The organism is Nocardiopsis sp. M1B1 (assembly GCF_052466615.1).
Genome location: NZ_CP196194.1, coordinates 6,054,871 through 6,109,213 on the forward strand (window position 1 = coordinate 6,054,871; position 54,343 = coordinate 6,109,213).

Annotated in this window: 55 protein-coding genes; 22 read left to right on the top strand and 33 right to left on the bottom strand. The window is 72.7% G+C overall.

The features are described 5' to 3' along the window. Window positions 1-67 precede the first annotated feature (67 nt). Window positions 68-643: a GNAT family N-acetyltransferase gene (locus ACSTA4_RS26240; protein ID WP_444961412.1), complete on the top strand. Its 576-nt coding sequence runs from the start codon at window positions 68-70 to the stop codon at window positions 641-643. 101 nt (window positions 644-744) lie between these two features. Here ACSTA4_RS26240 and ACSTA4_RS26245 read toward each other — a convergent pair whose 3' ends face one another. From ACSTA4_RS26245 to ACSTA4_RS26265, 5 genes are all read right to left on the bottom strand, one after another. Then, entirely contained in the window at window positions 745-1,494 is a 750-nt protein-coding gene (locus ACSTA4_RS26245) for an ABC transporter permease (RefSeq protein ID WP_444961413.1), read from the bottom strand. A 3-nt stretch (window positions 1,495-1,497) separates the two neighbouring features. Continuing rightward, a complete protein-coding gene (locus ACSTA4_RS26250) occupies window positions 1,498-2,259 on the bottom strand; it encodes an ABC transporter permease (RefSeq protein WP_444961414.1) in 762 nt (253 codons plus the stop codon). Beyond that, window positions 2,256-3,158, bottom strand: a complete 903-nt coding sequence (locus tag ACSTA4_RS26255) for an ABC transporter ATP-binding protein (RefSeq protein ID WP_444961415.1) — start codon at window positions 3,156-3,158, stop codon at window positions 2,256-2,258. Before ACSTA4_RS26255 ends, ACSTA4_RS26250 begins: the two co-directional genes overlap by 4 nt. Before the next feature lie 226 nt (window positions 3,159-3,384). After that, complete coding sequence (locus ACSTA4_RS26260; protein ID WP_444964278.1) at window positions 3,385-3,999, bottom strand: response regulator; 615 nt, start codon at window positions 3,997-3,999, stop codon at window positions 3,385-3,387. Between the two features lie 151 nt (window positions 4,000-4,150). After that, window positions 4,151-5,341, bottom strand: coding sequence for a sensor histidine kinase (locus ACSTA4_RS26265; protein ID WP_444961416.1), 1,191 nt, complete (start codon window positions 5,339-5,341; stop codon window positions 4,151-4,153). A gap of 155 nt (window positions 5,342-5,496) precedes the next feature. On the opposite strand from ACSTA4_RS26265, the gene ACSTA4_RS26270 reads away from it, so the two are divergent. Continuing rightward, on the top strand, window positions 5,497-5,802 hold the full coding sequence (locus ACSTA4_RS26270; RefSeq protein ID WP_444961417.1) for an EF-hand domain-containing protein: 306 nt from the start codon (window positions 5,497-5,499) through the stop codon (window positions 5,800-5,802). 254 nt (window positions 5,803-6,056) lie between these two features. Continuing rightward, the gene (locus ACSTA4_RS26275) at window positions 6,057-7,517 is read left to right on the top strand and encodes an alpha/beta fold hydrolase (RefSeq protein WP_444961418.1); all 1,461 of its coding nucleotides are present in this window, start codon (window positions 6,057-6,059) and stop codon (window positions 7,515-7,517) included. Between the two features lie 81 nt (window positions 7,518-7,598). Here the strand turns inward: ACSTA4_RS26275 and ptsP are convergent, their stop codons facing one another. From ptsP to ACSTA4_RS26305, 6 genes are all read right to left on the bottom strand, one after another. After that, the gene (ptsP, locus tag ACSTA4_RS26280) at window positions 7,599-9,302 is read right to left on the bottom strand and encodes a phosphoenolpyruvate--protein phosphotransferase (RefSeq protein WP_444961419.1); all 1,704 of its coding nucleotides are present in this window, start codon (window positions 9,300-9,302) and stop codon (window positions 7,599-7,601) included. A gap of 382 nt (window positions 9,303-9,684) precedes the next feature. Beyond that, window positions 9,685-10,725, bottom strand: a complete 1,041-nt coding sequence (locus ACSTA4_RS26285) for a zinc-dependent dehydrogenase (protein ID WP_248772224.1) — start codon at window positions 10,723-10,725, stop codon at window positions 9,685-9,687. A gap of 65 nt (window positions 10,726-10,790) precedes the next feature. After that, window positions 10,791-11,234, bottom strand: a complete 444-nt coding sequence (locus ACSTA4_RS26290) for a PTS sugar transporter subunit IIA (protein ID WP_212642595.1) — start codon at window positions 11,232-11,234, stop codon at window positions 10,791-10,793. After that, window positions 11,224-11,532: a PTS lactose transporter subunit IIB gene (locus ACSTA4_RS26295; protein WP_013155222.1), complete on the bottom strand. Its 309-nt coding sequence runs from the start codon at window positions 11,530-11,532 to the stop codon at window positions 11,224-11,226. The genes ACSTA4_RS26290 and ACSTA4_RS26295 overlap by 11 nt, the downstream gene beginning before the upstream one ends. Continuing rightward, window positions 11,532-12,638, bottom strand: coding sequence for a mannitol-specific PTS transporter subunit IIC (gene mtlA, locus ACSTA4_RS26300; protein WP_444961420.1), 1,107 nt, complete (start codon window positions 12,636-12,638; stop codon window positions 11,532-11,534). Before mtlA ends, ACSTA4_RS26295 begins: the two co-directional genes overlap by 1 nt. 152 nt (window positions 12,639-12,790) lie before the next feature. After that, window positions 12,791-13,552: a DeoR/GlpR family DNA-binding transcription regulator gene (locus tag ACSTA4_RS26305; RefSeq protein WP_444961421.1), complete on the bottom strand. Its 762-nt coding sequence runs from the start codon at window positions 13,550-13,552 to the stop codon at window positions 12,791-12,793. 330 nt (window positions 13,553-13,882) lie between these two features. Here ACSTA4_RS26305 and pfkB point away from each other — a divergent pair, with 330 nt between their 5' ends. From pfkB to ACSTA4_RS26320, 3 genes are all read left to right on the top strand, one after another. Continuing rightward, the gene (gene pfkB / locus ACSTA4_RS26310; protein ID WP_444961422.1) at window positions 13,883-14,824 is read left to right on the top strand and encodes a 1-phosphofructokinase; all 942 of its coding nucleotides are present in this window, start codon (window positions 13,883-13,885) and stop codon (window positions 14,822-14,824) included. Between the two features lie 54 nt (window positions 14,825-14,878). Further along, the gene (locus tag ACSTA4_RS26315) at window positions 14,879-15,148 is read left to right on the top strand and encodes an HPr family phosphocarrier protein (RefSeq protein WP_017563625.1); all 270 of its coding nucleotides are present in this window, start codon (window positions 14,879-14,881) and stop codon (window positions 15,146-15,148) included. A gap of 219 nt (window positions 15,149-15,367) precedes the next feature. Then, window positions 15,368-15,547: a hypothetical protein gene (locus ACSTA4_RS26320; RefSeq protein WP_444961423.1), complete on the top strand. Its 180-nt coding sequence runs from the start codon at window positions 15,368-15,370 to the stop codon at window positions 15,545-15,547. Window positions 15,548-15,635: 88 nt separating this feature from the next. Here ACSTA4_RS26320 and ACSTA4_RS26325 read toward each other — a convergent pair whose 3' ends face one another. Further along, window positions 15,636-16,400, bottom strand: a complete 765-nt coding sequence (locus ACSTA4_RS26325; RefSeq protein WP_444961424.1) for an SDR family NAD(P)-dependent oxidoreductase — start codon at window positions 16,398-16,400, stop codon at window positions 15,636-15,638. 315 nt (window positions 16,401-16,715) lie between these two features. Here ACSTA4_RS26325 and ACSTA4_RS26330 point away from each other — a divergent pair, with 315 nt between their 5' ends. Continuing rightward, on the top strand, window positions 16,716-17,603 hold the full coding sequence (locus tag ACSTA4_RS26330; protein WP_444961425.1) for a LysR family transcriptional regulator: 888 nt from the start codon (window positions 16,716-16,718) through the stop codon (window positions 17,601-17,603). Between the two features lie 64 nt (window positions 17,604-17,667). Here ACSTA4_RS26330 and ACSTA4_RS26335 read toward each other — a convergent pair whose 3' ends face one another. The 4 genes from ACSTA4_RS26335 to ACSTA4_RS26350 form a co-directional block, all read right to left on the bottom strand. Then, window positions 17,668-18,660, bottom strand: a complete 993-nt coding sequence (locus ACSTA4_RS26335; RefSeq protein WP_444961426.1) for a YihY/virulence factor BrkB family protein — start codon at window positions 18,658-18,660, stop codon at window positions 17,668-17,670. 168 nt (window positions 18,661-18,828) lie between these two features. After that, window positions 18,829-19,401 carry a DUF3618 domain-containing protein gene (locus ACSTA4_RS26340; protein ID WP_444961427.1) on the bottom strand — a complete coding sequence of 191 codons (573 nt, stop codon included), beginning with the start codon at window positions 19,399-19,401 and terminating at the stop codon, window positions 18,829-18,831. Continuing rightward, the gene (locus tag ACSTA4_RS26345; RefSeq protein ID WP_444961428.1) at window positions 19,377-19,793 is read right to left on the bottom strand and encodes a phage holin family protein; all 417 of its coding nucleotides are present in this window, start codon (window positions 19,791-19,793) and stop codon (window positions 19,377-19,379) included. Before ACSTA4_RS26345 ends, ACSTA4_RS26340 begins: the two co-directional genes overlap by 25 nt. 10 nt (window positions 19,794-19,803) lie before the next feature. Next, the gene (locus ACSTA4_RS26350; RefSeq protein WP_444961429.1) at window positions 19,804-20,466 is read right to left on the bottom strand and encodes a hypothetical protein; all 663 of its coding nucleotides are present in this window, start codon (window positions 20,464-20,466) and stop codon (window positions 19,804-19,806) included. Window positions 20,467-20,817: 351 nt separating this feature from the next. Here ACSTA4_RS26350 and ACSTA4_RS26355 point away from each other — a divergent pair, with 351 nt between their 5' ends. Further along, complete coding sequence (locus ACSTA4_RS26355; protein WP_444961430.1) at window positions 20,818-22,068, top strand: MFS transporter; 1,251 nt, start codon at window positions 20,818-20,820, stop codon at window positions 22,066-22,068. Window positions 22,069-22,422: 354 nt separating this feature from the next. Beyond that, a complete protein-coding gene (locus ACSTA4_RS26360) occupies window positions 22,423-23,457 on the top strand; it encodes a nitronate monooxygenase (RefSeq protein ID WP_444961431.1) in 1,035 nt (344 codons plus the stop codon). Between the two features lie 223 nt (window positions 23,458-23,680). Here the strand turns inward: ACSTA4_RS26360 and ACSTA4_RS26365 are convergent, their stop codons facing one another. The 3 genes from ACSTA4_RS26365 to ACSTA4_RS26375 form a co-directional block, all read right to left on the bottom strand. Further along, window positions 23,681-23,965 (bottom strand): DUF1540 domain-containing protein, encoded by a 285-nt coding sequence (locus ACSTA4_RS26365; RefSeq protein WP_274974980.1) that lies wholly within the window; start codon window positions 23,963-23,965, stop codon window positions 23,681-23,683. A gap of 379 nt (window positions 23,966-24,344) precedes the next feature. Further along, the gene (gene fes, locus ACSTA4_RS26370; protein ID WP_444961432.1) at window positions 24,345-25,682 is read right to left on the bottom strand and encodes an enterochelin esterase; all 1,338 of its coding nucleotides are present in this window, start codon (window positions 25,680-25,682) and stop codon (window positions 24,345-24,347) included. A 171-nt stretch (window positions 25,683-25,853) separates the two neighbouring features. Further along, window positions 25,854-26,249 (bottom strand): MarR family winged helix-turn-helix transcriptional regulator, encoded by a 396-nt coding sequence (locus tag ACSTA4_RS26375; protein ID WP_444961433.1) that lies wholly within the window; start codon window positions 26,247-26,249, stop codon window positions 25,854-25,856. Window positions 26,250-26,383: 134 nt separating this feature from the next. Here ACSTA4_RS26375 and fepB point away from each other — a divergent pair, with 134 nt between their 5' ends. After that, complete coding sequence (fepB, locus tag ACSTA4_RS26380) at window positions 26,384-27,379, top strand: Fe2+-enterobactin ABC transporter substrate-binding protein (protein ID WP_444961434.1); 996 nt, start codon at window positions 26,384-26,386, stop codon at window positions 27,377-27,379. A gap of 248 nt (window positions 27,380-27,627) precedes the next feature. Here the strand turns inward: fepB and ACSTA4_RS26385 are convergent, their stop codons facing one another. Continuing rightward, a complete protein-coding gene (locus ACSTA4_RS26385; RefSeq protein WP_444961435.1) occupies window positions 27,628-28,170 on the bottom strand; it encodes a class IV adenylate cyclase in 543 nt (180 codons plus the stop codon). Then, window positions 28,167-29,315, bottom strand: coding sequence for a radical SAM protein (locus ACSTA4_RS26390; protein ID WP_444961436.1), 1,149 nt, complete (start codon window positions 29,313-29,315; stop codon window positions 28,167-28,169). The genes ACSTA4_RS26385 and ACSTA4_RS26390 overlap by 4 nt, the downstream gene beginning before the upstream one ends. Window positions 29,316-29,463: 148 nt before the next feature. On the opposite strand from ACSTA4_RS26390, the gene ACSTA4_RS26395 reads away from it, so the two are divergent. Then, on the top strand, window positions 29,464-30,720 hold the full coding sequence (locus ACSTA4_RS26395; RefSeq protein WP_444961437.1) for a helix-turn-helix domain-containing protein: 1,257 nt from the start codon (window positions 29,464-29,466) through the stop codon (window positions 30,718-30,720). Here ACSTA4_RS26395 and ACSTA4_RS26400 read toward each other — a convergent pair. The 3 genes from ACSTA4_RS26400 to ACSTA4_RS26410 form a co-directional block, all read right to left on the bottom strand. After that, a complete protein-coding gene (locus ACSTA4_RS26400) occupies window positions 30,697-31,242 on the bottom strand; it encodes an NUDIX hydrolase (RefSeq protein WP_444961438.1) in 546 nt (181 codons plus the stop codon). The two genes, ACSTA4_RS26395 and ACSTA4_RS26400, sit on opposite strands and share 24 nt — an antisense overlap. 158 nt (window positions 31,243-31,400) lie before the next feature. Beyond that, the gene (locus ACSTA4_RS26405) at window positions 31,401-31,622 is read right to left on the bottom strand and encodes a DUF397 domain-containing protein (protein WP_444961439.1); all 222 of its coding nucleotides are present in this window, start codon (window positions 31,620-31,622) and stop codon (window positions 31,401-31,403) included. Further along, a complete protein-coding gene (locus ACSTA4_RS26410; protein ID WP_391521813.1) occupies window positions 31,619-32,461 on the bottom strand; it encodes a helix-turn-helix domain-containing protein in 843 nt (280 codons plus the stop codon). Before ACSTA4_RS26410 ends, ACSTA4_RS26405 begins: the two co-directional genes overlap by 4 nt. Before the next feature lie 346 nt (window positions 32,462-32,807). Between ACSTA4_RS26410 and ACSTA4_RS26415 the strand changes: the two genes are divergently transcribed. From ACSTA4_RS26415 to ACSTA4_RS26425, 3 genes are all read left to right on the top strand, one after another. After that, window positions 32,808-33,245 (top strand): ATP-binding protein, encoded by a 438-nt coding sequence (locus ACSTA4_RS26415; protein WP_444961440.1) that lies wholly within the window; start codon window positions 32,808-32,810, stop codon window positions 33,243-33,245. A 147-nt stretch (window positions 33,246-33,392) separates the two neighbouring features. Continuing rightward, a complete protein-coding gene (locus tag ACSTA4_RS26420; RefSeq protein ID WP_444961441.1) occupies window positions 33,393-33,857 on the top strand; it encodes a hypothetical protein in 465 nt (154 codons plus the stop codon). Between the two features lie 288 nt (window positions 33,858-34,145). After that, a complete protein-coding gene (locus ACSTA4_RS26425) occupies window positions 34,146-36,713 on the top strand; it encodes a penicillin acylase family protein (protein WP_444961442.1) in 2,568 nt (855 codons plus the stop codon). A gap of 380 nt (window positions 36,714-37,093) precedes the next feature. On the opposite strand, the gene ACSTA4_RS26430 is transcribed toward ACSTA4_RS26425, so the two are convergent. Further along, complete coding sequence (locus ACSTA4_RS26430) at window positions 37,094-37,987, bottom strand: oxidoreductase (protein WP_444961443.1); 894 nt, start codon at window positions 37,985-37,987, stop codon at window positions 37,094-37,096. A gap of 311 nt (window positions 37,988-38,298) precedes the next feature. Between ACSTA4_RS26430 and ACSTA4_RS26435 the strand changes: the two genes are divergently transcribed. Next, the gene (locus ACSTA4_RS26435; protein ID WP_444961444.1) at window positions 38,299-38,883 is read left to right on the top strand and encodes a TetR/AcrR family transcriptional regulator; all 585 of its coding nucleotides are present in this window, start codon (window positions 38,299-38,301) and stop codon (window positions 38,881-38,883) included. 92 nt (window positions 38,884-38,975) lie between these two features. Next, on the top strand, window positions 38,976-40,586 hold the full coding sequence (locus tag ACSTA4_RS26440) for a nucleotidyl transferase AbiEii/AbiGii toxin family protein (protein WP_444961445.1): 1,611 nt from the start codon (window positions 38,976-38,978) through the stop codon (window positions 40,584-40,586). 361 nt (window positions 40,587-40,947) lie between these two features. On the opposite strand, the gene ACSTA4_RS26445 is transcribed toward ACSTA4_RS26440, so the two are convergent. Next, window positions 40,948-42,204 (bottom strand): hypothetical protein, encoded by a 1,257-nt coding sequence (locus ACSTA4_RS26445; RefSeq protein WP_444961446.1) that lies wholly within the window; start codon window positions 42,202-42,204, stop codon window positions 40,948-40,950. A 139-nt stretch (window positions 42,205-42,343) separates the two neighbouring features. On the opposite strand from ACSTA4_RS26445, the gene ACSTA4_RS26450 reads away from it, so the two are divergent. From ACSTA4_RS26450 to ACSTA4_RS26460, 3 genes are all read left to right on the top strand, one after another. Next, on the top strand, window positions 42,344-44,146 hold the full coding sequence (locus ACSTA4_RS26450; RefSeq protein ID WP_444961447.1) for a sensor histidine kinase: 1,803 nt from the start codon (window positions 42,344-42,346) through the stop codon (window positions 44,144-44,146). A gap of 73 nt (window positions 44,147-44,219) precedes the next feature. Next, a complete protein-coding gene (locus ACSTA4_RS26455; protein WP_444961448.1) occupies window positions 44,220-44,897 on the top strand; it encodes a response regulator in 678 nt (225 codons plus the stop codon). A 288-nt stretch (window positions 44,898-45,185) separates the two neighbouring features. After that, a complete protein-coding gene (locus ACSTA4_RS26460) occupies window positions 45,186-46,517 on the top strand; it encodes an alpha/beta hydrolase family protein (RefSeq protein ID WP_444961449.1) in 1,332 nt (443 codons plus the stop codon). A 127-nt stretch (window positions 46,518-46,644) separates the two neighbouring features. Here the strand turns inward: ACSTA4_RS26460 and ACSTA4_RS26465 are convergent, their stop codons facing one another. Both ACSTA4_RS26465 and ACSTA4_RS26470 read right to left on the bottom strand, forming a co-directional pair. Further along, entirely contained in the window at window positions 46,645-47,571 is a 927-nt protein-coding gene (locus ACSTA4_RS26465; protein WP_444961450.1) for an ABC transporter permease, read from the bottom strand. Window positions 47,572-47,645: 74 nt separating this feature from the next. Continuing rightward, entirely contained in the window at window positions 47,646-48,947 is a 1,302-nt protein-coding gene (locus ACSTA4_RS26470; RefSeq protein ID WP_444961451.1) for an ABC transporter ATP-binding protein, read from the bottom strand. Window positions 48,948-49,152: 205 nt separating this feature from the next. Between ACSTA4_RS26470 and ACSTA4_RS26475 the strand changes: the two genes are divergently transcribed. After that, entirely contained in the window at window positions 49,153-49,347 is a 195-nt protein-coding gene (locus tag ACSTA4_RS26475; protein WP_444961452.1) for a DUF1918 domain-containing protein, read from the top strand. A 303-nt stretch (window positions 49,348-49,650) separates the two neighbouring features. On the opposite strand, the gene ACSTA4_RS26480 is transcribed toward ACSTA4_RS26475, so the two are convergent. From ACSTA4_RS26480 to ACSTA4_RS26490, 3 genes are all read right to left on the bottom strand, one after another. Next, a complete protein-coding gene (locus ACSTA4_RS26480; protein ID WP_047868049.1) occupies window positions 49,651-50,142 on the bottom strand; it encodes an FBP domain-containing protein in 492 nt (163 codons plus the stop codon). A 205-nt stretch (window positions 50,143-50,347) separates the two neighbouring features. Further along, window positions 50,348-50,929, bottom strand: a complete 582-nt coding sequence (locus tag ACSTA4_RS26485; protein WP_444961453.1) for a GNAT family N-acetyltransferase — start codon at window positions 50,927-50,929, stop codon at window positions 50,348-50,350. Between the two features lie 320 nt (window positions 50,930-51,249). Beyond that, window positions 51,250-51,453, bottom strand: coding sequence for a hypothetical protein (locus ACSTA4_RS26490; protein ID WP_444961454.1), 204 nt, complete (start codon window positions 51,451-51,453; stop codon window positions 51,250-51,252). Between the two features lie 178 nt (window positions 51,454-51,631). Here ACSTA4_RS26490 and ACSTA4_RS26495 point away from each other — a divergent pair, with 178 nt between their 5' ends. Then, on the top strand, window positions 51,632-52,498 hold the full coding sequence (locus tag ACSTA4_RS26495; protein ID WP_444961455.1) for an LLM class F420-dependent oxidoreductase: 867 nt from the start codon (window positions 51,632-51,634) through the stop codon (window positions 52,496-52,498). A 92-nt stretch (window positions 52,499-52,590) separates the two neighbouring features. Continuing rightward, the gene (locus tag ACSTA4_RS26500; RefSeq protein WP_444961456.1) at window positions 52,591-52,938 is read left to right on the top strand and encodes a hypothetical protein; all 348 of its coding nucleotides are present in this window, start codon (window positions 52,591-52,593) and stop codon (window positions 52,936-52,938) included. Window positions 52,939-53,053: 115 nt separating this feature from the next. On the opposite strand, the gene ACSTA4_RS26505 is transcribed toward ACSTA4_RS26500, so the two are convergent. Together ACSTA4_RS26505 and ACSTA4_RS26510 are read right to left on the bottom strand one after the other, a co-directional pair. Next, window positions 53,054-53,458 (bottom strand): four-helix bundle copper-binding protein, encoded by a 405-nt coding sequence (locus tag ACSTA4_RS26505; RefSeq protein WP_248772264.1) that lies wholly within the window; start codon window positions 53,456-53,458, stop codon window positions 53,054-53,056. Window positions 53,459-53,608: 150 nt separating this feature from the next. After that, window positions 53,609-54,262: a DUF305 domain-containing protein gene (locus ACSTA4_RS26510; protein WP_444961457.1), complete on the bottom strand. Its 654-nt coding sequence runs from the start codon at window positions 54,260-54,262 to the stop codon at window positions 53,609-53,611. Window positions 54,263-54,343: the final 81 nt, after the last annotated feature.

Genomic DNA, 54,343 nt, shown 5'->3' on the forward strand with positions numbered 1-54,343 from the left:
AGTCCGAAGACACCGCCATGGGATGATCCCGTCCACCATGTGCACGGATCGGTCACGGAGGTTGGCGATGTTCGCGGTGCCCCTGGACGTGGACGGCGCGGAACTGCGCCCGCTCGAACCACGGCATGCCGAGGAGTTCCTGGCCAACATCGACCGGGGGCGCGAGTTCATCGGACGCTACATCGCTCTCCCGGACGTCATCGTGGACCTGGAGTCGAGCCGGACCTACCTGCGCTCGTACGCGGAGAAGGCCGCCACCGACACCGGAGGCATCTACGGCATCTGGTCGGGTGAACGGCTGCTCGGCGGGGTCCTCTTCCGCACGATGGACCTCAAGCACGGCACCGCCGAGGCGGGCTGCTGGCTGGAACCGTCGGCCGCCGGGCGCGGGCTGGTGACCAGGGCCGTCCAACAGATCATCGACTGGGCCGTCGAGAAGCGGGGCGTCCACCGCGTGGAGTGGCACGCCTCCTCGGCGAACGAGGCCAGCATCGCCGTCGCCCGGCGGCTCGGCATGACGCGGGACGGCGTGCTGCGGGAGAGCTACGTCTACCGGGGCGAGCGCCACGACATGGAGGTCTGGTCGGTACTCGCCCCGGAGTGGCGCGCACGGCGCCAATCCTCCGGACGCCAGCCCTCCTGACACCCGCGCCCGGGACGGCTCCGCCCCAGCACGTCACCCGCCCGCGCTGCTGACGCGCGGAGCGGCAAGGCACGGGCACCGGGCTCGCGGGGCTCCCGCCGTCAGCGGATGTCGCGACGGTCCAGGACGGCGGCGGCCCCGACGGTCAGCACCGCCGTGAGACCGAGCGCGACCGCCACGACGACGGACACGAGGCCGGTGGTGACGTTCCCGGTGTCCGCGAACATCCCGGTGCCCAGTTGGGTCGCCCGGCTGAGCAGCCCGTACGGGAGCGTCACCGCCACGGGTTCGAGCCGGGTCACCAGCAGCAGCACCCCTGTGGTCGCCCCCAGCAGCGCCACGGCCACGGGGGCGGCGAAGGACCTCATGAGCATCGACAACCCGGACTGGAGCGCCGCCACGGGCACACACGCCAGCATGACGACGGCGCTGACCAGGAGGTACCGGGGCGGCAGCGTTCCGGGCAGCGCGAACACCAGCTTGCCGACGACGATGACGCCCGCCACCAGCACCGCCTGCATCGCCGCCGCGAGCACGGCGAGCACGACCGTCTTGCCGAGGACCACGTGGAAGCTGGACACCTTCCGGCCCATCAGCGCGTTCCAGTTGCCGCCCCGGTGCTCGACCCGCCACACCAGCGAGGCCAGCACGGCCATGCCGACTGCCAGGGGGAACAGGCCGTAGAAGACCACCACCCGCAGCCACAGGGTGTGCCAGTCGTCTTCGAGCGGCTGACCGGAGACGACCGTGTTGGCCGCCCCGGTGAGCACGGCCAGCAGCGGCAGGAGCACCACCACGACCCAGCTCAGGGAACGCTTCAGTTTGAGGAACTCGGCTCGGACCGAACCCATGGCTCAGGCCTCCTGACGGTCGAACAGGCGGGTGACGAGCATGAACAGGAGGCCACCCGCGACCCCCAGGGCGACCACGCTCAGGTGCGGGGGGTCCAGCGAGACCATGCCGGTCCCGCGGGCGTCGACGGGCGTGACCAGCGCGTAGTACCCCCACGGAGGGAGGAGGTGAGTCAGCCACGCGGGCGCCCCCGTGCTGGTCAGGGCCACGAACACGCCCAGGACCCCGACGCCCATGCCCACGAGCTGGTTGCCCACGCGCGCCGACAGCAGGAGGTGGAACGCGAGGAGTACCAGGTTCACGACCACGGCCGCGGCGGTGTAGCCGAGCCACTGCCCGGCCGGGAAGGCCACCGTGATGCCCAGCGCCAAGCCGACCGCCACCACCAGGCCGCTCTGGGCCAGGGTGGCCGCCACCACGACCGCGCCGGTGGCCGCGAACTTGGCCCGGCACAGGTGTCCGGGGGTCAGTCCCGAGGTCTGGGAGAGCAGCCAGCCGTTCCCCTGATGTTCGATGTCCACCTGTCGGCTGGCCAGCACCGCCAGCAGGATGGGCGAGGTCAGCGGCACGGCCAGTGCCATACCCGCGAGCAGCAACCGCCAGGGGTGCTCGGAGGGGTCGTCCACCGACTCCAGGAACCCCGGGTCGCCCAACGCGGCGAAGCAGGACAGCGCGACCACTCCGACCACCATGACGCCCGCGACGGGCGCCACACGCAGGCGGCGCATCTTGGCGAACTCGTTGGCCACGGCACGGGTGTTCACAGGCCCTGCCCTCCGGTGAGGTCCATGAACACGTCCTCCAGGGACTGGGCGTCGCGGCGCACGCCGTGGACGGGCACGTGTTCGCCGACGAGGTGGGCCACCACGCGGGCCGTGGCCCCGTGGTCGAGCCCGGGCAGGCGCACGGCGCCGCCGTCGCGGACCGCGCCCCACCGGGCGGTGAGTGCGCTCGCCCGTTCGGGTTCGGTGGTGTCGATGAGCACGTCGGGGGTGGAGCGTGCGAGCAGCTGGTCCCGGGTGCCTTGAAAGAGCATGCGGCCGTTGCTGAGGATGCCGAGCACGGAGGCCGTCCGGTCGATCTCGCCCAGCAGGTGGCTGGAGACCATCACGGTGGTCCCCTGTTCGGCCAGCCGGGTGAGCAGGCGCCGGATCTCGTCGATACCGGCGGGGTCGAGGCCGTTGGTGGGTTCGTCCAGGATCAGCAGGCGGGGTTCGCGGGCCAGCGCCATCGCGATGCCCAGCCGCTGCTTCATGCCCAGCGAGTAGTCGCGGACGAGCTTGTCGAGGTGGTCCTGGAGGCGTACGGTGCGCACCGCCCGGGCCACCTGGCCCTTGTCCAGGTCCAGCAGCCGCCGCACCAGGCGCATGTTCTCCCCGCCGGTGAGGTGCGCGTACGCGGGCGGGGACTCGATGAGGGAACCGATGCCGCCCAGGAGTCCTCGGCGGGTGGAACGCCGCATGGGGCGGCCCATGACGTGGATCTCGCCGCTGGTGGGGCGTACCAGCGACAGGAGCATCTTCATCGTGGTCGACTTACCGGACCCGTTGGGGCCGAGGAAGCCGTACACGCACCCTTCCGGTACGTGCAGGTCCAGGTCATCGACGACCGCGCGGTCGCCGTACTTCTTGCTCAGGCCGTGGGTGGTGATCATTGGAGGCACGGATCCATCGTGTCCGCCGGGGCTCCGCGGGGCGTCTGGCCGGAGGATGACCTTGCGTGTCCCCCTGCGGGATGACCCGGGCCCCGGTGTGCGACCCATGGGGTAGGCGCGGCCCGCCGAAAGGCGGTGCGGTCGGCCCCGCGTCCCGGCCTCCCGCCGGGTTCGCGGTCAGCGGCCCCTCCCGGCGGCGCGGGGCCTGGAGCGCGGCGTGGGAACCTGGAGCGTTTCAGTACCCGCGGACGCCGACCAGGCCGGTCTCGTAGGCGAGCACCACCGCCTGCACCCGGTCGCGCAGGTCGAGCTTGGTCAGGATCCGCCCCACGTGGGTCTTGACCGTGGCCTCGGACACGTGCAGCAGGGCGGCGATCTCGGTGTTGGACAGTCCGCGGGCCACAACCGCGAGCACCTCGCGCTCGCGCGGGGTCAGCACGTCGAGGGACTCGGGAGCGGGCGGGGCCTCGTCGTCGGCGTGCAGGTGGCCGACGAAGCGGTCGAGCAGCCGCCGCGTCGTGCTGGGGGCGACCACCGCGTCGCCGGAGTGGACGGAGCGGATCGCCGACAGCAGCTCCGGGGGCCGGGCGTCCTTGAGCAGGAAACCGCTCGCCCCGGCCTTCAACGCCGCGTAGGCGTACTCGTCGAGGTCGAAGGTGGTCAGGATCAACACCCGCGGGGCGCCGTCCACGGCGCAGACGCGGCGCGTGGCCTCCACGCCGTCCATGCGCGGCATCCGGACGTCCATGAGGACGACGTCGGCGGCCAGGGTCCGCAGCAGTTCCAGCGCGGTGGCGCCGTCACCGGCCTCGCCCACCACCCGGATGTCGGGCTGCGCGTCGAGGACCATGCGAAAGCCCGTGCGGACCAGTTCCTGGTCGTCGACGAGCACGACGCGTACGGCGTCCGTCCTCCCGACGCCTCCCGTGCCGGTTCCCGTGTCGATGCCCGTCCCACCGGCGCCCGGTGTGCCCACAGGTGTGTCCCCTCCCTCGAATCGCTCACGTGGTGGCCGGCCGCAACGGCAGCGACGCCACCACCTCGTAGCCTCCGCCGGAGCACGGTCCCGCCCGTACGGAACCGCCGTACACCGACACCCTCTCGCGCATGCCGATCAGGCCGTGCCCACGCCCGGGGCGCGCGGCCTCGGACGCGGCCGTGCCGCGCCCGTCGTCGAGGACCCGCACCTCCAGGGTGTCGTCCCCGTAGTGCAGCCGCACCCGGACGCAGCTGGTTCCGGGTCCGGCGTGCTTGAGCGTGTTGGTCAGCGCCTCCTGCACCACCCGGTAGACGGCGAGGTCCACCCCCGTCGTCAGTGGGCGTACCGGGCCCTCCACGGTGCACTCCACCGGTAGTCCGGCGCTGCGCACCCGCGCGAACAGCTGTTCCAGCTGTTCGACGCCGGGTCGCGGAGCGTACTCCCCTCCGGCTTCGTCCTCCCGGAGCACCCCGAGCACGCCGCGCATCTCGGCCAGGGCGGTCCGGCCGGTCTCCGAGATGGTCTCCAGCGCACCCTTGGCCCGCGCCGGGTCGGAGTCGATCGCGAACGCGGCGCCGTCGGCCTGCACCACCATCACGCTCACGTTGTGGGCCACCACGTCGTGCAGTTCGCGGGCGATGCGCGCCCGCTCCTCGGCGATCGCGGCCCGGGCGCGGGCGTCGCGCTCGCGTTCGAGCCACTCCGCGCGCTCCTCCAGACCGATGAGGTAGCCGCGGCGGACGCTCGTGTAGAGGCCGGTGATCCACAGGAGCATGATGAGGAACGTGTAGACGACGAACACGTTCCAGTCGCCCCAGTCGGCGTGGGGCAGGCTCGCGAGCATCAGCACCAGGCCGACCTCGGCGGTGATCAGCGCGGCCAGAGCCCACCCGAACCGGCAGTGCGCGGCCACGGTGTACATGGCGACGAGGACGGCGAAGTCGGCCAGGACCAGGCCGGAGCCGAGGGCCAGTTGCAGGAGCCCCACCACGGCGAGGAGCGCGAACACGGCCAGCGGGTACCTGCGGCGCAGCGCCAGCGGCAGTACGAGCGCGAGCGTGACGGCGAGGTAGGGCAGGGGGACGCCGCCGTAGGAGCCCGGGTCCGCGTGGTTGGGGCTCGCCATGAGGCACAGCAGCAGGAGCGGGGCCGCCTGGATCGCGTCGACGAGGGTCTCGTGCCGCCGCGTCCAACGCCGGACTCTGCCGAACATGTGCTTGAGTCTACGTTCGCGCCTCCCGACCGCCGCTCGCCCGGAGCGCGTTCTCCGGTCCGGCTGTCCGCTCCGGAACGGGGCGCCGCGCCCGCGCCACCGCGGAGACCGCACCCGAGGACTCCGGCGGCGCAGCGGCCCCTTCCGGTGGGACGATGGGCACACGTACCGCCGACGGTTCCGCCTCGGCCGACCCCGCGAACGAGGAAGAGCGCACCACCATGCCCGAGAAGTTTCTGCCCAGCACCACGACCGAGCAGGAAGCACGCGACCTGTTCACCCGGCTCGACACGGACAAGGACGGCTCCATCAACATCCACGAGTGGCTGGCCTACGCCGAGCGGGATCTGGGACTCGACCGCATGAGCGCGCTGCACGCCTTCGCCCTCGACGTCGACACCGACCACGACCTGCTCATCAGCCAGGACGAGTTCGTCCGGGTCCGCATGCAGGGGGCCTGAGGGTCCCGACGCCCCGTGCCGCCCCCGCGGAGCGGGCGCGCGCCGGTGCCGGGCCGGGCGGCCTCCGACGAAAGTCGGTGCGTGGGAGCAGCCGGAACCCGTCGGCCCCGACCCGCCCCCCACTATGGGAGGTCCGGCGAATCCTCCGTTCGGGGGAGGCGCGCGCGGAACGGCCGACAGTAGCGTGCGGAGGGGTCCCACCGTTCGTCCACGGACGGTGGCCCCGTACAGAGCCGTCTGATGGGAGAACCCCCGTGCCCCTCGCCCGAAGCGCCGCGCTGGCCGCGGCCTCCGGACTGCTGCTCACCGCCGTGGCCGCCCCCGCATCGGCCGCCCCCGGCCCGGAACCGGAGTGGCGACCGTGCTCCGACGTCGCCCGGGGGTGGGACGAGAGCGACGACCGCACCCTGTGTGCCACCGTTCCGGTGCCCATGGACTACGAGAACCCCGACGGGCGCACGATCGACATAGCGGTGACCCGTGTGCCCGCCACCGGGGAGAACGCCTACCCCATCCTGTTCAACCCCGGCGGCCCGGGGCATCCGGGCGTGACCACGCCCGGGAGCATCCTCGACAGCGAGGCCGCGGACCTGGGACTGAACCACGACCTCGTGGGCTTCGATCCGCGCGGGGTGGGCTACAGCGACGCCGTGGACTGCGGTCTGGAGGGGACCGCCCCCGACCCCGGCCTGAGCGACGAGGAGAGCGCACGGCACGTCGCCGAGGAGCAGAGCCGGATCAACCGCGAATGCCACGCCCGGGACCCCGAGTTCGTGGACTCGCTGACCGCAGAGAACGTGGCCCGGGACATGGACCTGATCCGCGAGGCGCTGGGAGCGGAGACGATCGGCTTCTACGGGGTGTCCTGGGGGACCCTGCTCGGTGCCGCCTACAGGTCGATGTACGACGACCGGGTCGAGGCCATGCTCCTGGACTCGGTGATGTCGCCCGAGGCCAGTGTCACCGTGTTGGACGAGGGGCAGGCCATGGGCGCCCAGGCCGCGTTCCACCGCTTCGCCGACTGGATGGCCGGGCACGACGACCACTACGGGCTCGGCGCGGACGCCGACCGCATCCGGGAGGAGGTGTACGGCCTGCGGGAGGAACTGACCGAGGAGCCCCGCACCGGCCCCGACGGGACGGTCGTCGACGGCTACGCCGTGACCGCCCTGCTGGCCACCCCCGAACGCGAATGGCCCGCCAACGCCCGCTCCCTCGTCACGCTCCTCGACGGGGGCGTGCCAGGGGCGGGGGCCGCCCGCGGAGCGGTCTCCGGCGCCGGTTGGGACTCCGAACCCGTCTTCGACTCCTTCGCGCAGGTGTCGCTGCTCTGCAACGACTCCGACAGCCCGCGCGACTTCGACCAGGTGTGGCAGAACCGGTTGGAGCGGGCCGAACGGTACCCCGTCATGGGCACCCTGGGCTTCTACGAGCACTCCTGCGTCGGGTGGCCCGAGGAGGGTGCGGCTCCCGACCTGAGCCGCGGGGACAGCCCCCTGCAACTGGTGGGCCACGTCAACGAGATGATCACCCCGCACGACTGGGCGCTGGACATGAGGCGGGTCGTCGGCGGAGAGGTCATGAGTGTGGAGGACGACGGGCACGGAACCCTCTCCGGCCTGGACTGCGCTGCGGCGGCCGTCGACTTCTTCGACACCGGGCGGACCACCACGCGGACGTGTCCGGGACCGCCCGCGCCGACCCCCGAGGGCTGAGGACGGGTTCGCCTCCGGCGGTGCGTCCTCCCCTGTCCCGGATGCGGGGAGGGGAGGGCGCACGGCGTGCCCGGATGGGCTTCAGCGGTCGGCGGCCTCCGGGTGGGCGGCGGCCCTGACCGCCTCGCGCGCCTGTTCGGCGCTGGAGGCGGCGACCGCGAGGTCGGCCAGTCTGCGGCAGTCGCTGTGGGTGTGCAGGGCCAGCGCGTGGCGCACGGCGGGCAGCGCGGGCGCGGACATCGACAGGCTGGTCGCGCCCAGCCCCACCAGCACCAGTGCCAGCAGCGGGTCGGCGGCGGCCTCGCCGCACACGCCCACCGGGCGTCCCGAGCGCTCCCCCGCGCCGCCGACGGTGCCCACCAGCTGGAGCAGCGCGGGCTGCCAGGGGTCGAGCAGGTCGGGCAGCGCTCCGAGGGTGCGGTCGGTGGCCATGGTGTACTGCGCCAGGTCGTTGGTGCCGATCGAGACGAAGTCCACCCGGGACAGCAGCCGGTCGGCGAGCAGCGCCGCGCCGGGCACCTCGATCATCACGCCGACCTGGTCGAGCCCGGCCTCGCGGGCGAGGGAGACGAACTCCTCCGCCTCGTCGGGCGTGGACACCATCGGCGCCATGACCCGGACCTTGGCGGAGGTCTCCCGGGTGGCGGCGGCGATGGCCGTGAGCTGGTCGGTGATCAGGTGGGGGTGCACCCGCGAGGTGCGGAAACCCCGTACGCCCAGCGCGGGGTTGTCCTCGTGGCCGGTGGACGCGAAGGCCAGGGGCTTGTCCGACCCGGCGTCCAGGGTCCGCACCGTGACCGTGCGCCCGGCGAACGCCTCGAACAGGGCCGTGTAGGAGGCGGTCTGCTCCTCGACGGTGGGCGGGTCGGAGCGCTCCAGGAAGAGGAACTCGGTGCGCAGCAGCCCCACGCCCTCGCTGTCGTGGGCGCCGGCCTTCCGGGGGTCGCCCTCCCCGACGTTGAGCAGCAGCGAGACCGGGACGTCGTCGGCGGTCCGGCCCGGACCGGTGGCCCGGGCCAGCAGCGCGCGCCGCCGCTCGGTGCGCTCGCGCATCCGCTCGGCGAGCTCCTCGTCGGGCTCGACCTCGACCGTTCCGGCGTCGCCGTCCACCGCCACCGGCGTCGCGTCGCGCAGTTCGGCGGCCCCCGCGCAGCCGACCACGGCCGGGATGCCGAGCGACCGGGCCAGGATGACCGTGTGGCTGGTGGGTCCGCCGTAACGCGTGACGATGGCGAGCACGCGCTCGACGTCGAGCTGGACGGTGTCGGCGGGTGCGAGGTCGTCGGCGACCAGCACGTGCGCGACGCCGGGGTCGGGCAGCCCGGGCATCGGCAGTTCCAGCAGCACGGCGGTGGCGCGGTCCCGGATGTCGGCGAGGTCGGCGGCGCGTTCGGCGAGGTAGCCGCCCGCCGCCTGGAGCAGCTCCTGGTAGGCGCCGCAGGCCGCGTGGACGGCCCAGGCAGCGGGGTCACCGGCCTCGGTGCGCTCGGCGGCGCGGCGCGCGAGCTCGGGGTCGCGGGCCATGAGCGCCTGGGCGCTCAGCACGGCCGCCGCGTCGCCCTGGAGGTCGGCGGCCCGGCCTTCGAGCAGGACGGCCACCTGTTCCAGGGCCTGCCGCGCCCGCGCGGCCTCCTCTCCCGCGTCCACGACGGTGGGCCGCTGGTCGGGCAGGGACGGCGGTGGGGCCATCCGCGCCACCGGGCCGACTGCGGCCCCCGGGCTGGCGGGGATACCCGTCAGCCGGGTGTCACCAGCTGCGGCGGGGAGGGGTTCGGTCTTCGCCATGGTCGCTCCGTACGTCGGGAAGGGCCGGGGGTGGTGTGGACGGGGCCCGTCAGGGTCGGCGCCCCGCCGGAGCGCCCCGGTCCCCGGACGCGGGGAGCGCGGGCGCCGCCGTGCCGACGGTGCGCGGGCCGCGGGTCGCGGCGGGAGGTCGGCTGCGCGGGGCGGTGGAGATGACGGGCGGTTCGCGTGTCCGGCAGAAGTCTTGTGTGTCCAGGAAACCGCAGGGAGGCGGGCGGCGGTAGCCCCTGTGGACAACCCGGGAGGACGGGGCGCGACCGCGCCCGCACGTCGCGGGAAGCCGCCGGACCCGGGCGGGCGGGTACCGTCGCCGCACCGGGGCGGCGACGGTACCGCCTTCGCGCACGCGCGCTGCGGCTGGGCGCTACGGCTGGATGGTCACCTTGATCGCGGTGCCCGAGGCCACCGTCTCGATGGCCTTGTGCACGTCGGACAGGGACATCCGCTCGGTGATCAGGTCGGCCACCGGCACGGCGCCGGAGGAGATCAGCTCCAGGGCGCGGCGGTTGTGCTCGGGGCTGGAGCCGTTGGCGCCGAAGATCGAGATCTCCCGGTAGTGCACGGCGTTGGAGTCCAGCTGGATGATCGGCGCGTCCTTGGGCAGGCCGCCGAAGAAGCTGATCCGGCCGCTGCGCGAGACCATGCGCAGCGCGTCCTCCTGGGCGCGCCCGGAGGCGGCGGCGGTGATGACGACGTCGGCGCCCCGGCCGTCGGTCAGGCGGAGCACCTCCTCCACGGCGTCGGTCTCGGCGCCGCAGACCGAGGCGTCGGGCTGGACGATGTCGGCGGACATGTCCAGGCGGCCCCGGTTGATGTCCACCAGGTAGACCTTCGCGGCGCCGCGCGCGCGGGCCAGCCGGACGTGCAGGCAGCCGATCGGACCGGCGCCCATGACCACGACCGTGTCGCCCTCGCCGACCCCGGCGATCTCCTGGCCGTTGAGCACGCACGCCAGCGGCTCGGCGACGGAGGCCTCGGCCAGGTCGATGTTGTCGGGGACGCGGTTGACCCCGTCCACGGCCAAGACGGACTCGGGGATGATCATGTACTCGGCGAAGCCGCCGTCGTAGTGGTAACCCATGGACTCCTGGCGCGAGCACACGGTGAACCGGCCGTCGGAGCACTCCACGCAGGTGCCGCAGGGGATGGCGGCGATGACCTGGACGCGGTCGCCCTCGGCCCAGCCGGTGACGCCCTCGCCCACCTCGACGATCCGCCCGGCGATCTCGTGGCCGATCACGCGGGGCGGACGGATGTGGTGGTGGCCGTGCCGGGAGATCTTCACGTCCGTGCCGCACGTGGAGCAGTTGACGACGGCGATCTTGAGCTGTCCGGGTCCGGCGGTCGGCTCGGGGGCCTGCTCCAGTCGGATGTCACCGGGGGCGTAGAAGCGGGCGACGAGCATGTTCGGGCCTTTCTGCTGGGCCCGCCGGCCCTGGGTCAGGGGACCGGCGGGTGGTTCGGTTGGGCTCAGCCGTCCTGTAGGGGGCCGAGCAGTTCGAGGACGTCGGACGTGGTGCCGGCGGAGCGCAGGCGCGCCGCCTTCTCCGGGTCGGTGAGGATCCCCGCCAGCGAGGACAGCACGCCCAGGTGCTCGTCCCCGGAGGCGGCGATGCCGATGGCCACGTGGACGGTGGGGCCGCCCCAGTCGACCCCGCCGGGGAACTGGACCACGGCCAGCGCGGTGCGCTTGACCAGGGCCCGCGAGGCGTCCGTGCCGTGCGGGATGGCCACGCCCTCGCCGACGAAGGTGGGGATGGAGGCCTCCCGCTCGTGCATGGCGGGCACGTAGCCGGGTTCGACGGCGCCCAGTTCGACGAGCAGGGCGCCGCACTGGTCGATGGCGTCGGCCCGGTCGGCGGCCTCGCGGCCCAGCCGGACGGCGTCCTCGGTCAGCGCCAGATCACTCGGCAAGGGTGCTCCCGTTCTTCACAGCCTGCTCCAGGCGGGTGAACGCCGGGTCTCCCAGGAACATCTGGAAGCTGATCACGACGGTGCCGGGCACCCGGGTCCGGGCCCGGTCGACCAGCCCGGTGTGGCACAGGACCACGTCGGCGCCCTCGGGGATGCGGTCGACCGGGGAGTGCTCGACGGACACGCCGTACGGGGACAGGGTCTTGCTCAGCTGCGAGGTGAGCAGGACGCTGCTGCCCATGCCCGCGTCGCAGGCGACGACGACCTTCTTGATGTCGGAGCCCTCGATAGTGCTCATCAGCTGTTCTCCTGGTTCTGAGCGGCTTCCTGCTGGGCCTTCTCCTCGCGCTCGGCCTTGCGCTCGGATCGGCCGAAGCCGAGCAGGAGCGAGGCGATGACGAAGGAGACGATGGTGGCGGCGACGACCCCGGCGAGGACCGACAGGTGACCTCCCTGCGGGGTGACCGCCATGATCGCGATGATGCTGCCGGGGGAGGCGGCGGAGACGAGACCGGCGTCCATGATCATGAAGGTCGCGACGCCGGACATGCCGCCGCCGATCGCGGCGAGGATCAGCTTGGGCTGGGCGAGGATGTACGGGAAGTAGATCTCGTGGATCCCGCCGAAGAAGTGGATGACGGCGGCGCCGGGCGCGGTGGCGCGGCTGACCTTGGAGCCGAAGAACATCAGGGCGAGCAGGATGCCCAGGCCCGGTCCGGGGTTCGACTCGATGAGGAACTCGATGGCCTTGCCGTCGGCGACCGCGCGGGCCGTGCCCAGCGGGGTGAAGACACCGTGGTTGATGGCGTTGTTGAGGAACAGCACCTTGGCGGGCTCGACGATGACCGAGACCAGCGGCAGCAGGCTCAGGTCGATGAGGAACTGCACGCCCTTGCCGAGGCCGGTGGCGATGCCCTCGACGACCGGGCCGACCGCGTAGACGCCCAGGGCCGCCAGGAGCGCGGCGAGGATGCCGGCGCTGAAGTTGTTGACCAGCATCTCGAAGCCGGCCTTGATGCGGGGCTGGACGACCCGGTCGAACTGCTTCATGAGGTAGGCCGCGAACGGACCCATGAACATCGCGCCCAGGAACATCGGGATGTCCGCGGAGACGATCACGCCCATGGTCGCGGCCGCGCCGACGACGCCGCCTCGCCTGTCGTGCACCAGCGCGCCGCCGGTGTAGGCGATCAGCAGCGGCAGCAGGTACTTGATCATCGGGTCGACGAGCCCGGCCATCTGCTCGTTGGGCCACCACCCGTCGGGGATGAACAGGGCGGTGATCAGGCCCCAGGCGATGAACGCGCCGATGTTGGGCATCACCATGCTCGACAGGAACCCTCCGAAGCGCTGTACTCCGGAGCGCACCGCGGTGAGTCTGTCCGTGCTCTGCTGTGTGGTCATGGGGGACCTCCTGGGAGGTGCGACGGGCGGGGAGCCCGCCGATGAGGTGGGGAGGGGAAGTGGGTTTCGGTTTCGGTGTGGGTGGGCGCGGGGCGATCCGGGGCGGGGCGGTTCCGGACGGTGGAACCGCCCCGCTCGGTGTCCCGCCGTGGTCAGACCACCTGGACTCGGGGTCCGGCGGCCTCCAGTTCGTCGGCGAGACCGCTGGCGAGACCGGTGTCGGTGATGACCAGATCGAGGTCCTCGACCGCGGCGAAGCGGGCGAAGTGGTCGTTGCCGACCTTGGTGTGGTCGGCGAGCAGGACGCAGCGGCGGGCCGAGGCGATCATGGTCCGCTTGACCTCCGCCTCCGCGGGATCGGGTGTGGTGAGCCCGCGTTCGGTGGAGATCCCGTTCGCCGCGATGAAGGCGACGTCGACGTAGGACTCGGCGAGGGAGCGCAGCGCCCAGGCGTCGACGGTGGCCTGGGTGCGGGTGCGCAGGCGCCCGCCGAGCAGCATGAGGTTGATGTGTGTACGCGGGGCGAGCGTGAGGGCGATGGACAGGGAGTTGGTGACGACGGTGAGTTCGCGGTCGGCGGGCAGCTGCTCGGCGAGGCGTCCGGTGGTGGACCCGGCGTCGAGCAGGATCGCGCCCTCCTCGGGGAGCTCGGCGAGAGCCGCCTTGGCGATGCGTTCCTTCTCCTGCGTCATGACGGAGTCGCGCACGTTGAGGGCGGGCTCGAAGCCCAGCCGCTCGACGGGGATCGCGCCACCGTGGACCCTGCGCAGGACCCCGTGGCGTTCGAGCGCCGTGAGGTCGCGTCGGATGGTCTCGTACGTGACGTCGAACTCCGCGGCGAGCCCTGTCACGTCGACCCGGCCGTCCCGCCGGGCGCGTTCGAGGATCGCCTTCTGGCGCTCTTCCGCGTACATGTTGGATCACCTGTGTTTCGGTGTGGTTTTCTGTGAGTTTAATGGTGTTGCCTGGGACACACAAGAGGTACCTTGAACCAATATCCCAGCAACACAGCTCGCAGCGAAGCCCCTACGGTCCGCCGAAGCCACCAGGAGCGTTTCGCCTCCATCCGACTGCGCCCGCACGCCGGGGCACCGGTGACGCGACCCCCAGGGCCCTGTGACCGACAGTGGCCAAAACCGGAAACCAGGGCACAACAGCATTGACACACGCAGGCAAACACACATAATCAAAGGTAGTCCCACATCCGGACCGGGCCGGGCGCAGCCACCTCGAAAAGAGCACCCATGATCCTGACCCTCACCCCCAACCCGAGCGTGGACCACACCCTGGAGGTCAGTCACCTGACCCGCGGCGAGGTCCTGCGCGTGGGCTCCACCCGCGCGCAGGCGGGCGGCAAGGGCGTCAACGTCTCCCGCGCGCTGCGCCGTGCGGGCGTGCCCACACGGGCGGTACTGCCCGTGGGCGGCGGCGGAGGCGCCGAGCTGACCGCCCTGCTCGGGGACCTGCCCTGCGTCGCCGTCCCCATCAAGGGCGAGACGCGGGGCAACATCGCCGTCACCGAGGACGACGGCACCACCACCAAGCTCAACGCACCCGGGCCCGTGCTCTCCCCCGAGGAGACCGACGCCCTGCTCTCCGCCCTGGAGAGCGAACTGGACCGGGGCCCCGCGTGGGTGGTGGCCAGCGGCAGCCTTCCCTCCGGCTCCCCCGACGACCTGTACGTGCGCGTCGCCGAACTGGCCGTCTCCTACGGGGTCCCCCTGGCCCTGGACACCTCCGGCAAGCCCCTGGAGGCGGCGGCCCGCGCGGGGTCGGTGTCCCTGCTCAAGCCCAACCACGAGGAGCTGGCCGAGCTGATCGGCCGGGAGCTTCCCACCGTGGGCGCGGTCACCGAGGCCGCCCGCGAGGTCCTGGGGTGGGGCAACGGCTCCGCCCTGGTGACACTGGGGGGCCACGGTGCGATACTCGTGGATCCCGAGCACACCTGGTGGGCGCACGGGCCCGCGGTCCGCGCGCGCAGCACGGTGGGCGCGGGCGACTGCGCCCTGGCAGGGTTCCTGGGCGCGGACGGCTCCCCCGAGGACCGGCTGCGGCACGCCGTGGCGTGGGGAACGGCCGCGGTCTCCCTGCCCGGAACCACCGTCCCCTCCCCCGACGACGTGGCCACCGACGCGATCACCGCGGTGGCCGACCCCGACCCGCAGTGGCCGGTCGACACGCTCTGACCCGGGCCTCCCCGCCCACCCGACGATCTCCCGACGACTCCTCCGAGGACTTCCATGCCCCAGCGCACCGTGGCCATCGCCTCCCAGCTCGGCCTGCACGCCCGCCCCGCCAGCCTGTTCGTCCAGGCCGTCAACGGCACCGGCCTGCCCGTCAAGATCGCCCGCGAGGGCCAGGACCCCGTGGACGCCCGCAGCGTGCTCGCCGTGATGGCGCTGGGCGCCAAGCACGGCGAGACGGTCACCCTGTCCTGCGAGGAGCAGGAGAACGCGGACAAGGTCCTGGACGAGCTGGTCGAGATGCTGTCCCGGGAACTGGACGCCTGACGGACGCCTGACCCGCGGGCTCCGCGCGGCCCCCGCCCGGACGCGGGCCGTCCCCCTCGGGGCGGCCCCTCCGGGGCGCGGGGCCGCCCGGCCCCGGGCCTCCAGGCCAGTCCGGGCACGGCACGGGACCACCCGCCCCCGGCCCTCGGTGTCGGCCCGGACACGGCACGGAACCATCCGGCCCTGGTCCTCGGGGTCGGCCGGGGCTACCTTGCTGCCATGGACACCTCACGTGACGACACCGTCATCGGCCCCTCGGGGATCTGCAGGCGGGGGCAGCACGACTGGAAGCACGATCCCCCCGGGGCGAAGCGGCAGGTCTGCACCCGGTGCCGCTCCATGTCCACGACGAACTACTGCGACTGCGCCGAGTGCGCGCCCGGCGGCGCGCAGGTCTGAGCCCCGCGGAACCCGGGCGGCGCCCGGCCCCCGCCGGGACAGGGCTCAGACCCCTCGTGTCACACCGATGACGGTTCCGGTCGGCCCGTCAGGACTCCCCCCGCTGAACACGGTGGACCTTGTGCTGGGCGGCCTGCGCGCGCGGACGCACCACCAGCAGGTCGATGTTCACGTGCGGGGGCCGCGTGACCGCCCACACGATGGTGTCGGCGACGTCCTCGGCGCTCAGCGGGTCGGGCACACCGGCGTAGACGGCGTCGGCGGCCCCGGAGTCCCCGCGCATGCGGTTGAGGGCGAACTCCTCAGTCCTGACCATGCCCGGCGCGATCTCCAGTACGCGCACCGGTTCGCCGCACAGCTCCAGGCGCAGTGTGGCGGCCATGCTGTGCGCGCCGTGCTTGGCGGCCACGTACCCGCCGCCGCCCTCGTAGGCCGTGTGGCCCGCCGTGGAGGAGACGACCAGAACGGTGCCGTCCCCGCTGGCGATCAGCTTGGGCAGCAGGGCCTGGGTCATGTTGAGCACGCCGATGACGTTGACCTCGTACATGGCGCGCCAGTCGGCGGGGTCGCCTTCGGCCACGGTCTCGGTGCCGATCGCGCCGCCCGCGTTGTTGACCAGGACCTCGCACGAGGTCAGGGAGTCGGCGAAGGCGTCGACGGCGGCCCTGTCGGTGACGTCGAGGACGTGGGCGCGGGCGCTGCGGCCCTCCCCGGCCAGTTCCTTCGCCAGCGCCTCGATCCGATCGGCGCGGCGGGCGACCAGGACCACGTCGTAGCCCTGCTCGGCGAGGCCGCGCGCGGTGGCGGCCCCGATCCCGCTGCTGGCCCCGGTGACGACGGCGGTCGCTGACATGGTGGTTCCTCCCGGAAGTCGCTGTCACGCCGAGCGTAGCCGGTGGCCGTGCCCGGTCCGTCGGGAGGAGGCGGCGGTCCGGCCGCCCGGGTCCGGGCGCCGGTCGCCGAGCCCCGCCCCGAGGGGCGTCGCCGTCCGCGCGGGACCCGCGCGGGCCGGCCCCGGCGGGGCCGGCCCTCCGCCGCGTCCTCGGCCACACCGGAGCCGGTCGACCGGGCGTTACGCGTTCCGTGCTTCCATGAGGGGTGCTCGCCGACCTGACGCGTGTCGGGGGCGGCACGCGCCATGCGGGCGAGGACGAGGGGGACGGACCGGTTGCGGGGTATCGATATCCGGGAGCTGGAGTGCTTCCTCGTCCTTGCCGAGGAACCGCACCCCGGGCACGCCGCGGTGCGGCTGGGCGTCCCCGTGGAGACCGTGGACCAACTGCTGCGCGCCTTGGAGGAGCGGATCGGCGCCCCTCTCCTGGACCGCGCGGGCCCGCGCCCGTGCCTCACCCCGTTCGGCGAGGAGTTCCTCCACGCCCTGCGGCCCGCCTACCAGAACCTGGCGGCGGTGGTGGACGGCGCGCGCGACCGCGCCCACGGCGGTCCGTCCACGGTCCGCCTCGGCTTCCGGGGCAAGGTGCACGGCCCGGTGGCCGAGGCGGTGCGCGCCTTCGAGGAGCGCGAGCCCGGCACGCGGGTGCGGATCGTGGAGACGGCGCACTCGGACCCGTTCGGCCCGCTGCGCGAGGGCGAGGTCGACGCCGCCGTCGTCCTGCTGCCGGTGCGCGAACTCGACCTGGTCGTGGGCGCGGTCTTCTCCCGCCAACCGCAGCGGCTCGCGCTGCCCGCCGACCACCCCCTCGCCGCGCGTGCGGGCGTCGGGGTCGAGGACATGGCCCGGGTCTCGCTCATCCCGGTCCGGCGGACCCCCGACCACTGGCTGCGCGTCCACGCCCCCACCGTCACACCCCTGGGCAGGGCCATCCGCCACGAGACCGGCGTGGACACCCTGCGGGAGGGGTTCTCCCAGGTCGCGGCCGGGAGGGGCGCCATGCTGCTGAGCGGCGACGTCGCCGACCACGCCGACCGGGACGGGCTCGTCCTCGTCCCGGTCAACGGTCTGCCGGAGTCATCCCTCGGCCTGGTGTGGCCGCGCGGGGACCGGCATCCGAGCGTGCCGGTCCTGGCCGCCGCCCTCGCCGACGCCCTGGGCTGAGGAGCGGGCCGAATCCGTCACGGGTGCGACCGCACGGGGCGTCCGTGGTCCGCGGCCCTGCCCCTCACTCCTGCTGGTGGTGGGCGCGGTGCTTCTTCTTGGGCACGTCGCGCATGTCCACGTAGGGCTCCTCGTCCACCGGCTGGCCGCCGGAGACGGCGCGTCCGCGTTCGATCTCGGCGTTGAACTCCTCGCCGAGCAGGATCGCGATGTTGGTGATCCACAGCCACACCAGGAAGACGACCACCGTCGCCATGGTCCCGTAGGTCCTGCCGTAGGACGCGAAGTTGGCCACGTAGAAGGCGAAGGCGGCCGAGGCGAGCAGCCAGAGCACGACCGCCAGCACGCTGCCCGGGCTGACCCAGCGGAACCCGCGCTTGGCGTTGGGCGAGGCCCAGTACAGGAGCGCGATCATGAACACCACGATGAGCAGCAGCACCGGCCACTTCGCGATGTTCCACACCGTCACCACGGTCGAGCCCAGGCCCAACAGCTGCCCGACCCAGGCCGCGGCACTGCCGGTGAGGGCGACGCCGACCACCGTCAGGGACAGCAGGACGACCATGAGCAGGGTGACGCCGACGCGGATCGGCAGCGTCTTCCAGATGGGGCGCCCCTCGGGCACGTCGTAGACGACGTTGGAGGCGCGCATGAAGGCCGCGATGTAGCCGGAGGCCGACCACAGGGCGATCGCCAGGCTGACCAGGCCGAACACGCCTGCGGCCGTCTGGTTGCCCTGGAGGTTCTCGATGGCCGTCGTCACCAGCCGCGCGGCGTCGGCGGGCATGGTGGCGGAGATGTTGTCGGTCAGGGTCTGTGTCGCGGACGGCCCGGCGAGGCCGAGCAGCGACACCAGCACGAGCAGCGCCGGGAAGAGCGACAGGATCGCGTAGTAGGTGAGCCCGGCGGCGAGGTCAGCCAGCGCGTCCTCCTTGAACTCGCCGACGGTCCGGCGCAGCGACGCCCACCACGACGACGCCGACATGTCGGTCGGTTTCTCGGCCTCCTCCGGGGAGGAACGTCCGTCGTAGGCGTCCGAGGAGTTGCGTCCCACCATCTTCCCGCTCCTTCCCTCACCGGTTCCGGGCCGGGCCCCGGACAAGGCGGGGCGAAGGGCCTCGGGGGCCCTCGCCCGACGCGCGTCGGCGCCTTTCCGGTCGCACGCCCGTGGGTGCCCGCCCACGGGTGCCCGGCCCGGGGGCGTTCCCCCGGGCCGGGGCGGGACTCAGGAACCGCGCATCTCGTCCTTGGCGGCCCTGGCCTCGTCGCGGGCGTGCTCGCCGGTGGTCTGCGCGGCCTCGGAGGCGCTGCCCTTGAGGTGCTCTCCAGCGGTCCGCGCGGACTCCACTGCCTGCTCCTTCACGTGGGTGGCCGACTCCGCGACCGCCTGGCGCGCCGGTTCGATCGCGTCGGCGTGCTCGCCCACCCGCCGGGCCGCGCGCTGCTCCGCACGGCTCTCGGAGAGGACGGACGCGGCCAGGAGGCCGGCCCCGAAGGCGATCAGTCCCGCGGCGATGGGGTTGCCCCGGGTCTGGTGCACGGCCCGCTCCGGCAGCGACCTGGCCATGCCGACCGCCTGGTCGGTGGTGTGCCGGATCCCCTCGGCCGCCTCACCGGTCGAAGGGGCCGAACCCATGATCCGGTCCTTCAGGTCCCGGGTCCCGTGCCGGACCCTGCGGGTGCGCCGGTGCACGACGTTGCGCGGGTTGGCGTGGTCCACCAGCCGGTCGGTGTCGTGGGTCAGCTCGGAGCGGGTCCGCTCGATGTCCTGTCTTATCTGGTCGGGTGTTTCGCCCATTGCGCGTCCTCCTTGAGGGTCTCGATGGTGCGTTCCGGTTTCGGAGAGACCTCGCGCATGCGGTTGCGGCCCATGACGGCCAGGACTGCGCCGACGATCGCCCACACCACCGCGACGACCAGCGCGGCCCAGCCCAGGCCGATGAGTTCCGCCAGCCCGAACATGGCCGCGAGGCTGACCAGCAGCAGTGCCAGGTACCCGGCCACCGCGGCCCCGCTCAGCAGGCCTGCGGCCTTGCCGGTCTTGACCGCCTCCTCGCGCATCTCGGCCTTGGCCAGCGCGAGTTCCTGACGGAACAGCTTCTGCAGGTCTCCGGTCACCGCGCCGAGGAGTTCGGAGAAGGACTGCTCCTCCTCGCCCGTCTCCCGCCGTGCTCCGGGAATGGTCGCCATGTCAGCCCCCTCAGAACGTGTGTCCCCGCCACCCCGGGTCCGGCGGCGGCGGACTGATGTCCTCCGGCCGGGGGGTGACGGGCGGGCGGGAGGACGAGGTCTCCTCGTCGTAGCCGGTCTCGCTCAGACGCGGTGCGGGCGGACGGACCCGCTCACCGGCGGGGAGCGCCTCGGGACGGCTGTCAGCGGCCCCTTCCCTGCCCGCGGAGATGTCGGACGAGGCCTTGAGGACGCGTCCGAGCGCGAACCCGGCGATGGCGGCGCCGGCCAGGAAGGCGACGGGCCTGCGCCGCGCGAAGCTCCTGGCCTCCTCCACCAGGCCTTCCACGCCGCGTTCGTCCAGGAAGTCGGCGGCTCCGCGGCCGCTGTGGGCGATCTGGCGCACGGCGCCGCTCACCGGGGAGCCCTGCTCCCCGCTGTCGGCCATGGACGACAGTTCGTCGGACCACTGGCGCAGGTTCTGCGACGTGCGCCGGGTCTGCTCCTGGGCTTCCTCGCGCAGGCGGTTCTGGACGTCGTCGGCGACGTGCCGGGCCTCGGTGCGGGCCTCACCTGCCAGGGAGCGCGCTTGGTCCCCCGCGGTGGAGGCGACCTCTCCCGCCGCCCCTCGGGCGGTGTCGGTCAGGCGGCCGCCCGTACCCCCGGGCCCGTCTCTTCCCTCGTGTGAGTGCATCGCCAAGCCTCCTCGGAGTTGGCCTGTTGCTCGGTTGGCACCGCGACTACCCCGCCTCCACCCGGTCATGCACACCGGAACGCCGCACTTCACGCGGGCCGTCGTCCCCGGTCGCGGGGGTGCGGACGGTCTGCGCGGAACGCCTGGCGCCTCGCGCGGAGGATCGGTCGCCGCGCCGTCGCGGGGTACGGGCGAACCGGACGGCCGCCGCGTCGCGCGGGGTCCGGGAAAAGCCGTGGCCGCTCCGGAAGGCGCGTGCTAGCTTGGGCGGAATTTCCCTCCGGAACCGCGAATGCCACCGTCATCACGGGGCTCACGGAGCCGCGACCTTCCTCGACCAGGAAAACGCCCATGTCCGTGGAGAGAACCACCGAATCGTCATTGTTCCTGCGCTACACCTCGTTCGCACTCCTCGGCTCTTCGGCCGATTTCCTTTTCGGCGCGGTTTTCGTCACGATCCTCCTGGGGCGCGGGGCGGACCCGTGGCTGCTGGGGCTGATGCTCGGTTCCACGAACCTGGTGGCCCTGCTGGTGGAGGCGCCCAGCGGCGCGCTCGGCGACCGCTACGGCCACCGCAGGCTGCTGGCGGTGGGGCTCGCCGTGTGGGGCGCGGGTTTCGTGCTGATGGGGTACGCGGACGGGCTCGCGCTGACGCTCGCGTCCATGTACCTGTGGGCGGTCGGCTTCCACCTCCAGTCGGGGACACTGGTCGCGCTCGTGGTGAACCGGATCGGCGACCGCGACCGCCCCGCGCGGATCGCGCGGACGGTGCGCTTCGTCCAGGTGGCGGGCAACAGCGGCGCGGTGCTGGGCGCGGCCTCGGTGATGGTGGCGGGCACCTGGCTGCCCGCGGACTCCCTGGTGCTGGTGAGTGGCGCGGTGCTGGTGGCGCTGGCGTTGCTGGCCCCGGTGTGCTTCCCCCACTCCCCCGGCCAGTCGGGGCGCCCGCTCACCGCGATCGTCCGGGAGTCGGCCGTACTGGTGGCGAGCAGGCGTTTCGTGCCGCTGGTGGCCCTGTCGGCGGCGTCGGTGTCGGGGCTGGCCGCCCTCGTGCTCTCCTGGCAGCCGATGCTCGCGGCCGAGCACGGCGCGGACGTGCGGCTCAACGGCCTGGTGCTGCTGCTGATGATGGCGGCCATGGCGGCGGGGTCCGCGTGTTCGCGGTTCGTGGGGCGCGACCGGCCCCACGTGTGGGGTCCCGTCTTCGCGGCTTCCGCCGGTCTGCCCCTGGTGCTGGCGGTGCACGGGGTCGTTCCGCTGGTGGCGGGGCTGATGGCGGCGGAGTTCCTGTTGGGGTTGGCCGTGGTGCTGTCGCACGTGTGGCAGCAGACGATGTTCTCCGACGCCAACCGCAACACCATGGCCGCGATGTTGGGGATGGTGGGCAACGCGGTGAGGATGCTGACCGTGCTGGCGTTCGGGTGGCTGTGGGAGCTGTTCGGGCTGGAGTGGACGGTGACGGCGGTGGTCGGGTTCGGGGTGGCCGCGGCTCTGGCGACCGTCGCGCTGTCCCGGCGGTTCCCGGAGTCGACGCGGTCCGTCGGGGGCGCGGACGAGGGCGAGGGCTCCCCGGACGCACCGGAACTGGACGGGACGGGCTGATAGCGGCCCGATGGGACGGGCTGCGGGCGGAAAGCACGGATATCGGAGGCGCCGTTCGCGGGCCTTTCCCGGCGGAACGGAAACGGGAGAACCCGACCCCCTTTCCTCTACCCTGGATAATTATCGTGTCCCATGTCACATAAATCTCCGGGCGAACCGCCATATCGCGTTTCGGGGCGGGTGCGGTCGAACTCCGGAAAACGCGCGACGGTAGCATTTCCCGGACATGGGAGGCGCGGCCCGGGCAGCGGTGCGCTCGCGGATGCCGCGGGGCGGCCGGACCCCGCCCGGAGCCGCCGGGAACGGGACGCCGCCGCGCCTTCGCCGGACCGGCCGAGGACGAGGAGAGGGACCATGCGCCTGGCAGAGCTTCTGCGGGAGCGCCCGATCGTACAGGCGCCCATGGCGGGCGGGGCCGCCACGCCCGCGCTGGTGGCGGCCGTGGCGGGAGTGGGCGGAACGGGTTTCCTCGCCGCCGGGTACCTGGCCCCCGAGGCCCTCGCCGACCAGCTCGTGGCGGTGCGCGACGCCGGGGTCGGCGCGTTCGGGGTGAACGTGTTCGTGCCGGGCCCGCCCTCCGACCCGGACGTGGCGGCGTCCTACCGGTCCGACCTGGAGTCCGAGGCCGAGCGGTACGGGGCGCCGGTCGGCACCCCGGTGCACGACGACGACGCGTGGGCGGCCAAGATCGACCTGCTGGCGGAGGCGGCCGTGCCGGTGGTGAGCTTCACCTTCGGCTGCCCGGAGGCCGCCGTGCTGGAGCGGCTGCGCGCGGCGGGCAGTGCCACGGTGGTCACCGTGACCACGGCCGGGGAGGCGCGCGAGGCCGTGGCGCGCGGAGCCGACGGGGTGTGCGCGCAGGGCACGGAGGCCGGGGGCCACCGCGGCTCGTTCGACCCTGTCGGGGACGGCGGTCTGCCGCTGCGGGAGCTGCTGGCGGACGTGGTCGGCGCGGTGGAGGTACCGGTGATCGCCGCCGGGGGGATCATGACCGGGGCCGACGTGGCCGGGGCCCTGGACGCCGGCGCCGCGGGCGCGCAGTTGGGCACGGCGTTCCTGCGCTGCCCCGAGAGCGGCGCCAACCCCGTCCACAAGGCCGCGCTGGCCGATCCCGCGTACACCGGGACGGCCGTGACGTGGGCCTTCACCGGGCGTCCGGCGCGGGGCCTGGCCAACAGGTTCATCGCCGAGCACCCGCGGCAGCCCTCCGCCTACCCCGAGATCCACCACATGACGAAGCCGCTGCGCGCGGCCGCAGCCCGGGCCGGGGACCCCGGCGGGATGGCGCTGTGGGCGGGTGAGGGGTTCCGGGCGGCCAGCGACGATCCCGCGGCGCTGGTCGTGGAGCGGCTGCGCCGCGAGGCCGCGGAGGCGGGCCGGAAGGTCTGAGGGCCGCGGGGCTTTCGAGGAGCGCGGGGGCGGTGCCCGGGTCGCCGGTCGGTGTGGGCGGGGAGACCGGGCCGACCCGATCGGCTGGCGCGAGCCTTGGGAGTGGCGCGGGGAAGGACCCGAACGGTGGGCCGGAATGGTGGACCCGAATGGTGGGCCCGAACGCGGGACAGCCCCGGGCGTGGTGCCCGGGGCCGCGGAGTGAGCCGGTGCGCGGCGCCGCTCAGGCGGGCGCGTAGGTGAGGCAGTCGGCCTGCTGGTGCACGTACCCGACGGAGATGGCCGGGGCCTGGCACTCCAGCTGGACGTTGTGTTCGCAGTTCGACATCTTGCAGGCGCCGACCTGGCCCGTGGCGACGGGGTCGCCGCCCCGGTCACTGGCGCCGAAGAAGGTGTCGCACTGGGCGTGGGAGGAGTTCCCCACGGTGATGGCCAGTGCGTGGCAGGAGTGGTCGGTGTTGTAGGCACAGGCGTCCACCTGGCACGAGTTCACCACGGGCATGTCCATCGCGTTTCCCCCCAGAGCATCGACGGCGCGTTCGAGGCTGCCAGACGGGACGCCCGGCTTCCAGGACACCGCCTCGTGTCACCGCGAGCAGGACGGAGTGTTGACGAAGGCTTGGCGCGGAGGCGACCCGGAGCGCGGTGCGGAGGCGACCCGGAGCGCGGTTCCGCCGTGCCGGACCGGAGTTGTCCACAGGCGGAAGGAGGGGGCGGCGGCACCGACCGTCCGCGCCCTAATCTGGAAACAGGGGGGTCCCCGGACCTGCCTGTCTCGTGCTGCCCGCGCCGCGCTCCGTCAGCGCTCCCGGTCAGCGCCCTCGCCCAGCCCTCCCCGCCGAGCCCTTCCGCGGCCCTCCCCGCCGGACCTCTCCGCGATCCCCCCGTCAGCGTTCCCAGTCGGCGGTCGCGAACGCCAGCCCGTCCGGCAGCCCGGCCCGCCAGCAGGCCCGGTCGTGGCCGCCGTTGTACTCCTCGAACACCGCGAACCCGGGTTCGCGGCCCAGCGCCGCGCCGCGTTCGAGCAGGGCCGCGTGCAGGCGGCGGTTGGGGTCCAGCAGCGACCACTCGTTGGTCCCCGCGGTGAGGTGCACTCGGCCCGGGACCGCGTCCGCGGCGGCCACCAGCTTCGTCATCCGCTCGCTCTCGCCGCCGGTCACCGCGACGTTGGGCCACCAGAACGACCCCGACTGCGACACCGCTCGCCCGAACCTCTCCGGCGCCCGGTGGGCCGCGTACACGGCGGTGAGCCCGCCCAGGCTCTGCCCGGCTACCGCCGTGCGTCCGGGGTCGTCGCTCACACGGTGGTTCCGGCCGAGCCAGGGCAGCAGTTCCTCCCCCAGGAAGGCGACGAAGTCGTCCGAGCACGCCAGCTCCACGACACGGGTGGGCATGTCGAGGGAGTCGACCATGACGGTCAGCGCCGGGGGCAGCGTTCCGTCCGCGACCAGGCCGTCCAGCAGCGGCGCCAGGGGCAGGCCGTGCCAGTCGCGGCCGTCCAGCAGGACGACGACCGGCCAGGGCAGCCCGTTCGGCGGACGCCGGGCGGGTTCGTGGACCCACACGGTGCGGGTGTTACCCAGCAGGTCGCTGGTGATCTCGGCCGCGGTGACCCGCCCGGCCGGGGTCGCCGGGTCGGGCGTGCGCCACAGCTCGGGCGGCGCCTCGGGCAGGGAGACCACGGACAGGTGGTCATCCAGCCGCTCGCGGGCGAGCGGATCGGGAACCGCCCGGGACAGGGCGTCGAACCAGCGGGCGACGGCGGGGCGGTCCTCCGGTTCGGAGACGGCGAGGGCGCGCTCGCGGCGGACGCGCACCGACTCCGGCCACGCCTCGGGCGGCAGGGGTTCGCCGTGCGCGGGGACCGGGGCGACGGAGTAGGAGGCCCGCCAGTCCCCGCGCATCCGGTAGGTCAGGTGCCACACGTCCGTGCCGGGGATCCGCTCCATGCGGTTGGCGTCGTAGGAGGAGGCGTCGGCGACCTTGTTGGCCACGAGCAGGACGTCCGCGAGCTCGTCGCCGCCGCGCCACAGGAAGGTGACCGCGCGGTGCCCGTCCGCGTCGGGCTCCCCGACCAGGGGCGTCCCCTCCTCGGCGACACGGCACCAGAACGCCTCCGGGTCGCGGGCCGCCTCGGCGGCGCACGGGGTGGTGACGCGCTCGGGGCGCACGTTCGGCTTGAGGCGCGGGGGGATGGTGTGGAAAGCGGGTGTCGGTGCGGACACGGGGCGGCCTTTCTGTGCGGTCGGGTGTGGGGCCTCACCGCTCGCGGGAACGGGCTCCCCGCCCGGGTCGGCGGCGCGGCGCGCGTCGGCGGGCCCCAAACGGGGCTCACCGGTGGGTTCCGCAAGCAGGTCCCGCCAGCGGGTCTCACCGACGGGCTCACCGGCGAGACCTCAGCGGCCGGGAACCGCCTCCACCGCGCGGAGGAGGCGGAACAGGTCCTCGACCTGCCGGTCGTCGAGCCCGTGCTCCAGCGGTGACCGGGACGTGAGCCCCGCGCCGATCGCCTCGACGGCCCGGCCGCCCTCCTCGGTGAGTCGCGTCACACGCATGCGCCGGTCGCTCCTGGAGGGGACCTTGCGGACGAGCCCCCGTTCCTCCAGTTCGCCCGTGACGATCGACACGCGGGAGGCCGTACAGCCGAGCTGGCGCGCCAGCGCCGTCTGGGAGGGGTCGTCGCGCAGCGCGCGCAGGGTCCGTGCCTGGAAAGCGGAGAGCCCGTGCTCGGCGGCCAGTTCGGTGAGGAGTCCCTCCAGGCGCTGGGCCACACGCAGGAGGGCCTCTCCCACGTCACGGAGCGTGGGTGGGACCTCCCGCTCTGGTGTGACAGGCATCCCGGCGCGGTCGGACGGGGGCTGGGCGGCCACGCTTCGCTCCACTCCACGAGTTGACATGAGGGTAGGCATACCTAACTATACTTTTCATGAAGCAAGCAAATTCCTTCCACAGCCTAGCGACCTGCGGTGTCGTCGCCGCCCTCGTGTTCCCCCTCGCCGCGTGCGGCGCCCCGAGTGCTGGGGAGGAGGCCCCGGCGGAGGCCGGGGAGACCCGGACGGTCACCCACATGTACGGCGAGACCGAGATCCCCGCCGACCTCCAGAACGTGGTCTCGGTGAGCGTCACCGCCACTTCGGCCCTGCTGAGCCTGGACGTCCCGGTCACCGCCTCCGCCACCACCGCCCCGAGCGCGCTGACCGACGACAACGGCTTCTTCGCCCAGTGGGCCGATGTCGCCGACGAGCGCGGCGTGCAGCCGCTGGCCGGTCCGGAGGTGGACATCGAGGAGGTCGCCTCCGCCCAGCCCGACCTCATCGTGGGCAACGGGTTCGGGGCCGACGCCGTGGACGAGGCCGTCTACGAGCAGCTGTCCCAGGTCGCGCCGACCGTGGTCTACGGCGAGTCCGACATGGCGTGGCTGGACGTCACCGACCAGTACGCCGAGGCGTTCGGCCGCCAGGAGCGGGCCGCGGAGATCACGGAGGAGTACGAGCAGTTGGTCGCGGACACGTCCGGGCGGCTGTCGGCCGAGCACGACGTGGTGATCCTGACCGGGACGCCCAACGGGTTCAACGTGTTCACCGAGGAGTCCGCCCAGGGAAGGCTGGCCACCGACCTGGGCCTGACCCTGCACGAGCTTCCCGACGACCTGGCCGCCCCCTCGGCCCAGGGCGGCAGCGGGCGCGGCGACATCGTGCAGGTGGCCACCGAGCGGGCATCGGACTTCGGCGACAGCACGCTGCTGTTCGTCAACACCCAGGGCCAGGAGCCCGAGGACTACCTGGAGACGGCCCCGGTCCTGGAGAACCTTCCGGCGTGGGAGGACGGCCGCGTGCTCACGCTGGGCGCGACCTCGTTCCGGATGGACTACTACAGCGTGCCGCTCGCGGCCGAGCGCCTGGCCGAGGTCCTGGGCTCCTGAACGCGCGGGGGCGGGCGTGTCACCCGCCCCCACATACCCGCTGAACTGTGCTAATACCGCTGGCCCCTCCACAGAATCGCCAGAATCAGCCCCCCTTTACCTGGGCCTTAATCCAGCCCTCCTGACAGGGGAAGGTTGCTTTACGGGCATAGCGAGAAGCACGCCGATATAGCCACACACAGCGCCTTGCTCGCGGTTGTGGTGTGCCCGCGCGTCACGTAAAGCGAGGACACACGACAACCGCAAACTCACTCCATCTCAAAGCGCAGGTCGGTGATGGTGGACAGATCGATGCCATAACGGGCATAGACCTTGGTGGTGTTCTCGCCCGTCAGGTCCGCCTCGGCGTAGCCGAGCAGGGCCGCGACGCGTACCACCTCGGCTCGGCTGTCGGCCTCGATCTCCAGGTAGGCGGGGATGCGCGGCCAGGTGTCGATCTCCAGTTGGGCGCCGTCCAGGGTGAAGCTGTGGCGGCGGTTCTCCTGGTAGGCCTTGGGGGTGTAGCCGAGCTTGCCCAGCAGGGCGTTGGCGGTGGCAAAGTCACCCACGGTGGTCTCGGTCTCGCGGGTGCCGCCGATGGCGTCGGAGTCGATCTCCTTGACCGTGAGCGTGACCTGGTCTCCGGTGTCGCGCAGGCGTACCCACCGGGAGGCGTCGCCGGGTTCGATGTCGTAGACGTAGCGGCGCTGGAGCACCTCGCCCAGGTCGGTGCCGCCCTTGTCGAGGATGCGCTGGGTCACCTGGTCGACGTCGATGTCCAGGACCTTGGCCTCGTACTCGATCACGCTCATGGCGTCGGGTTTCCTTCCGTGCTGTGTGTCGTGGTGGGAGAGGACGTAGGGGTGCGGTGGGCGGCTTCCAGCCTGTCACGGTCGGTCTGGCGAAAGCGGAGGATCTCGTCCTTGACGGGGGAGCGGAGGAAGTTCTCGATCGGCTGGCACAGGTCCATGCGTTGCAGGCACACACCCACCAGGTAGCGCCCATGACGATCGCGGTACAGGCGCAGGCCGTAGAAGCCTTCCTGACAGTCGGTGTCGTTGTTGAACCGGCACCCCTGGCAGGTGGTGGGCAGGCGTACCGGGCGAATCCACTTGACGTGGATACGGCGTTGCCCGCCGTCGATGCGGTAGGCGGTGCGTGCTCCGGAGGCTCCGGCGGTGAGGTGGTGGGCCTCGGTGACGGCACCGCGTTGGGCCAGGAGCTCGTGGATGGCGTTGATGGAGTTCTGCCCGTGGTCGAGGGAGTTGAGCAGGCGTACGGACAGTTCGGGGGCGTAGGCGTCCAGGAGCCGGTGGACGCGGTCGATGTGGGTGTGGTCGAGGACGACGATGTTGGCGCTGGCCCGGACCCCGTGGTTGACGCAGGCCTGGATGGAGGCGTGCAGGGCCTCGATTTTGGTGGCGGCTTTGGCCGGGTCGCGGAAGCGGGCGTGCTGGACCTGGGCGAGTTCTTCGGGTGTGGTGCCGAAGACGGAGAAGTTGACGCGGTCGAGCCCCGCCCCGGCGCAGGCGGAGATGTGCCGGGCACCGTTCTCGCCGTTGGAGGTCATGCACACCCGGTAGCCCTGGGCTGTGGCGAGGCGGACCAGCTCGGGCAGGCGCGGGTGGAGTGTGGGTTCTCCTCCGGTGAGGTGGAGTTCGGTGAACCCCATGCTCCGGCGTAGCTGCCGCAGGGCATGAGCAAAGTTCTCATCGGGCGCGATGGTGGCGGGCAGGAAGGCGGCTCCGTTGGTGGCTGCGTAGATCGACATCCGCCCCGAAGTACCGGAAGTGGTGAAAGGTCCAGGGCCGCGGTTGCGGTTGTCGACCACGACTGGTGTGCCCTCGTTGTGGCAGAAGGTGCAGGTCATACCGCATGCGTCGAGGATCTTCACTCGCAGGGTGGTGTCGGTGCCGATGTAGGTCGGCACGGGCTCGGGGATCGGGGGAACGTCCACGGGCAGGCTCCTGTGACGGCGCTCGCGATGGAGCGGGGAGGTTGTGTCACAGGCGACGATTCCGTTGCGGGTACCGCTCCTCCCATTCCTGATGGATATCCCCCTCGGAGATAATCGGGGCCGAGTCCGCGTCGGCCGAAGGGAATCCATGCCTGGTCGTTCCTGGGAGCAGATCACCATCCCGGCCTGGGCCTGGGAACGTCAGGAGACACAGCGGGTCCTACGCGAGCGCGACATCGCTGGCCTGTTCCGGCTGGCCCAGGCACACGGTGCGAGTCAGACACGGATCGCGTCAGTGACCGGCATCGCCCAGGGACGGGTGAGCGAGATCCTCAGCGGCAGGCGCACGGTCAGTTCACTGCGGTTGATCGAGCGGATCGCCGACGGGCTCGACATGCCCGACCTCTCACGTGTCCTGCTCGGCCTGGCACCCCGACAGCCGCTCACGGACACGGAGAAGTCTGTCGCTGGTGACCGCGTCGCTGCTGTCACCCCGATGAGCGCATCAGCTCTCGATCACCAGGTGCGGGAACGCTTGGAAGTCGCCTCAATCGACCAGACGCTCATCACCCTGTTCGAGGAGCAGACACAGAACCTGCGCCTGATCGACCGGAAACTGGGCGCTCACTACCTCCTGGCGCAGAGTCAGGCCCATGTCCAGCAGATGGAGGAGCTGCTACGCCAGTCCATCCCGGGGGCCGCACGGCGCAGCTTGGCCCGCGCGTTGGCCGAGGCAGCGTCCCTGACCGGATGGCAGGCCCTTGACGCGGGTCGCGCGGCGACGTCCTGGCGGTACTACGAACTCGCCAAGGCGGCGGCTCGCGAGAGCGGGGACCCCGTGGTCCTGGCCCACGTGAGCGCCGAACAGATCTACGTACTGCTGGACAGCGGCCAAGCACCGGAAGCACTCACCGTGATCAGAGCCGCGCACAAGGACGGCGGTGGGGCGCTGCCCACGTTGCTGCGCTCGTGGATGTGGGCCGCCGAAGGAGAAGTGCACGCCTGTCTGGGGCAGAAGGTGGAGTCCCAGAAGGCCTTGGAACGGGCCTTCGCTCTTCTCCCCCAGCAGCCGGATGATCCCGCGTTGCCCTTCCTCATGCTGGACCAGACCCATTTGCTGCGCTGGCGGGGTCACTGCCTTGCACGCCTCGGTGTGCCCGAGGCGATCGAGGACCTCACCCGGGCTTTGGTGGACATCGCGCACCTCGGGCTGGGGCGCGCCGAGGCCGGTCTGCGCACCGATCTGGCCATGGCCTACGCCGCTTACGGCGACCTCACTCAGGCCCGTGGACAGGCGCGACGCGCCGTCGAGCTGTCGAAGCGTTCCGGTTCGGTCCGCCAGCGCGCCCGTCTGGCCCGGTTACTGGAACCTCGGGCTCTGTCAGGAGGCGAGCAGGTGGAGTAGGGCGATGAGGGTGCCTGAGCTCTGCACACGCCCCTCAGCGATCAGGGCACGGGTCTTGGCCAGGGGCACCCACTCATAGACGCCCTCGTCGAACTCGGTCGGGTCCGCGACGAGTTCAGCTTCACGTCCGACGAAGACGTGGTGGGGGCTGCGGACCGTGCCGATCATCGGCTCGAACGTGGCCACGTGCTCCACCGAACCGACCCGGTGCCCGGTCTCCTCCAGAGCTTCACGAACGGCGGTCCGTTCCGGTGTCTCCTCGGGATCCAGGAGCCCGCCGGGCAGCTCCCAGCCCCACACGTCAGGCACGAACCGGTGCCGGTAACTCATCAGCACGTGCTCTTGGGTGCGGTCCAGGACCGCGATCACCGCGGCCGAGGGCAAGGTCACGGTGTGGTGCTCGAACCTGTTGCCCGAGGGTGTGGTGATGTCGGCCTTACCCAGCCGCACCCACGGGTTGTCGTACAGAATGCGCTCACCGTGCACCACCCAGCGACCCCGGCCATCCTCGTTCCTGTCCATGCCCAGAAACTACCGTGACGGTCTGCCTGCGGCACTTTCCATGTTCGGCTATCGACAGGGCCCTCCCGCGTCGAGCAGAAGGGCACCGTGAAACCGGCATCAGTGGGTGATGGGTTCGGCCTGTGGGTACCTCGGTGGTTCCGAGGCACCCGAGACGGCTACGACCGAAGCACCTTGAGGATGTTGAGGAGGCTGGTCCACTCGGGGGTGGTGAAGGCGAGGTGGCCGAGCTCGCGGTTCTGGGTGTCGCGCACGGCCGTTGCACCGGGAAGGTCCGCGACCTCGACGCACTGGGGGCCGTCAGGGTTGCTGTGGCTGGACTTGCGCCACCGTGCGGTGTTCATGTCCATGCGGGACCTCGTCTCCGGTTCGCGCTTCATGCGCTCAAGTGTTCCAGAAGGGCGGTGGAGTCCGGAACGGAGAGCGCGCTGCCCTGGGTACGGCTGAACACCAGCCTATGGCGGTTGATCTCGGCCTCGGATTCCAGGTAGAAGCCGTCACCGCGTGATTCGAGGAAGACCACGCTGTCCGCGTTGTTGCCATCGCTGAAGCTCAGGATGGTGAAGGGAAGGCCTCCCGCGGCATGCGCCCCGGAGGAGAAGGGGAGCACCTGGATCTCCACGTTGGGGCGCTGGCCGACGTCCAGCAGGTGGCGGGTCTGTTCACGCATCACCTCGGGTCCGCCGATCTGACGCCGCAGGGCCGCTTCGTCGATGACGACGAAGATCAATGGAGGCTCCTGCCGTTCCAGGATGTTGTGCTGTCGTTCGAGCCTGCTCTTCAACCTCTGTTCAGCCTGGTCACTGGTGTTTCCGACGGCGGAGGCCAACAGAGCGGAGATGTAGGCGGGGGTCTGTAGTAGGCCGGGCACCAGACCGATGTTGAACTCCTGGATCATCGTGGCCTCCGCTTCCAGGCCGACGAAGGCACCGGGGAGGACGTCCTCGTACTGGAGCCACCAGGGTTTGTGGGTCCGCGAATCCCGTGCGATCTGGATGAGCTCCTCCGCGACATCGCTCGGCGCGCTGTAGAGCTGGCACAACGCCATGATGTCTCCCGCCTTCAGGCGCTGGAAGCTGCCGGCTTCCAGGCGTTGGATCTTGGCGCGGCTCCAGCCCAGGTTCTTCCAGACCTCGTCCTGTGTCAGCTTCGCCGCGTTGCGCAGGCGTCGGAGTTGGATGGCCAGGTAACGCCGTCGGACAGGCACGCCGGTTGCCATGGGTTTCTCCTCTGCTGTGACTGCTGACACCTGGCTGACAGTCTTCCAGGTCTGAAGTGAACTATTGCGACTTTGATGCAGATGCTAGACGCTACCCTTGTCAAATGAGGCGGCCTCATTTAGCTTGTATTGCATTGAGCCTACACATCGCTGGACAACGGCGTAGGAGCCTCCACCTGTGGGGACGCCGCGTGCTCTCGTCAGCGTCTCTCTTCGCTCACCCCATGCACTTCTGACACTTGGAGGAAGCACGATGGATGGTTTTGGCGTACCGCAGCCGAGGCGGGCGGTGGGGGCGATGGGGGGCAAGCTGCCGCGTCGGTGTGGAGCAGGTGCTGGGACCGGGGTGCGCACGGCGTTCTTCGGGGCGGAGGTGAACCAGGCGCCGCAGATACGTAGCTGGTGCCAGCGGGGTGCCCGGGTCCAGGCGCACCTGACCTTTCCTCTGGTGCTCGTGGTCAGTGAGCTGGTGAACAACGCCTGGTTGCACACCGCCTCCGGTGCTCCGGGCGGCCGGGTGAAGATCCAGATGCGGCATCTTCCCGACCGTCTCATCCACCTGGCGGTCACCGACGACGGGCCGCGACCGGGCCAGCCCGCGAGCCTTCCTCGTCTGTCACCGCGCAGCGAGGACCTTCGCGTCGGCGGACGCGGCCTGCACCTCGTGGACCGCCTGTCCGTGGCGTGGGGCTGGAACGGCGAGCCCAGCACGCCCCTGACGGTATGGGCGCACGTCGACCCCTACTCACCCGTCCCCGAACCCGACGACGCCGTCGCGGCCTGAGAAAACACTGCCACCGGAGCGGGAGGCACAGCCTCGCCGGGACCGAGGACACCCGTCCCAAAGCAACAGGAAGCAAGGTGCCCCGGCCGGTGCGCCAACACCGGTCCGGGGCTCGATCAACCACCTGAACCAACCAGGAGGAAGACCGTGGAAAACCCTACCGGCCGACACCGCAGGCCCCGCCAGAGCCTGGCCGGACGCGTGTGGGCGCTGACCGCCGCCGTGCTGGCCGTAGCCCTGGCCTACGTGTTCGTCCCCCAGCGCCCCCGCCGCGAGAGGGTCGCGCTCACGCCACCGCCCCGGCGCCGGGAGCTACCGCCCACGCCCTTGACCAGCGAGCGACGTGCCCACGCGCAGCGCGGCTCCCAGCTCACACGGGCGCTCGCCCCTCACACCGATGGGATCCGCGTCCCCCTTCCCCGTCCCCGTGAGGACGAGGCCCCCGGCGCGCTCGTCCGCCCCTACATGCCCCCGCTCCCCAGCGTGCCGGGCGGCGACCTGCTGGCCGATCCCATCCAACCGGTCCAGCTCGCCCAGACCACCCATGAGCCGACCGACGACCTCGCGGACCTGGCCGCCGTCATACGCGTCTACCTCGACACGGTGGGCTGAGTCCCGCGGGGGCATGCCACGGGCGGTGTCCACCACGGGCACCGCCCGGCGCCGTGCGGCGGACGCAGCCGATGCCGCGCGGCGGGCTCGATCTGTGCCGTGCGGCAGACCCGACCGGTTGCGGACAGCACGGATCCCGCCGGGCGGCTGTCCGCTTCTGACCAGGTGGTTCGCGTCAGCCACCGTTCGACTCCCCGTCACCTACCAGTTGGTAACAATTGGGTCCGCGTGTCCCTCCGGCTCTGGAGACTGTGACAGCGGACACCCTAGGGTTCCGCCATGGGTGTAATGCGCAAGAGTGTCCTTGTTCGCGTACTTCTGGGCTTCCTCGCCGCGGTCGTGGTGCTGGCCCTGGTCGGCGCGCTCCTGGGGATATGGACCGTCCGGAGGTCGTTCCCGGAGACCTCCGGAGAACTCCCGCTGCCGGGGCTGGAGTCCTCCGTCACCGTGCTGCGCGACGAGCACGGCGTCCCCCACGTCTACGCGGACAACACCCACGACCTGTTCATGGCGCAGGGCTTCACGCACGCCCAGGACCGCTTCTGGGAGATGGACTTCCGCCGCCACGTCACGGCCGGGCGCACCGCCGAGCTGTTCGGCCCCGACCAGGTGGACACCGACGTCTACCTGCGCACCATGGGCTGGCGGCACGTGGCCGAGCAGGAGTACGAGCTGCTCGCCCCCGAGACGCAGGCCCACCTCGACTCCTACGCGGCCGGGGTCAACGCCTGGCTGGCCGAGAACGACGGCACCGAGGCCAGCCTGGAGTACGGGCTGCTCTCCGTGCTCAATGGCGGCCACGAGATCGAGGAGTGGACGCCGGTCGACAGCCTCGCCTGGCTCAAGGCCATGGCCTGGGACCTGGGCGGCAACATGACGGAGGAGACCGAGCGCGCCCAGTTGCTCGACGCCGGGCTGACCCGCGAGCAGATCGAGGAGCTCTATCCGGCCTACCCCCACGAGGAGCACCTGCCCATCACCGACACCGACGAGCACGGTCAGGCCGGGGCCGACGGGGAGTCCGGGGGTTCCGAGGACTCCGACGAGGCGGACCTGCGGGAGGCCGACGAGCGGAGCGCCCCCGAACTGCCGGGGGAGGCCGTCTCCGCGCTGACCGGGGTGGCCGCCACCGCGGCGTCACTGCCCTCGATGCTCGGACCCAGCACCAGCCCCGACCTGGGGTCCAACTCGTGGGTGGTCGGGGGCGAGCACACCGAGAGCGGGCTGCCCCTCCTCGCCAACGACCCCCACCTGGGCGCGTCGATGCCCTCCACCTGGTACCAGATCGGTCTGCACTGCACCGAGCTCACCGAGGCGTGCCCCTACGACGTCAGCGGCTTCAGCTTCTCCGGCCTGCCCGGTGTGATCATCGGGCAGAACGAGTCGATCGCGTGGGGGTTCACCAACCTCAACCCCGACGTCATGGACCTGTACGTGGAACGGATCGAGGGCGACGGCTACGTGGTCGACGGCCGGGCCCGGCCGCTGGAGACCCGTGAGGAGACCGTCCGGGTCGCGGGCGGCGAGGACGTCGACATCGTCGTGCGCTCCACCCACCACGGGCCGCTGCTGTCCGACACCGCCGCGGGCGCGAACCTGGAGGCGCTGGCGGAGGAACCGGAGCTGGAGGGCGCGGAGGAGGGCGAGTACGCCGTCGCCCTGCGGTGGACCGCGCTCCAGCCGGGCAGGACCGCGGACTCGATCTTCGCGCTGAACCGGGCCCGCGGCTGGGAGGACTTCCGGGAGGCGGCCAGCCAGTTCGAGGTCCCCGCGCAGAACCTCGTCTACGCGGACGGTGAGGGGAACATCGGCTACCAGGCCCCCGGGCTGGTGCCGGTGCGCGGCGAGGGCGACGGCCGCTACCCGGCGCCCGGCTGGGACTCCGCCTACGACTGGGAGGAGGAGTACCTCCCCTTCGAGGAGCTGCCGAGCGTGTACAACCCCGAGTCGGGCTTCATCGTGACCGCCAACCAGTCGGTCGTGGACGCCGACTACGAGCACATGCTCACCGGCGACTGGGACTACGGGTACCGGTCACAGCGGATCAACGACCTGCTCGCCGAGGCGATCGGCGAGGGGCCGGTGACCGGTGAGGACATGTCGCGCATCCACATGGACTCCTTCCACGGCGGCGCGGTCGAGGTCGTGCCGCACCTGTTGGAGGCGGACGTCGACGGGGTCACGGCCCAGGCCCGGGAACAGCTGCGGGAGTGGGACATGTTCACCGAAACCGACTCCGCCGGGGCCGCGTTCTACCAGGCCACCTGGCGTCACCTGCTGCCGCTGCTGTTCGACGAGCTGGAGCCGCTGACCATGAGCGGCAGCTCGCGCGGGATGTACGTGGTGGGGCAGTTGCTGGAGGACCCGGACTCGGACTGGTGGCGGGGCGCCGAGGCCAGCGGGCGCGAGGAGGTGCTGGCCGCGGCGATGGACGCCGCCGCGCAGGAGCTGACCGAGCTGCTGGGAGAGGACCCCGCCGACTGGCGCTGGGGGGACCTGCACACCCTGACCGCGACCCACGAGTCGTTCGGAACGTCGGGTATCGGTCCGGTCGAGTGGCTGTTCAACCGGGGCCCGGTGGAGAGCTCGGGCGGGGCCAGCATCGTCAACGCCACGGGCTGGGACCCGACCGCGGGGTACGCGATCACGGCGGTGCCGTCGATGCGGATGGTGGTGGACCTGGCCGACCGCGACGCGTCGACGTGGGTGCACCTGACCGGCAACTCCGGACACGCCTTCCACCCCAACTACGACGACCAGCTGGAGCCGTGGAGCCGGGGCGAGACCCTGCCGTTCGCGGTCACCGAGGAGGCCGTGCGCGCGGCCGCCACGGATGAGCTGGTCCTCAACCCGTAGGGACGGTCGTCCGGAACCGGCGCGGGTGGGAACCACGGGGTTCCGCCCGCGCCGGTCTCATGCTCACGGTGCTCGTCGGCGGATACCGGGCTCGGGTTGGACGCACGCCCTGCCGGTGTGACGCGGGTGGACGGGACGGACGGGGCCAGCGGTACCGTTGCGCACCCCGGGACGGGTGTGCCCTTCCGGTCCGAAGCCGAGCGGTACGGGTGCACGTCCCGGGGGCAGGCGTGCCGTTCCAGGCCGAAGCCGAGCGGTACCGGCGCACGCCCCGGGCCAGGCGTGCCGTTCCAGATCGAGGCCGAGTGGCACGGGCGCACATCCTGGGCCAGGCGTGCCGTTCGGGTCCGAAGCCGAGCAGGACCGGCGCGCGCCCCGGGTCAGACCGGGTCGGACGACCGCAGCGGGAAGACCACCCCGGTCATCTCCTCCGACAGCGCCCACAGACGCTTGGCGGCGCGGCCGTCCCAGGCGGCCTCGCTCCGGCTGGACAGGGCGGGGGCGCCGCGCGTGCCGCCCATGGCCTTGGGCCCGGCGAAGGCCGCGCCGGGCACGTCCTGGGTGGCGGCGAAGATCGTGGGGAGGGCGCCGTTGGCGGCGCTCTGGGCGAGGACTCTGTTGCCGAGCATGAGGGCCGCCCTGGAGACCGGGTTGACCCCGTGGCTCTGGAGGTTGGTGGCCGCGTAGCCGGGGTGGGCGGCGGTGGAGAGCACCGGGGAGCCCACCGCCTCCAGGCGGCGCTGGAGCTCCAGCGTGAACAGCAGGTTGGCGAGCTTGGACTGGTTGTAGGCCCGGTAGGGCGTGTAGCCGCGGTCCAGGTTGACGTCGTCGAAGTCGATACCCCGGGCCATGCGGTGCATTCCGGAGGAGAGGGTGACCACCCGTCCCGTGACGTGTTCCAGGAGCAGGTTGGTCAGGGCGAAGTGGCCGAGGTGGTTGACGCCGAACTGCGTCTCGAACCCGTCCTTGGTCACACCCTTGGCGATCGCCATGACGCCCGCGTTGTTGATGAGCAGGTGGAGGTCTCCGCTCCAGGCCTCGGCGAAGGCGCGCACGGACGCCAGGTCCGCCAGGTCCAGGTGGCGCACCTCGGTGTCGCCCCGCACCCCGGCGGCCTCGGCGCGCCCCTTGGCCACGTCGCGCACGGCCATCACGACGCGCGCGCCCGCCCGGGCCAGGATGCGCGTGGTCTCGATGCCCAGGCCGCTGTTGGCTCCGGTGACGACCGCCGTACGGCCGCTCAGGTCGGGGATGCTGACCGCTGTGGTGTCCATTGCGCCACGGTAGGCGAGCGCACCCGGGCTGTCCATGGCGGTCGCAGGGGCCGCGGCCGCCGGGCTGTCCGCGGCACCAACAGCAGCCACAGCAGTCACAGCAGTCACAGCAGTCACGGTGATCACAACACCCCCTGACTGTCCCCGGCGCCCCGGCCCCGGGCTCCCGAATTCTCGGGCCCTCGGACCGTCCCCAGTGCTTCAGCGCACCCGGACCGTGCCCGGCGCCCCGGTGCCCCGGTCCCCTGACGCAACCGGGCTGTCCATGGCGGCCACGAGGGCCGCCGGAGCGTCCGTCTATCCTGGTTTCCATGGTTGACCGCCCCTACCACCACGGAGACCTGCGCGCCGTCCTGCTCGCCAACGCCGAGCGCGCCCTGGCCGAACGGGGTCAGGCCGCGCTGTCCCTGCGTGAGATCGCCCGCGAGGCGGGGGTCAGCCACGCCGCGCCGGGCCGCCACTTCCGGGACAAGCAGGCGCTGCTGGACGCGCTCGCCCTCAGCGGTTTCGAGCGCCTGACCGCGTGCCTGGAGGCGGCGGCGCCCGAGGAGGGTGACGCGCGGACCCGTGTCCTCGCCCTGGCCAGGGCCTACGTGGGGTTCGCGGGGAAGCACGCCGCGCTGCTCGACCTCATGTACGCGCGCAAGCACGACCCCGACGTCTCCGAGCAGCTGTACGCCGCCGTGGGGCGGCTGCTCGAACGGGTGATGCGCCCCATCCTCGACGCCCAGGCCGCCGGGGAGATCGCGGGCGGCACCCCGGAGGCGGTCACGATGACCGTGTCCGCCGCGATGCACGGCCTGGTCGCGCTCACGGCCACGTCCTCCCCCGAAGAGATCGACGCCAAGCTCGCGGACATGGTCGGGGTGCTCTTCGAGGGCCTCAGGCCGCGCTGACGCCCGGGTCACGAACCGGACGGCCGCCCCATACGTCCCACGGGCGAGGTACCCCCGGGGCGGAAGGCCCCCGAGACAGAAGAAGGCCCCCGATGGAGTTCTGCGGATACTTCGAGACCCACCTGACCCTGGACGCGCCCGACGCCGAGCGCGTCGCGGAGGCGGCTCGATGGGCCGAGGAGTACGGGCTCAAGTTCACCCACATCGAGCTGGACCGCGGCGAGTCCCCGTCACAGCCGATGGTCACCTACCACGGGAAGGGCACTCTGGACGAGGAGCTGGCCGTGGCGCGGCGGTGGACCGAGCGGCTGGCCGAAGCCGGGTTCACGGTCGTCCGGACCAAGATCGAGGTACCGCACCAGGCCTCCGGGGTACCGGTGTCGCGCGGGGTGGCCGAGCTGATGCCGGAGTCGCACTACTTCGAGACGCACGTCAAACTCCTGCTCCCGGCGTCGGCCGACCTGGCGGCCCTGTCCGCGATCGTGGAACCCCACCGCGCCCGGCTGTCGCGCAACGCGCGCAGGGTCCGCGACGACGGCTTCCAGGAGCGTTTCGTCACCCAGCGGTGCTCACGTGTGGGCCGCAGGGAGGCCGCCCGGTTCGAACACGTGCTGTTGAAGGCCCTGGAGAGGGCCGGGGTGACCTTCGAGGGCAAGGAGGGGTGGCAGCCCAGGGTCCTGTCGGTGGAGCGGGAGTTCGTCGTCCACGACACCGCCCTGTCCGTGGACGCGGGGTGGTTGGACGCCGCCCCGGTCGAGAACGCCGACGACGTGCCGCCGGGCGAGTACGCGCCGGACAGCTACCGGCAGCGCCCGCCCAGCACCTACGTGCCCAACACCGACGGCCCCGAGGCAAGCCAGGGGAAGGTGTTCGACCCCGCGCTCAAGCACCTGGACGCCGCCTACCGGGCGGGAGAGCCGGTGTTCGCCGACCCCGGCCTGGGCTCCCGCTGGTGGGAGGCCAACCGGCGGGCGATGGAGCTGGCCCTGCGCGCGATCGCGGGCACACCGTGGCGGGACAGCCTCGTGCTGCGCGGCAGCATGCTCATGCCGGTGTGGGCGGGCAACGCCGCCCGGCGCCCCCGGGACCTGGACTTCGTGGTGGTCCCGGCCGAGACCGCCGCGTTCGGGGACCCGGCCGACCGCATGTTCGCGGACGTGGTCGGGGCCGTCACCAGGGCGTCCGCGCAGGGGATCTCCTTCGACGCCGAGGGCGTGCGGCTGGAGAGCATCTGGACCTACGAGCGGGCGCCGGGCCGCCGCGTGGTGGTCCCGTGGCGGGCCGGGGGCCTGCCCCCGGGCACCGTGCAGATCGACGTGGTGTTCAACGAGTCGCTGCCCGAGCCGCCGGTGGCGGTGTCGGTGGCGGGGGCGGACGTTCTGGCGGCCGGGGCGGAACTGTCCCTGGCCTGGAAGGTGCTGTGGCTGTACACGGACACCTACCCGCAGGGCAAGGACCTCTACGACGCGGTCCTGCTGGCCGAGAGCGCGCGGCCCTCGCGTGAGCTGCTGGTCGGTGTGCTGCGCCCCGAACTGGGTGACCGGGCCGAGACCGTGGACGAGCGCTTCCTGCGGGAGGAGGGCAGCCTCGACTCCGACGAGTGGGACGACTTCGTCAGCGACTGCCCGTGGGTGGAGGGCGACGCCGGGGAGTGGGTGGACCGCTTCGAGGCGGCGATGGCCCCCGTGTTCCGGGGGGAGTGAACGGGCTCCGGAAGGAATGAGCGGGTTCCAGAAGGAGCGAGCGGACCGCCTCCTTTCCCGGGGGCGGTCCCCGTGTATCCGCGGGCAGGACGGGGGGTGAGACGGTGTGCGGACACGTCGAGGTGGGCGGGCCCGGGGAACCCCCCGCTTTCCAGGAAACCGCGACCGGCCCCCACTCCGCCAGTCCTGTTCCGTGCCTGTGCACAACCTCCGGCCGGGGTGGGATGCGTGCCGTGCCCGGGACCGCGGATCGACCAAGCCCGGACCCGACCAGGCACGGACCGGCAGTCGGGGACGGGTCAGGCATGGACCCGACCGGGCCAGGACCGGTCAGGTACGGACCCGACCAGGCACGGACCGGTCAGGCCGGGCGGACGAACGGGTCGGCGGGCGGGTCGTAGGCGGTCTCCTCGTCCAACAGCCACACCCACTCCGGGCGCCACTCGGGGGTACGGCTGGCCATCTCCGCGGCGAGGTCCCCGACCCACACGCCGACACCGAGAGCGGACTCCTTCGACCACTCCGGCCGGTGGTCGTAGGCCCGGTCGACCTCCACCGCGTCAGGGGTCGCCCGGGCGCGCAGGAAGAACCACATGCCGTGCTCGGGGTGGCCTTCGGCCCGGCGCAGTTCGTAGTCGTGGTGGCCGCGCGGTTCCTCCTGGATCCGGTTTCCCCTGGCGTCCACCAGCGTGGACTGGCTCTGGCTGTTCCCACCGGTGATCGTGTAGACCACTTCGCCTCCGTGCTCGGCGGCCAGGCCGCGTAGGAAATCGCCCAGCTCGCGCAGCAGCCCGGTCTCCCCGGGTACGGGTCGCGGCCTCTCCGCGGCCGTCCGCATCACGGACTCCACCAGGACCGACCACTCCTGATCGCTGAGTACGCGGGTACGGCCGCGTTCGGCCGGTTTCTCCGTACCGGCGGGAAGCGGGGCGGCGGGGTGGCCATCCCCGGCGATCCCGGCGGCTCGGAGGACGCTGGTGGCCGCGGCGGTGTCGAAGGGCATCGGGTCCAGGAAGCCGAAGTCGACCGCTCCCCCCTCGACGGCGTGCTCCACCCGGGTGTAGAGCCGCTGCCCCATGTCGTCGAAGGGGTCGTCGCCCTCGTCGGGACGCGGTCCCCCGGTCACCGACACCACCTCGTTGACGAAGGCCACGAGGTCATGGGTGGCCTCCTCCGGACCGACGAAGGCGGACAGCCGCATCCCCAGGCCGTCCTCGTCCACCTGGTCGTGGTAGGTCGAGCGCGCCCACGCCCCGCACTCCCACCAGTACACGAAGCCGATGGGGACCTCGCTCTCCAGCCGGGAGATCCACTCCCAGGGGAGCCACTCCGGGGCGTCCGCGTACGGATTGACCGGAGGCCGGAAGGCGCTGTCGGTCCTCCCCGCCCGGTCCCAGCCGATGAGCAGGTACCGGCCGCCCGCGACACGGGCCATCCGCCACCAGTTGCCGCCGCCGTCCTGGAGGAGCAGGACACCGTCGTCCTCGACCCGGTGCCCCTCCGACCAGTCGGGGCCGAAGCCGGTGGACAGCGCGATCCTCAACGCGCCGAGTGTCCAGAGCACCTCGGGGCGCGGCAGGTCCTCGGGGCGACCGGGGCTGTGGAATCCAGATGGCACGGGCTCTCTCCTGGGGTCGGGGGTGATCAGGACTTTGTCGCATGTACCTCCGACACTCCGCGCGGCGGGAAGGTTCGGCGCGACTCCGGAGACACCGCTCGACGGGAGTGCTGACGGGAGGGCTGGCTAGCCTGTGGCCATGCGGGAGATCCGGAAAGAACCGCGCGGGTGGACCCGTCCGGCCTTCGAGGCCGTGCTGTGGGCTCTTCTGGGCGCGCTGATCGTGATCGAGCTCTCCGGGGTCCGCGACCGGCCGCCGGTCCTCGAAACGTGCCTTCTGCTGGCTGCCCTGGCCGTCGCGGCGGCTCTGTCCCGTCCCCTGCCGTTCGTCTCCCTGGGCGTCATGCTCAGCGGGGCGGTCCTGCAGACGTCCGCCTCGGGGTTCCTGGTGGTGGAGACCACCGTGATCGCGCCCTGGCTGGCCGTGGCTGTGCTGGCGCTGCTCACCGGCCTGCGCTCGGAACGGGTGCGCCCGGTGGTGGCGATGGTGGTCGTGGCGTGCTCGTTCACCCTCGTCCTGCACCTGTCGGCGGGGCTGGTGTTCGGCGCGGACGTCCGCGCGTTCCTGTCCGACTCCGTGGACTGGCTGGGCGTCGTCCTCGTCATCGCGCTGAGCACACTCGCCCCGTGGCTGTTCGGCCGCTACCAGCGCCTGCGCCGCCGGGTGTGGCGGGGCGGCTGGGAGATCGCCGAGCGCATGGAGCGGACCCGCGCGGCCGAGGCCGACCGGGCCCGCCTGCGGGAGCGCGCCCGGATCGCGACCCGGATGCACGACTCCCTCGGCCACGACCTCGCGCTGATCGCGGTGCGCGCGGCGGCCCTGGAGATGACCGCTCCTGAGGACTCCGAGCAGGGCCGGGCAGCCGGTGAGCTACGCACGGCGGCGCACGAGGCCAACCTGCGGCTGCGGGAGATCATCGGGGTACTGCGCGAGGACGACGACGGTGGCGACGGCCGCGACGAAGCCGCTTCCGGACCGGGCGTCGTCGGGCCGGGTCCGGGCGGGTTGAACGCGGGCGGCTTCGACGCGGGCACGCCGACCACAGGCGAGCCGAACGCGGGCGAGTTCGGCACAGGCGCGCTGAACGCAGGCGCACCGAACGCGAGCGCACCGGACGCGGGCGATTCGGTAGCGGGCGAGTCGGCGACGGTCCTGGTGCAGCGCGCCGCGGACGCCGGTATGCGGGTCCGGCTGCTGCGGGAGGGCCCCGATCCGGACCCGTCCGCCCCGGGAGGCGGCGCCGTGCACCGGGTGGTCCAGGAGGCGCTGACCAACGCGGCCAAGTACGCGCCGGGGGCGGAGGTGACCGTGCGGGTGGTCCGCGAGGCCGACCGGACCCGGGTGTCGGTCAGCGACACCGGACCGCCTGAGGCCGTGCGGACGGTCCTGCCCGCGCGGAGCGGGGACGGGTCCGGCCTGGCCGGGCTGCGTTCGCTGGTGGAGGGGCTCGGCGGGAGCTTCGCGGCGGGCCGGGAGGAGGGCGCGGGGTTCGCCGTACGGGCGACCGTGCCCGACCCCGGTGCCGAGGGCGGGGCGGAGGAGCCCGGGGAGTCGGAGACGCGTCGCGCCCACGGCGAGGCCCGCGCCCGCGCGCGGCGTCGGCTGGTGGCCGCCGTGGCCGTTCCGGCCGCGCTGGGCCTGGGGCTGGTGGCGGTCGGTTTCGGCCTGCTGTCCTGGGTGGGTACCAACACCGTGCTGCCCGCGGAGCGTTACGAGCGGTTGTCCGTGGGGGACGACCGGGAGCGGGTGGAGGAGGTGCTCCCCCGGTTCTCCTATCCCGAGGGTTCGGTGTCGGCCCGGGCCTCCGAGCCGTCCGCTCCGCCCGGTGCCCAGTGCCTCTTCTACCTGTCCCGGTACGAGAACGGGCTGCCGCCGGTGTACCGGCTGTGCTTCGAGGGCGGTGTCCTGGTCGCCAAGGACGAGATACAGCGGACCGACTGACCGGACGGCGCACTGACCGGGCGGTGCACTGACCGGGCGGCGCACTGACCGGGCGGCGCAGTAGGGTGTCGGCGTGAACGCGACAGACGGTGCCGGGACGCTTCGCCTCGTCCTCGCGGACGACGAGGCCATGATGCGCGCCGGACTGCGCGCGATCCTGTCGGCGGCGCCGGGGATCGAGGTGGTGGGCGAGGCCGGGGACGGCGACGCCGCCGTGGCCCTGGTCGCCGAGCACCGTCCCGACATCGCGCTGCTGGACGTGCAGATGCCCGGGACGGACGGCCTGGCCGCGACGGAGGTCATCGCCCGGGAGCACCCGGGGACGGCGGTCGTCATCCTCACCACGTTCTCCGAGGACGCCTACATCGCGCGGGCCCTGTCCGGGGGCGCCAGCGGGTTCGTGCTCAAGAGCGGGAATCCCCGTCAGTTGGTGGAGGGGCTGCGCGCGGTCGCGGAGGGCGGGGCGTACCTGTCGCCGGAGGTGGCGCGCCGGGTGATCGACGAACTGGACGCCTCCGGGGGGCGGCTGTCCCGCGCGTCGGCGGCGCGGGAACGGGTCGGGCGGCTCACCGGACGCGAACGCGGGGTGCTGGCGCTGGTCGGCCAGGGGTGCTCCAACGACGAGATCGCGCGCCGCCTGGCCATCGCCCCGGGCACGGTCAAGGTGCACGTGGGGTCGATCCTCACCCGGCTCGACGTGCGCAACCGGGTGCAGGCCGCTGTGGTGGCCTACGAGGCCGGACTGGTCTGAGGGCACCGGCCCGGTTCCCGCGCCCCGCGACGGCAGGCCCCTGGCCCGAGGCCCGGCTCGCGGGCACGGGGGTTTTCCACAGGCGGGAATCGGGGCTGGCGGTGGGGGTGGCCGCTGCGGTTCGATGGAATCGGGGGGTCCCCAGGGCCCTCTCCGTCGGCGTGCCCCCACCCCGTTCCCCACGCCCCCACGCGCCGCTCCCACCGCCCGCCCTACCCCTTTGTGCCTACCCGGCCGCTGCCGTCCAGGCGATGTGCGCCGGGCGCCCCGGCCCCGAGCATGGCTGGCATGAACACCACCAACTCCGTCCGCGCCAGGCGCGCGACCGCCTACGGGTCGGCCGCCCTCGTCCTCGCCGCGGCGTTCTCGATCCCCACCGCCCTCAACGCGGCCACCGACTCCGGGAGCGTGGTCCTCACCCCGCCCGAACCCACCGGCCCGCACGCCGTCGGCCGGACCGAACTGCACCTGGTCGACCCCGACCGCGGCCACCCCTGGGTGGAGGAGGCCACCGAACGGGACGTCATGGTCAGCGTCTGGTACCCGGCCGGAGAAGGCCCCGGCGCGGACGGGGAGGGCGACGCCTCCGCCGGGGACGGCACGGGCACCGGCGAACCCGCGCCCTACGTCACGCCCTCCGTCTCCGGGGTGCTGAAGAGCGAACTGGAGCAGGGAGGGCTCCACCGCGACAGCGTCGACTTCGACGCCTTCCGGGTCAACGCCCTCCGGGACGTCCCGGCCGCCGGCACCGGCCCGTTCCCCGTGGTCCTCTACTCCCCGGGGATGGAGCAGTCCCGGTTCCTCAACACCCTGCACCTGGAGGAACTCGCCTCCCACGGGTACGTGGTGGCCGCCATGGACCACCCCTACGAGACGCTCGCCGTGGACATGCCCGACGGCCGGGTACTGCGCACGAGCGCCCCCTCCTTCAGCACCGAGGCCCTCAAGGAGGCCGTCGCGGTCCGGCGCGCGGACACCCGCCTGGTCCTGGACGGGCTGACCGCGCTCGCGGAGGGCGACAGCCCCGACGCGGGCGGCCAGGAGCCCCCCGCGGGTCTGGGCGGGGCGCTGGACCTGGACGCGGTGGGCATGTTCGGCCACTCCGCCGGAGGGCTCACCGCCGCCGAGGTGATGCTGGAGGACGACCGCGTCGACGCGGGGCTGGACCTGGACGGCACCATCGGCTACCACGTCGGCGACGAGGTGTGGTCGGAGGCCAACCTGCGGGGCGCCGACCGCCCCTTCGCGCTCCTGACCGCGGGAAGGGCCGGAGTCGAGCTCGAACCGCACCACAGCGGGTACAGCGCAGGGTTCCGGACCTTCGTCGAGGCCTCCTCGGTCGACGTCCTGGAGCTGTACATGGCCGAGGGCGAGCACTTCAGCTACACCGACCACCAGTGGGTCCTGCCCGGCGTCGATGAGGCCCTCCAGCCGGGCAACCGCGCCTGGCCCGACCTGGTGGAGGGGGCGATCGGCACCGTCGACCCCGAGGAGTCTGTCCGGGCGCAGCGCGCCTACGTCACGGCCTTCTTCGACGCCCACCTGCGCGGTGAGCGGGACCCGATCCTGGACGGCCCCTCGCCGGACCTGCCCGCGATGGAGTTCGTCGGCGAGGACTAGTCCCCGGGCAGGCGCCGGGAGGGCTCGGGCGAGGTGCCCGCACCCGGCACCGCGGAGGCCCGGAACGCGCCTTGCGCGTCCCGGGCCTCCGGCCACCGGTAGGGCCCCGTCAGGCTCCTCCAGTCCTTTACACGTCGCGCACGCGCAGCTCGGTGTGGGCGACGATCTGCGCGGCCAGGGCCCAGCCCACGACCGCGGCGATGTTCACCGGCCCGTCGTGCGGAGCCGTGTAGAAGCCCACGTCACCGCCCGCGTAGAACTCGATCCCGGCCGTTCCCGGCATCAGCGCCGCGAAGTCGCTGATCATCTGCACCTGGGAGAGCTGCATGACCATCGGCAGCCCCATGAGCAGTAGGAACCCCACGATGAACGTGCCCGGCATGCTCCGCGTCGCCGTGCCTATCCCGACGAACAGCACCGCGAACAGCGCCATGCACACGCCCGCGTTCAGCGACGTCGCCAGGGTCTCGGCGGCGTCAGCGGAGGCGTACCGGCCGACGAACAAGCTCAGCACCGCGACCGCCGTCACCGTGGCGAGCGCGCCCGCCGCGAAGGCGAGTGCGGCGGACACCAGCGTGCGCGCGACCAGCACGGTCCCCCGGGCGGGCCGCCACAGCAGCGTGCTGGTGACACTGCGGTTGCCGAACTCCCCGGTCGCGGTCAGCGCGGCCATCACCAGCACGGCGATCTGCACCAGGTAGAAGTGCCCCTGCGAGGTGAGCCGCATGAACGCGGCGCCGTCCGCCTCGTCCGGGTTCTCCATGATCCGGGTCCACTCGGTGTAGCCCATGATCGCGGCGAACACTGCCATGCCCGCCAGCGCGGCGCCGAACGCCCACCACGTGGACCGCAGGGACGACTGCCGGATCCACTCGGCGGCGACCTCCCGGAACAGGTCCGTCCGGGGGCAGCCCCCGGCACGGTCGGCCCCCGTACCAGCCGCCTTCGCCGTCCCCGCCGCCCGCCACGTTCCCCCGGCGCTCGCGGGGGTTCCGGAACCCTCCTTCACACCCGTGGCACCCGTCGCACCGAACACCCTCGACACACCCGTCATGCTCTCCTCACCCCTGTCGTCCCGCCCGCTTCGGCTCCCGCCCCGGGCTCGCGCCCCTTCCTCCCGCCACCGGTTCACCGGGACCTCCTGCGTCCCAGGCGGCGCAGTGGCCCGGCCGGTCCCGCGGTGCTCTCGGAAGACGCCGGGTCCCCGGCGGCGGGCCCCGTGTCCCCCGCCGCGTTCCCCGAAGCGTCCCGGCCGGAGGCGGCTGGCCCGGAACGGGCGCCGTACTCGACGGCGTCCCCGGTCAGTTCCAGGTAGGCCTCCTCCAGCGAGGCCTCCTCCAGCCGGAGCCCGTGGACCCGCGCGCCCATGGCGTGCGCGTGGTCGCCGACCTCCGCCACGCCGAGCCCGAACACCCTCAGACCGGTGCTTCGGTCGCTGCTCCGGTCCCGGCCGTCACCCCGGTCCCGGCGACCGTCTTGGCCCCGTCCGCCACCGGCGTCCCGTGCTGATCGCTCGGCACCGGCCTCCCCACCACCACGGACATCTCCTCCGCTTCCGGGTTCCCCGCCGACACGGACGCCTCTCGCGCTTCCTGGATCTCCGCCGTCCCGGACACCACCGCCGTCACAGGAGCCACCCGCCTCCCTGACTCCCCGGGCACCCCTGTCGTCCCAGGTGTCCTCCACCGCCTCGATCCGCACCGACGGCCCCAGCCGCTCCAACCCCTCCCGCAGCCTCGCGGCGTCCGGACTGCGCACCAGCACGTGCGTGCGCGACCAGGCCGCGATCACATCGGAGATCGGCGCGTCCGCGATCAGCCGCCCCCGGCCCACCACGACCAGGTGGTCGGCGACCATCTCCATCTCGCTCATCAGGTGGCTGGAGACGAACACGGTGCGCCCCTCGTCGGCGAGCCGCCGCGTCAGGTCGCGCATCCACCGCACGCCGTCCAGGTCGAGCCCGTTCACCGGTTCGTCGAACAGCAGCACCCCCGGGTCCCCCAGCAGCGCGTCCGCGACGCCCAACCGCTGGCGCATGCCCAGGGAGTACCCGTGCACCCGCTGGCGGGCGACGCCGGTCAGGCCGACCTCCTCCAGCACCTCGTCCACCCGGCTCCTCGGAATCCCGCCGCCCGCCGCCTTCGCGGTCAGGTGGGCGCGGGCGCTGCGCCCGGGGTGAGCGGCGTCAGGCGACAGCAGGGCGCCGACCTGCCGCGTCGGCCGGTCCAGCCGCCAGTACTCCCGGCCGTTGACCAGGGCCTCCCCCGACGTGGGCCGGGCCAGGCCCAGCATCATCCGCATGGTCGTGGACTTCCCCGCGCCGTTGGGCCCCAGGAAGCCCGTCACCCGACCGGGTTCGACGGTGAAGGTGAGCCCGTCCACCGCTGTCCTGCCCCCGTAGCGTTTGGTCAGTTCGCGCACCGTGAGCACGGTTTCCCCTCTCTTCCGCTCTCGTGGTGCACCACGCTAGGAAGAGGGGCCCCGGGCCCACATCTGTGGTTCGTCGGGGACCGGGTACGCACTTGTGCCTACCCGGCACCGCCGGGAGCCGTTTCGCCGGGGGCCGTTTCGCCGGACCGGCGTTTCGGGTAGGTCCCGTGGGTGACGGCCAACCGGTCGAACGGGGGGAGAGGTCATGCGGGCGTCCATCGGCGACTACGTGCGTACGCACGGGGTCGTGAGCACCGAGGGTCAGCACGTCGGGGAGGTCGTGGAGGTACGCGGCGCCGACGACGGGCCGCCGTACGTGGTGCGGTTCCCGGACGGGGAGGAACGGCTCGTCTATCCCGGGCCGGAGACGGTGGTGGAGCCCCGGCACCCGGTGGACTGAGCGGCGCCGGAAGGGGCGGTCGGGGTGCCCGGAACGTACGGGCCACCGGGAGGCCCGCTGGGCTGCGGGGAGCCGGAGGAGTTGACCGGACCACCGGGACGCCCTGGGCGTCCGGCCGGGCGGGACCGCACGCCTGTCGGACCCCGGGAGCGGTCGGAACGTACGGGGCGGCCGGGGCCGCTGGTACAGCGGAGACGCCCCGGTCCCCGGGAGCGGGCCCGGCGGCGCCCGCCACACGTCGGGCACACGGGACGGCGGCGGGCGTGACGCCCGCCGCCGTGGTGTCCTGGGCCCGCCCGCGGTTCAGGCCGACAGCCGGTCCAGGAAGCCGCCCAGGTTGGCCGAGGCGCGGGCGATCTGCTCGTCCACGGTGAGGGACTCCTCGAAGCGCCCTCCCTGCTCCGGCTCCTTCTTCCCGCGGATGTACAGCGAGCAGGCGAAGTCGGTGCACATGTACAGGCCCACCGTGCTGCCGTCCTTACCGGCGCGCCTCGCCTTGGGCGCGGCCAGCAGGGCCACGCCCCGCCCGGGGTGGGTGGTCAGGCACACCGAGCACATGCTCCGGCGCAGCCCGGCGCGGACGTTGGACAGGCGGAAGGCCACGCCGACGAGCCGGTCGCCGCGCTCGGTGACCAGGTAGGCGCGTTCGTGCGCGGTGTGGTCGCGCCAGCCGAGGAAGTCCAGGTCCTCCCAGGGGCGCCGGTCCAGGTCGCGCGGCAGTGAGAGCCGCTGTGCCTCCCCCTTCGAGCAGTTCACGAACGACGTCCGGATGTCCCGCTCAGTCAAAGCTCTCATGGGAGGGACGCTAACGCCGCAGGTCGGGCCCGGGCAACGTTTTTACGGCGCGGCGTACCGTCCCCGTGCGGGCCGAAATCCCCGCACCGCCGGATGTCCGGCCCGCTCCACCCCGACCGCGCCGTGCCCCGCGTGACCCGTCCCACCCTCGCCGACCGCTCCCGGCGCTGACCGGCAGCCCGCGGGCCCGCGGGTCCGCTCCGTCTCAGGGGCGTCTGATGAGGTAGAGCGCGAAGGGCTCTCCCCCGTGGCGGATCTCGCGCGCGTAGCCGAACCCGAGCCGTTCCATGACCGCGCGGGAACGGAGGTTGTGCACCTCGGTGAAGGAGACCACCTCGTCCGCGCCGAGGTCGTGGAAGGCGAACTCCAGCCCCGCGCGGCCGATCTCGCTGGCGTAGCCGAGCCCCCAGAAGCACTCGCGGATCGCCCAGCCGACCTCCAGGCACCACAGGGAGTCCACCACGGCGCGGGACAGGCCGCCGCGCCCCACCAGCTCGCCTGTCCACCGGTCGTGCGCGATCCACTTGTGGACGCCGTCGGTCTCCCAGGCGCGTTCCATGTGCAGGGCGCTCTCCCAGGCCTCCCCCCGCGTCCACCTGCCGCCGTACCAGCGGGCGACGCCGGGGTCCCGGTGCAGCCGCCACAGCTCGCGGGCGTGTTCGGGGCCGATGGGGTCCAGGCGCAGCCTCCGCGTGAGGCGGACACCGGACGGGCCCCGGGGTCCGTCCGGGTCGGCCGGGGTCTCCGGTGCGGCGCCGCGGCGGTGTCCGCGGTCGGGGCCGGTCACGGGTGTTCCCGTCGGGTGCGGGCGTCGGACGGGGCGGCGGTGGGGTTTCGGTCTCCGGGTCGGTCTCCGGGGCGATCATCGGGCGCGTGGAGGAGGGCCCCGTGCGCACCGCGCGCGTTCCCGGCCGCGCCGCGTGCGTCCCGGTGCACGTCGCGGGTGCCGTCCGCCGCACCGCGCACGTCCCCGTGCGCCCTCTCCGCTGCCACGTGGAAAGTCTAGGTTCCGCCCCTCCCGTACGGCCGTCACCGCCGTGTACTGGGACTTTCCCGTTATCCGCGGGCACTCGGCGCGTGATGTCCCTTCCCTGCGCCGACCGGGAGTCAGTCCCGCTGGAAGAGGCGAGCCGTGTACAGGACCGCGCCGGAGGCCAGCCCGGCCAGGGCCAGCGATGCCGCGAACGAGGCGGCTTCGAGCACGAAGCCGGAGAACTCGACCGTCTCGGCCAGGAAGCGGCGCGAGGCCTGGCGCGAGAGGACGAACACGGCCACGAAGGCGACGAAGGAGACGACCGAGGAGACCTTCACCGGAGCGTTCCAGTGCGTTGGAGAGGAGGCATGCGGGCCATCCTAGGGCGCGCCGCACCCGGTCACTCCCCGGGGCGGAGAAGCAGTGCCGGGCCGTGTCGCGCCCTGGCACGCACGCGGCACAGGCAGCAGACTGGGCCCCGTCCGGGACCCTCCGGGCACGCGTCGAGGAGGACACATGGAACTCGGTATGCACGTCGCCGACTTCACCTGGGACGGCGGAACGCCCGCCATCGGCCCCACGCTCGCCGACACCGCCCGCGCCGCCGAGGCCGCGGGCGTCTCGCGGCTGACGGTGATGGACCACTTCTGGCAGATGGGCGGGGACATCGGCCCACAGGAGAACGCCATGCTGGAGGCGTACACCGCTCTGGGCTTCCTGGCCGCGCACACCGACCGGGTCCTCCTGCACACCCTGGTCACAGGAGCCGTGTACCGCGAGCCGGGTGTGCTGGCCAAGCAGATCAGCACCCTGGACACGCTGTCCGGCGGGCGCGCCGGGCTGGGCATCGGGGCCGCCTGGTACGCCGACGAGGCGCACGGCCTGGGCATCCCGTTCCCGTCCACGAAGGAGCGGTTCGAGCGCCTGGAGGAGACGGTCCAGATCTGCCTCCAGATGTGGGGCGGGGACGAGGGCCCCTACCGGGGCAGGCACCACACGCTGGAGCGCACCCTCAACTCGCCGCAGAACATCTCCACCCCGCACCCGTACCTGATGATCGGCGGCAGCGGGGAGCGCAAGACGCTGCGCCTGGTCGCCCAGTACGCGGACGCGTGCAACATCTTCGGCGGCCCCGACGCGGCGCACAAGCTCGACGTGCTCCGTCGGCACTGCGAGGACCTGGGGCGCGACTACGACCGGATCGAGAGGACCACGATCTTCTTCGTCACCCCCGACACCACTCGGGACGCGCTGGTCCGGCAGCTGCTGGAGCTGGCCGCGACCGGGTTCTCGGTCGCCTACGTGTACGGACAGGGGTTCTCCGACCCCCGCCGCGCGGTCGAGCTGCTCGGCTCCGTCCTGCCGGAGGTCGCGGAGGCCTGAACCGGGCGGTTCCGGCGCCCGTGCCGCAAATCCGCGTGCGGCGCGGGGTCGCGGCGCGTACCGTCGGGGGCTCGACCACAGGGGGGTGGCACATGGCGGACGGACCGCGCGTCTTCGAGGTCCTCGTGCCCGGATACGACAGCCTCGACGAGGTGCTCGCGCTCCAGGAGCCGGTGGCGCGGCTCCTGTGTCCCGACCCGTCGCACGCGGGCCCGTGCGAGGTGCCCTGGAGCCTGGGCGCGCGTACGGAAGAGGAGGAGGACGACCCCGTGGGAACCGGCCACACGGTCGTCGCGGGCCTCCACGCCACCCGGGACCGGGCCGAGGAGATCGCGGCGCGGATCGGGGCGGAGCTGGACCGCACCGCCTGCCTGGTCGAGGCCGATCCGGGCGACCACGAGGAACTCGTCGAGCAGTACCGGGCCCGGGGCGGCCGGTGAGCGCTCGGGGCCGCGACGGTCCCGGCGGCGCGCCCGGCCCGAAGGCCGCGACGCGCGCCCCAGGGACGGCCCGGCCCGCCGCCCGGACGGACCGGAACCGCCTTCCGGGCAGGGTTCAGAGCGTGTCGATCAGCTCGCGGCACGCCCGCTCACACCGTCGGCACGCCTCGGCGCACACCCGGCAGTGGTCGTGCATGGAGGCGTGCCGTTCGCACTCGTCGGCGCACGTCTTGCAGGCCTGCGCGCAGGCCTCCAGGACCGCGCGGGTCAGGTTGGCGTCGTAACCGGTGTGACGCGAGAGCACCCGGCCGGTGGTCTCGCACTGGTCGGCGCAGTCGAGGTCGGTGCGGACGCACTTGACGAGGTCGGCGACCCCGTCCTCGCTCAGACAGGCGTCCGCGCAGGCGGTACAGGCCTGGGCGCACTCGAAGCACGCCTCGATGCAGGCCCGCAGCCTCTCGCGGTCCACCCCGCCCAGGTCCTTGGGATAGGTCTCCAGCATCTGGCTCGCCACGCTCATGGCGTTCCCCCTCGGCGTCGTGCGGTGCCGGGGGCGGGCGCCCCCGGCCCTGGTCCGCACTCCCCCTAACCGGCGGGTGGCGGGGCAAACCCGGGGAAGGGCCGGTGCGGGCGCCGGGTGGTCCCGGCGCCCGCCGCGGGTCGGGACAGGTCAGTGACCGCCGTGGTCCCCCTCGGCGTCCTGTCCGGCGCCGTCCTCCCCGGAGCCGCCGCCTCGGCCGAGCATCGCCTCCATCTCCTCGATCTCGGCCTCCTGGGCGTCGACGACCTCCCGGGCCAGCTCACCGGCCTCGGGGTCGACGCCGTTCTCCAGCTGGTCCTCGGCCATCTGGACCGCGCCCCGGTGGTGGGCGATCATCAGCTCCAGGAACAGCGTGTCGAAGGCCTCCCCCTCGGCCCGCTCCAGCTCCGCCATCTGCTCCTCGGTCATCATCCCGGACATGCCGTGGTGCTCCCCGTCGCCCTCGGGCTCGACCCCCCAGGCGTCCAGCATCCCCCGGAGCTGTTCGATCTCGGGCCCCTGGGCGGCCTCGATCTCGGCCGCGAGGGCCGCGACCTCCTCCCCCGCCCGGTCCTCGGCGAGCCGGGACATCTCCACGGCCTGCTCGTGGTGGGGGATCATCATCCGGGCGAACACGACGTCGGCGTCGTTGAACTCGGCCGCCGACTGCTCGGCCGTCGGCTGCTCGGCGGACCCGGGCGCGGGGTCGGGGGCCTCCCCGGCGCCGCAGGAGGCGAGGAACAGGGCGGCGGCCAGTGCCGCCGGAGCCGCCGGGAACGCGCGGGTACGGAACTGCGTGGTCATCGTCGGTCCTTCTTCATGGCTTCTTCGCGCATGGCGCGGCGCGCCACGGCGAGGTGAACAGGGCTCGGGACCGGGTGTCGG

Bases quoted from the DNA above. Each gene is read 5' to 3' on its own strand.
- ACSTA4_RS26240 (WP_444961412.1), top strand. From the start codon at position 68: ATGTTCGCGGTGCCCCTGGACGTGGACGGCGCGGAACTGCGCCCGCTC.
- ACSTA4_RS26245 (WP_444961413.1), bottom strand. From the start codon at position 1,494: ATGGGTTCGGTCCGAGCCGAGTTCCTCAAACTGAAGCGTTCCCTGAGC.
- ACSTA4_RS26260 (WP_444964278.1), bottom strand. From the start codon at position 3,999: ATGGTCCTCGACGCGCAGCCCGACATCCGGGTGGTGGGCGAGGCCGGT.
- ACSTA4_RS26265 (WP_444961416.1), bottom strand. From the start codon at position 5,341: ATGTTCGGCAGAGTCCGGCGTTGGACGCGGCGGCACGAGACCCTCGTC.
- ACSTA4_RS26270 (WP_444961417.1), top strand. From the start codon at position 5,497: ATGGGCACACGTACCGCCGACGGTTCCGCCTCGGCCGACCCCGCGAAC.
- ptsP (WP_444961419.1), bottom strand. From the start codon at position 9,302: ATGGCGAAGACCGAACCCCTCCCCGCCGCAGCTGGTGACACCCGGCTG.
- ACSTA4_RS26285 (WP_248772224.1), bottom strand. From the start codon at position 10,725: ATGCTCGTCGCCCGCTTCTACGCCCCCGGTGACATCCGACTGGAGCAG.
- ACSTA4_RS26295 (WP_013155222.1), bottom strand. From the start codon at position 11,532: ATGAGCACTATCGAGGGCTCCGACATCAAGAAGGTCGTCGTCGCCTGC.
- mtlA (WP_444961420.1), bottom strand. From the start codon at position 12,638: ATGACCACACAGCAGAGCACGGACAGACTCACCGCGGTGCGCTCCGGA.
- ACSTA4_RS26305 (WP_444961421.1), bottom strand. From the start codon at position 13,552: ATGTACGCGGAAGAGCGCCAGAAGGCGATCCTCGAACGCGCCCGGCGG.
- pfkB (WP_444961422.1), top strand. From the start codon at position 13,883: ATGATCCTGACCCTCACCCCCAACCCGAGCGTGGACCACACCCTGGAG.
- ACSTA4_RS26315 (WP_017563625.1), top strand. From the start codon at position 14,879: ATGCCCCAGCGCACCGTGGCCATCGCCTCCCAGCTCGGCCTGCACGCC.
- ACSTA4_RS26320 (WP_444961423.1), top strand. From the start codon at position 15,368: ATGGACACCTCACGTGACGACACCGTCATCGGCCCCTCGGGGATCTGC.
- ACSTA4_RS26325 (WP_444961424.1), bottom strand. From the start codon at position 16,400: ATGTCAGCGACCGCCGTCGTCACCGGGGCCAGCAGCGGGATCGGGGCC.
- ACSTA4_RS26335 (WP_444961426.1), bottom strand. From the start codon at position 18,660: ATGGTGGGACGCAACTCCTCGGACGCCTACGACGGACGTTCCTCCCCG.
- ACSTA4_RS26340 (WP_444961427.1), bottom strand. From the start codon at position 19,401: ATGGGCGAAACACCCGACCAGATAAGACAGGACATCGAGCGGACCCGC.
- ACSTA4_RS26345 (WP_444961428.1), bottom strand. From the start codon at position 19,793: ATGGCGACCATTCCCGGAGCACGGCGGGAGACGGGCGAGGAGGAGCAG.
- ACSTA4_RS26350 (WP_444961429.1), bottom strand. From the start codon at position 20,466: ATGCACTCACACGAGGGAAGAGACGGGCCCGGGGGTACGGGCGGCCGC.
- ACSTA4_RS26355 (WP_444961430.1), top strand. From the start codon at position 20,818: ATGTCCGTGGAGAGAACCACCGAATCGTCATTGTTCCTGCGCTACACC.
- ACSTA4_RS26360 (WP_444961431.1), top strand. From the start codon at position 22,423: ATGCGCCTGGCAGAGCTTCTGCGGGAGCGCCCGATCGTACAGGCGCCC.
- ACSTA4_RS26365 (WP_274974980.1), bottom strand. From the start codon at position 23,965: ATGGACATGCCCGTGGTGAACTCGTGCCAGGTGGACGCCTGTGCCTAC.
- fepB (WP_444961434.1), top strand. From the start codon at position 26,384: ATGAAGCAAGCAAATTCCTTCCACAGCCTAGCGACCTGCGGTGTCGTC.
- ACSTA4_RS26385 (WP_444961435.1), bottom strand. From the start codon at position 28,170: ATGAGCGTGATCGAGTACGAGGCCAAGGTCCTGGACATCGACGTCGAC.
- ACSTA4_RS26395 (WP_444961437.1), top strand. From the start codon at position 29,464: ATGCCTGGTCGTTCCTGGGAGCAGATCACCATCCCGGCCTGGGCCTGG.
- ACSTA4_RS26400 (WP_444961438.1), bottom strand. From the start codon at position 31,242: ATGGACAGGAACGAGGATGGCCGGGGTCGCTGGGTGGTGCACGGTGAG.
- ACSTA4_RS26405 (WP_444961439.1), bottom strand. From the start codon at position 31,622: ATGAAGCGCGAACCGGAGACGAGGTCCCGCATGGACATGAACACCGCA.
- ACSTA4_RS26410 (WP_391521813.1), bottom strand. From the start codon at position 32,461: ATGGCAACCGGCGTGCCTGTCCGACGGCGTTACCTGGCCATCCAACTC.
- ACSTA4_RS26425 (WP_444961442.1), top strand. From the start codon at position 34,146: ATGCGCAAGAGTGTCCTTGTTCGCGTACTTCTGGGCTTCCTCGCCGCG.
- ACSTA4_RS26430 (WP_444961443.1), bottom strand. From the start codon at position 37,987: ATGGACACCACAGCGGTCAGCATCCCCGACCTGAGCGGCCGTACGGCG.
- ACSTA4_RS26435 (WP_444961444.1), top strand. From the start codon at position 38,299: ATGGTTGACCGCCCCTACCACCACGGAGACCTGCGCGCCGTCCTGCTC.
- ACSTA4_RS26440 (WP_444961445.1), top strand. From the start codon at position 38,976: ATGGAGTTCTGCGGATACTTCGAGACCCACCTGACCCTGGACGCGCCC.
- ACSTA4_RS26450 (WP_444961447.1), top strand. From the start codon at position 42,344: ATGCGGGAGATCCGGAAAGAACCGCGCGGGTGGACCCGTCCGGCCTTC.
- ACSTA4_RS26460 (WP_444961449.1), top strand. From the start codon at position 45,186: ATGAACACCACCAACTCCGTCCGCGCCAGGCGCGCGACCGCCTACGGG.
- ACSTA4_RS26465 (WP_444961450.1), bottom strand. From the start codon at position 47,571: ATGACGGGTGTGTCGAGGGTGTTCGGTGCGACGGGTGCCACGGGTGTG.
- ACSTA4_RS26475 (WP_444961452.1), top strand. From the start codon at position 49,153: ATGCGGGCGTCCATCGGCGACTACGTGCGTACGCACGGGGTCGTGAGC.
- ACSTA4_RS26480 (WP_047868049.1), bottom strand. From the start codon at position 50,142: ATGAGAGCTTTGACTGAGCGGGACATCCGGACGTCGTTCGTGAACTGC.
- ACSTA4_RS26495 (WP_444961455.1), top strand. From the start codon at position 51,632: ATGGAACTCGGTATGCACGTCGCCGACTTCACCTGGGACGGCGGAACG.
- ACSTA4_RS26500 (WP_444961456.1), top strand. From the start codon at position 52,591: ATGGCGGACGGACCGCGCGTCTTCGAGGTCCTCGTGCCCGGATACGAC.
- ACSTA4_RS26505 (WP_248772264.1), bottom strand. From the start codon at position 53,458: ATGAGCGTGGCGAGCCAGATGCTGGAGACCTATCCCAAGGACCTGGGC.
- ACSTA4_RS26510 (WP_444961457.1), bottom strand. From the start codon at position 54,262: ATGACCACGCAGTTCCGTACCCGCGCGTTCCCGGCGGCTCCGGCGGCA.